General features: G+C 70.7%; 54 protein-coding genes, 3 pseudogenes and 1 riboswitch (1 of these 58 cut by a window edge). Of the genes and pseudogenes, 28 read left to right on the forward strand and 29 right to left on the reverse strand.

Annotation, left to right across the window (positions count from 1 at the left end; all coding sequences use genetic code 11):
* Positions 1-265, forward strand: a pseudogene (locus AB0I98_RS39720) (hypothetical protein); the annotation flags it as partial.
* Between the two features lie 170 nt (positions 266-435).
* Positions 436-1,644 carry a phosphoserine phosphatase SerB gene (serB, locus tag AB0I98_RS39725; RefSeq protein ID WP_362950415.1) on the forward strand — a complete coding sequence of 403 codons (1,209 nt, stop codon included), beginning with the start codon at positions 436-438 and terminating at the stop codon, positions 1,642-1,644.
* A gap of 121 nt (positions 1,645-1,765) precedes the next feature.
* Here the strand turns inward: serB and AB0I98_RS39730 are convergent, their stop codons facing one another.
* The 4 genes from AB0I98_RS39730 to AB0I98_RS39745 all read right to left on the reverse strand — a co-directional run bounded on the left by AB0I98_RS39730 (position 1,766) and on the right by AB0I98_RS39745 (position 4,221).
* Entirely contained in the window at positions 1,766-2,284 is a 519-nt protein-coding gene (locus AB0I98_RS39730) for a histidine phosphatase family protein (protein WP_362950417.1), read from the reverse strand.
* 65 nt (positions 2,285-2,349) lie between these two features.
* A complete protein-coding gene (locus tag AB0I98_RS39735; protein WP_362950419.1) occupies positions 2,350-2,556 on the reverse strand; it encodes a hypothetical protein in 207 nt (68 codons plus the stop codon).
* 182 nt (positions 2,557-2,738) lie between these two features.
* Positions 2,739-2,858, reverse strand: coding sequence for an SGM_5486 family transporter-associated protein (locus AB0I98_RS39740; RefSeq protein WP_260859621.1), 120 nt, complete (start codon positions 2,856-2,858; stop codon positions 2,739-2,741).
* 49 nt (positions 2,859-2,907) lie between these two features.
* Positions 2,908-4,221, reverse strand: coding sequence for a CynX/NimT family MFS transporter (locus tag AB0I98_RS39745; protein ID WP_362950420.1), 1,314 nt, complete (start codon positions 4,219-4,221; stop codon positions 2,908-2,910).
* A gap of 70 nt (positions 4,222-4,291) precedes the next feature.
* Here AB0I98_RS39745 and AB0I98_RS39750 point away from each other — a divergent pair, with 70 nt between their 5' ends.
* The gene (locus AB0I98_RS39750; RefSeq protein ID WP_362950422.1) at positions 4,292-4,987 is read left to right on the forward strand and encodes a FadR/GntR family transcriptional regulator; all 696 of its coding nucleotides are present in this window, start codon (positions 4,292-4,294) and stop codon (positions 4,985-4,987) included.
* On the opposite strand, the gene AB0I98_RS39755 is transcribed toward AB0I98_RS39750, so the two are convergent.
* From AB0I98_RS39755 to fabG, 3 genes are all read right to left on the reverse strand, one after another.
* Positions 4,962-5,315, reverse strand: coding sequence for a hypothetical protein (locus AB0I98_RS39755; RefSeq protein WP_362950424.1), 354 nt, complete (start codon positions 5,313-5,315; stop codon positions 4,962-4,964). The genes AB0I98_RS39750 and AB0I98_RS39755 overlap by 26 nt on opposite strands.
* 166 nt (positions 5,316-5,481) lie before the next feature.
* On the reverse strand, positions 5,482-6,249 hold the full coding sequence (gene fabI, locus AB0I98_RS39760; protein WP_210575560.1) for an enoyl-ACP reductase FabI: 768 nt from the start codon (positions 6,247-6,249) through the stop codon (positions 5,482-5,484).
* A gap of 5 nt (positions 6,250-6,254) precedes the next feature.
* Positions 6,255-6,959, reverse strand: a complete 705-nt coding sequence (gene fabG, locus AB0I98_RS39765) for a 3-oxoacyl-[acyl-carrier-protein] reductase (RefSeq protein WP_362950426.1) — start codon at positions 6,957-6,959, stop codon at positions 6,255-6,257.
* 238 nt (positions 6,960-7,197) lie between these two features.
* Here fabG and AB0I98_RS39770 point away from each other — a divergent pair, with 238 nt between their 5' ends.
* From AB0I98_RS39770 to tyrS, 3 genes are read left to right on the forward strand one after another with little or no spacing between them, the layout of a single operon-like run.
* The gene (locus AB0I98_RS39770; RefSeq protein WP_362950427.1) at positions 7,198-8,721 is read left to right on the forward strand and encodes a TldD/PmbA family protein; all 1,524 of its coding nucleotides are present in this window, start codon (positions 7,198-7,200) and stop codon (positions 8,719-8,721) included.
* Positions 8,718-10,112, forward strand: coding sequence for a metallopeptidase TldD-related protein (locus tag AB0I98_RS39775; protein WP_362950429.1), 1,395 nt, complete (start codon positions 8,718-8,720; stop codon positions 10,110-10,112). Before AB0I98_RS39770 ends, AB0I98_RS39775 begins: the two co-directional genes overlap by 4 nt.
* A 59-nt stretch (positions 10,113-10,171) precedes the next feature.
* Positions 10,172-11,440 carry a tyrosine--tRNA ligase gene (gene tyrS, locus AB0I98_RS39780; protein ID WP_362950431.1) on the forward strand — a complete coding sequence of 423 codons (1,269 nt, stop codon included), beginning with the start codon at positions 10,172-10,174 and terminating at the stop codon, positions 11,438-11,440.
* Between the two features lie 96 nt (positions 11,441-11,536).
* Here the strand turns inward: tyrS and AB0I98_RS39785 are convergent, their stop codons facing one another.
* Positions 11,537-11,815, reverse strand: a complete 279-nt coding sequence (locus AB0I98_RS39785) for a GlsB/YeaQ/YmgE family stress response membrane protein (protein ID WP_328367156.1) — start codon at positions 11,813-11,815, stop codon at positions 11,537-11,539.
* Between the two features lie 244 nt (positions 11,816-12,059).
* Between AB0I98_RS39785 and AB0I98_RS39790 the strand changes: the two genes are divergently transcribed.
* Both AB0I98_RS39790 and AB0I98_RS39795 read left to right on the forward strand, forming a co-directional pair.
* The gene (locus AB0I98_RS39790) at positions 12,060-12,458 is read left to right on the forward strand and encodes a DUF3099 domain-containing protein (protein ID WP_362950433.1); all 399 of its coding nucleotides are present in this window, start codon (positions 12,060-12,062) and stop codon (positions 12,456-12,458) included.
* Between the two features lie 207 nt (positions 12,459-12,665).
* Complete coding sequence (locus AB0I98_RS39795) at positions 12,666-12,905, forward strand: hypothetical protein (protein ID WP_362950434.1); 240 nt, start codon at positions 12,666-12,668, stop codon at positions 12,903-12,905.
* Positions 12,906-12,911: 6 nt separating this feature from the next.
* Here AB0I98_RS39795 and moaA read toward each other — a convergent pair whose 3' ends face one another.
* The 3 genes from moaA to AB0I98_RS39810 form a co-directional block, all read right to left on the reverse strand.
* On the reverse strand, positions 12,912-13,901 hold the full coding sequence (gene moaA, locus AB0I98_RS39800) for a GTP 3',8-cyclase MoaA (protein ID WP_362950436.1): 990 nt from the start codon (positions 13,899-13,901) through the stop codon (positions 12,912-12,914).
* A gap of 147 nt (positions 13,902-14,048) precedes the next feature.
* Positions 14,049-15,668, reverse strand: coding sequence for a cation acetate symporter (locus AB0I98_RS39805; RefSeq protein ID WP_362950439.1), 1,620 nt, complete (start codon positions 15,666-15,668; stop codon positions 14,049-14,051).
* Positions 15,665-16,021 carry a DUF485 domain-containing protein gene (locus AB0I98_RS39810; RefSeq protein WP_362950441.1) on the reverse strand — a complete coding sequence of 119 codons (357 nt, stop codon included), beginning with the start codon at positions 16,019-16,021 and terminating at the stop codon, positions 15,665-15,667. Before AB0I98_RS39810 ends, AB0I98_RS39805 begins: the two co-directional genes overlap by 4 nt.
* A 310-nt stretch (positions 16,022-16,331) precedes the next feature.
* Here AB0I98_RS39810 and AB0I98_RS39815 point away from each other — a divergent pair, with 310 nt between their 5' ends.
* From AB0I98_RS39815 to AB0I98_RS39830, 4 genes are all read left to right on the forward strand, one after another.
* Positions 16,332-17,861, forward strand: a complete 1,530-nt coding sequence (locus tag AB0I98_RS39815; protein WP_362950443.1) for a S8 family serine peptidase — start codon at positions 16,332-16,334, stop codon at positions 17,859-17,861.
* A gap of 87 nt (positions 17,862-17,948) precedes the next feature.
* A complete protein-coding gene (locus AB0I98_RS39820; RefSeq protein WP_362950444.1) occupies positions 17,949-19,466 on the forward strand; it encodes a S8 family serine peptidase in 1,518 nt (505 codons plus the stop codon).
* Between the two features lie 81 nt (positions 19,467-19,547).
* On the forward strand, positions 19,548-20,924 hold the full coding sequence (locus AB0I98_RS39825) for a CoA transferase (RefSeq protein ID WP_362950447.1): 1,377 nt from the start codon (positions 19,548-19,550) through the stop codon (positions 20,922-20,924).
* 253 nt (positions 20,925-21,177) lie between these two features.
* Entirely contained in the window at positions 21,178-22,176 is a 999-nt protein-coding gene (locus tag AB0I98_RS39830) for a CopD family protein (RefSeq protein WP_362950448.1), read from the forward strand.
* A 32-nt stretch (positions 22,177-22,208) separates the two neighbouring features.
* Here AB0I98_RS39830 and AB0I98_RS39835 read toward each other — a convergent pair whose 3' ends face one another.
* A complete protein-coding gene (locus tag AB0I98_RS39835; RefSeq protein ID WP_362950450.1) occupies positions 22,209-22,877 on the reverse strand; it encodes a lysoplasmalogenase in 669 nt (222 codons plus the stop codon).
* Positions 22,874-23,743, reverse strand: a complete 870-nt coding sequence (locus AB0I98_RS39840; RefSeq protein WP_362950451.1) for a sterol desaturase family protein — start codon at positions 23,741-23,743, stop codon at positions 22,874-22,876. The genes AB0I98_RS39835 and AB0I98_RS39840 overlap by 4 nt, the downstream gene beginning before the upstream one ends.
* 229 nt (positions 23,744-23,972) lie before the next feature.
* Here AB0I98_RS39840 and AB0I98_RS39845 point away from each other — a divergent pair, with 229 nt between their 5' ends.
* From AB0I98_RS39845 to AB0I98_RS39865, 5 genes are all read left to right on the forward strand, one after another.
* Entirely contained in the window at positions 23,973-24,956 is a 984-nt protein-coding gene (locus tag AB0I98_RS39845; RefSeq protein ID WP_362950453.1) for a DEDDh family exonuclease, read from the forward strand.
* 79 nt (positions 24,957-25,035) lie between these two features.
* Positions 25,036-25,269: a hypothetical protein gene (locus AB0I98_RS39850; RefSeq protein WP_301978814.1), complete on the forward strand. Its 234-nt coding sequence runs from the start codon at positions 25,036-25,038 to the stop codon at positions 25,267-25,269.
* An 81-nt stretch (positions 25,270-25,350) separates the two neighbouring features.
* Positions 25,351-26,148, forward strand: a complete 798-nt coding sequence (locus AB0I98_RS39855; protein WP_362950455.1) for an SURF1 family protein — start codon at positions 25,351-25,353, stop codon at positions 26,146-26,148.
* A 161-nt stretch (positions 26,149-26,309) separates the two neighbouring features.
* Positions 26,310-28,097 (forward strand): glycoside hydrolase family 15 protein, encoded by a 1,788-nt coding sequence (locus tag AB0I98_RS39860; protein WP_362950457.1) that lies wholly within the window; start codon positions 26,310-26,312, stop codon positions 28,095-28,097.
* Positions 28,098-28,102: 5 nt separating this feature from the next.
* Positions 28,103-28,858, forward strand: coding sequence for an SDR family oxidoreductase (locus AB0I98_RS39865; protein WP_362950458.1), 756 nt, complete (start codon positions 28,103-28,105; stop codon positions 28,856-28,858).
* An 83-nt stretch (positions 28,859-28,941) separates the two neighbouring features.
* On the opposite strand, the gene amaP is transcribed toward AB0I98_RS39865, so the two are convergent.
* The 5 genes from amaP to AB0I98_RS39890 are packed head-to-tail and all read right to left on the reverse strand — an operon-like array spanning position 28,942 to position 31,269.
* Positions 28,942-29,529 carry an alkaline shock response membrane anchor protein AmaP gene (amaP, locus tag AB0I98_RS39870; RefSeq protein ID WP_362950459.1) on the reverse strand — a complete coding sequence of 196 codons (588 nt, stop codon included), beginning with the start codon at positions 29,527-29,529 and terminating at the stop codon, positions 28,942-28,944.
* A complete protein-coding gene (locus tag AB0I98_RS39875; RefSeq protein ID WP_362950461.1) occupies positions 29,526-30,188 on the reverse strand; it encodes a DUF6286 domain-containing protein in 663 nt (220 codons plus the stop codon). The genes amaP and AB0I98_RS39875 overlap by 4 nt, the downstream gene beginning before the upstream one ends.
* Positions 30,185-30,568, reverse strand: coding sequence for a hypothetical protein (locus AB0I98_RS39880; RefSeq protein WP_362950462.1), 384 nt, complete (start codon positions 30,566-30,568; stop codon positions 30,185-30,187). The genes AB0I98_RS39875 and AB0I98_RS39880 overlap by 4 nt, the downstream gene beginning before the upstream one ends.
* Complete coding sequence (locus AB0I98_RS39885; RefSeq protein ID WP_328441322.1) at positions 30,565-30,750, reverse strand: hypothetical protein; 186 nt, start codon at positions 30,748-30,750, stop codon at positions 30,565-30,567. Before AB0I98_RS39885 ends, AB0I98_RS39880 begins: the two co-directional genes overlap by 4 nt.
* Before the next feature lie 33 nt (positions 30,751-30,783).
* The gene (locus AB0I98_RS39890) at positions 30,784-31,269 is read right to left on the reverse strand and encodes an Asp23/Gls24 family envelope stress response protein (RefSeq protein ID WP_362950464.1); all 486 of its coding nucleotides are present in this window, start codon (positions 31,267-31,269) and stop codon (positions 30,784-30,786) included.
* 87 nt (positions 31,270-31,356) lie between these two features.
* Between AB0I98_RS39890 and AB0I98_RS39895 the strand changes: the two genes are divergently transcribed.
* Positions 31,357-32,070 (forward strand): nucleopolyhedrovirus P10 family protein, encoded by a 714-nt coding sequence (locus AB0I98_RS39895; RefSeq protein ID WP_362950465.1) that lies wholly within the window; start codon positions 31,357-31,359, stop codon positions 32,068-32,070.
* A gap of 4 nt (positions 32,071-32,074) precedes the next feature.
* Here AB0I98_RS39895 and AB0I98_RS39900 read toward each other — a convergent pair whose 3' ends face one another.
* The 3 genes from AB0I98_RS39900 to AB0I98_RS39910 form a co-directional block, all read right to left on the reverse strand.
* On the reverse strand, positions 32,075-32,896 hold the full coding sequence (locus AB0I98_RS39900) for an enoyl-CoA hydratase/isomerase family protein (RefSeq protein ID WP_362950466.1): 822 nt from the start codon (positions 32,894-32,896) through the stop codon (positions 32,075-32,077).
* Positions 32,897-33,033: 137 nt separating this feature from the next.
* Positions 33,034-33,255, reverse strand: a complete 222-nt coding sequence (locus tag AB0I98_RS39905) for a helix-turn-helix domain-containing protein (RefSeq protein WP_004002281.1) — start codon at positions 33,253-33,255, stop codon at positions 33,034-33,036.
* A 346-nt stretch (positions 33,256-33,601) separates the two neighbouring features.
* Complete coding sequence (locus AB0I98_RS39910) at positions 33,602-35,200, reverse strand: ABC-F family ATP-binding cassette domain-containing protein (protein ID WP_362950467.1); 1,599 nt, start codon at positions 35,198-35,200, stop codon at positions 33,602-33,604.
* A 308-nt stretch (positions 35,201-35,508) separates the two neighbouring features.
* Between AB0I98_RS39910 and AB0I98_RS39915 the strand changes: the two genes are divergently transcribed.
* Positions 35,509-35,922 (forward strand): VOC family protein, encoded by a 414-nt coding sequence (locus AB0I98_RS39915; RefSeq protein WP_362950468.1) that lies wholly within the window; start codon positions 35,509-35,511, stop codon positions 35,920-35,922.
* 46 nt (positions 35,923-35,968) lie between these two features.
* On the opposite strand, the gene AB0I98_RS39920 is transcribed toward AB0I98_RS39915, so the two are convergent.
* The 3 genes from AB0I98_RS39920 to AB0I98_RS39930 form a co-directional block, all read right to left on the reverse strand.
* On the reverse strand, positions 35,969-37,360 hold the full coding sequence (locus AB0I98_RS39920) for a hypothetical protein (protein ID WP_362950470.1): 1,392 nt from the start codon (positions 37,358-37,360) through the stop codon (positions 35,969-35,971).
* Positions 37,361-37,529: 169 nt separating this feature from the next.
* Complete coding sequence (locus AB0I98_RS39925) at positions 37,530-38,657, reverse strand: alpha/beta fold hydrolase (RefSeq protein ID WP_362950471.1); 1,128 nt, start codon at positions 38,655-38,657, stop codon at positions 37,530-37,532.
* 99 nt (positions 38,658-38,756) lie between these two features.
* Entirely contained in the window at positions 38,757-39,488 is a 732-nt protein-coding gene (locus AB0I98_RS39930; protein WP_362950472.1) for a class II aldolase/adducin family protein, read from the reverse strand.
* Positions 39,489-39,684: 196 nt separating this feature from the next.
* On the opposite strand from AB0I98_RS39930, the gene AB0I98_RS39935 reads away from it, so the two are divergent.
* The 9 genes and pseudogenes from AB0I98_RS39935 to AB0I98_RS39975 all read left to right on the forward strand — a co-directional run.
* On the forward strand, positions 39,685-40,434 hold the full coding sequence (locus AB0I98_RS39935; protein WP_362950474.1) for a lysozyme: 750 nt from the start codon (positions 39,685-39,687) through the stop codon (positions 40,432-40,434).
* Between the two features lie 144 nt (positions 40,435-40,578).
* Positions 40,579-41,814 carry an inorganic phosphate transporter gene (locus AB0I98_RS39940; RefSeq protein WP_362950475.1) on the forward strand — a complete coding sequence of 412 codons (1,236 nt, stop codon included), beginning with the start codon at positions 40,579-40,581 and terminating at the stop codon, positions 41,812-41,814.
* A gap of 39 nt (positions 41,815-41,853) precedes the next feature.
* On the forward strand, positions 41,854-42,075 hold the full coding sequence (locus tag AB0I98_RS39945) for a hypothetical protein (RefSeq protein WP_301978834.1): 222 nt from the start codon (positions 41,854-41,856) through the stop codon (positions 42,073-42,075).
* 117 nt (positions 42,076-42,192) lie between these two features.
* A riboswitch (cobalamin riboswitch) is annotated at positions 42,193-42,325 on the forward strand.
* 101 nt (positions 42,326-42,426) lie between these two features.
* Positions 42,427-43,368 (forward strand): cobalamin biosynthesis protein, encoded by a 942-nt coding sequence (locus tag AB0I98_RS39950; protein ID WP_362950477.1) that lies wholly within the window; start codon positions 42,427-42,429, stop codon positions 43,366-43,368.
* Complete coding sequence (locus AB0I98_RS39955; RefSeq protein WP_362950479.1) at positions 43,365-44,876, forward strand: cobyric acid synthase; 1,512 nt, start codon at positions 43,365-43,367, stop codon at positions 44,874-44,876. Before AB0I98_RS39950 ends, AB0I98_RS39955 begins: the two co-directional genes overlap by 4 nt.
* Complete coding sequence (cobN, locus tag AB0I98_RS39960) at positions 44,873-48,529, forward strand: cobaltochelatase subunit CobN (RefSeq protein ID WP_362950481.1); 3,657 nt, start codon at positions 44,873-44,875, stop codon at positions 48,527-48,529. Before AB0I98_RS39955 ends, cobN begins: the two co-directional genes overlap by 4 nt.
* Positions 48,526-50,538 (forward strand): putative cobaltochelatase, encoded by a 2,013-nt coding sequence (locus tag AB0I98_RS39965; protein WP_362950482.1) that lies wholly within the window; start codon positions 48,526-48,528, stop codon positions 50,536-50,538. The genes cobN and AB0I98_RS39965 overlap by 4 nt, the downstream gene beginning before the upstream one ends.
* On the forward strand, positions 50,538-51,146 hold the full coding sequence (gene cobO / locus AB0I98_RS39970; RefSeq protein WP_362950484.1) for a cob(I)yrinic acid a,c-diamide adenosyltransferase: 609 nt from the start codon (positions 50,538-50,540) through the stop codon (positions 51,144-51,146). The genes AB0I98_RS39965 and cobO overlap by 1 nt, the downstream gene beginning before the upstream one ends.
* Positions 51,146-51,929: pseudogene (locus AB0I98_RS39975) on the forward strand (cobyrinate a,c-diamide synthase); the annotation flags it as partial. The gene cobO and the pseudogene AB0I98_RS39975, both read left to right, overlap by 1 nt.
* 73 nt (positions 51,930-52,002) lie before the next feature.
* Here the strand turns inward: AB0I98_RS39975 and AB0I98_RS39980 are convergent.
* The 5 genes and pseudogenes from AB0I98_RS39980 to infB all read right to left on the reverse strand — a co-directional run.
* A pseudogene (locus AB0I98_RS39980) lies at positions 52,003-53,229 on the reverse strand (trypsin-like peptidase domain-containing protein); the annotation flags it as partial.
* Positions 53,230-53,481: 252 nt separating this feature from the next.
* Positions 53,482-54,387 (reverse strand): tRNA pseudouridine(55) synthase TruB, encoded by a 906-nt coding sequence (gene truB / locus AB0I98_RS39985; protein ID WP_362950485.1) that lies wholly within the window; start codon positions 54,385-54,387, stop codon positions 53,482-53,484.
* Positions 54,384-54,830, reverse strand: a complete 447-nt coding sequence (rbfA, locus tag AB0I98_RS39990; RefSeq protein WP_210579003.1) for a 30S ribosome-binding factor RbfA — start codon at positions 54,828-54,830, stop codon at positions 54,384-54,386. Before rbfA ends, truB begins: the two co-directional genes overlap by 4 nt.
* Positions 54,831-54,869: 39 nt before the next feature.
* The gene (locus AB0I98_RS39995) at positions 54,870-55,163 is read right to left on the reverse strand and encodes a DUF503 domain-containing protein (protein WP_362950486.1); all 294 of its coding nucleotides are present in this window, start codon (positions 55,161-55,163) and stop codon (positions 54,870-54,872) included.
* A gap of 195 nt (positions 55,164-55,358) precedes the next feature.
* Positions 55,359-55,636: part of a translation initiation factor IF-2 coding region (gene infB, locus AB0I98_RS40000; RefSeq protein WP_362950487.1), annotated on the reverse strand (this coding region is incomplete at its 5' end). The annotated region continues 1,784 nt past the right edge of the window; the window shows 278 of its 2,062 annotated nt.

The raw sequence follows: 55,636 nt of genomic DNA on the forward strand, positions 1-55,636 counted from the left end.
GGCCGCCCGGGCAGGAAAGGGCGGACGCGTCGCCCTCCCCCGGCGCCCGGCCGGCGAGCGGGGCGCCGCCCGGCGGCGACATGTATGGCGCACCGACGGTGGCCCGGCCGATGGGGCCGCCGCCGCGGTGGCCGCGACGGTCCGCCAAGTCGCGCCGCGAGGACGGGGAACAGGCCCCGCCGGACCGGCGGCGGCAACCGCCGCCGCCTCCTCCGCCTCCGCCGCCCCCTCCGAGGGCGCCGAAGGGGCGGTGAAGGGGCACTGAAGGGGCGCCGAACCGACGGGCCGGTGGCCGTGCCGTGTCCGTCGGTGGCGGCCGTCCGTCTGTGAGCTGCCTGTCAGCCCGCTGTCACCCGAGCGACATCCAGAGTTCCGCGTCCGCTGGGCGGACCTGCGGGGCGATGGGCACAGGGTGCCGGATACGGTGGGAGCACCATGAGCGCTTCGCAGACCTCAGAGTTCCCCACCCTTCTCGTCAAGATCTTCGGGAAGGACAGGCCGGGCATCACGGCCGGCCTCTTCGACACTCTCGCCGCCTACTCGGTCGACGTGGTCGACATCGAGCAGGTCGTCACGCGTGGCCGGATGGTGCTGTGCGTGCTGGTGACCGAGCCGCCGAGGGGGCTCGAAGGGGACCTGCGGGCCACCGTCCACAGCTGGGCGGAGTCGATGAAGATGCAGGCGGAGATCATCTCCGGCACGGGCGACAACCGGCCCCGCGGTCTCGGCCGGTCGCTGGTGACCGTGCTCGGGCATCCGCTCACCGCGGAGGCGACCGCCGCGGTCGCGGCCCGTATCACGCGCACCGGCGGCAACATCGACCGTATCTTCCGGCTCGCCAAGTACCCGGTGACGGCGGTGGAGTTCGCGGTGTCCGGCGTGGAGACCGAGCCGCTGCGCACCGCCCTGGTGACCGACGCGGCGGCACTGGGTGTCGATGTGGCGGTCGTGGCCGCGGGGCTGCACCGGCGCGCACAGCGTCTGGTCGTCATGGACGTGGACTCGACGCTCATCCAGGACGAGGTGATCGAGCTCTTCGCCGCGCACGCGGGCTGCGAGGCGGAGGTCGCCGGGGTGACGGCGGCGGCGATGCGCGGGGAGCTCGACTTCGAGCAGTCGCTGCACGCGCGCGTGGCGTTGCTGAAGGGGCTCGACGTCTCGGTGGTGGACAAGGTGCGCAGCGAGGTGCGGCTGACGCCGGGCGCGCGCACGCTGATCCGTACGCTGAAGCGGCTCGGCTACCAAGTGGGCGTCGTGTCGGGCGGTTTCACTCAGGTCACGGATGATCTGAAGGAACGTCTCGGACTGGACTTCGCGCAGGCCAACACGCTGGAGATCGTCGACGGGAAGCTGACCGGGCGGGTCACCGGCGAGATCGTGGACCGGGCGGGGAAGGCGCGGCTGCTGCGCCGGTTCGCCGCCGAGGCGGGTGTGCCGCTGGCGCAGACCGTGGCGATCGGTGACGGTGCCAACGATCTCGACATGCTGAACGCGGCCGGACTGGGAGTGGCCTTCAACGCCAAGCCGGTCGTCCGCGAGGCCGCACACACCGCGGTGAACTTCCCGTTCCTCGACACGGTGCTGTACCTGCTGGGCGTCACCCGCGAAGAGGTCGAGGCGGCGGACACCCACGACGAGGGCTGAGCGGACGAGGCCCTGTGCGGATGCGGCCCCTGTGCGGACGGGGCATGAGCACGCGAGGCCGTAGAGAGGTACGAGGGGCCCGCACCGGTGCGGTGCCGGGCCCCTTGCCGGTCGCGTGGGGTTATTCGGAGGGTGCCCAGTAGTCGCGCAGGGTGGCTGTGCCCGGTTCCAGGGACTTCCAGGAGCCCTCGAAGGTCAGGACCGCGAAGGCGGCGGCGGGGAAGCCGCGGCGGCTCAGCCGCTCCAGGGCGTCACCCTCGGCCGAGCCCGCGAGGATCTCGGCGAGGCCCTGGATGCCGGGGTTGTGGCCGATCATCAGGACGTTCTGCGCGTCGTCGGGGGTTTCGTTGAGCACGGCGATCAGTTCGCCGGGTGAGGCCTCGTAGACCCGCTCCTCATAGACGGTTTTCGGCCGGTGCGGGAATTCCTGGACGGCGAGCTTCCAGGTTTCCCGGGTCCGGTCCGCAGTGGAGCACAGGGCCAGATCGAAGGGGATATGGGTGTCGGCGAGCTTGCGTCCGGCGACTGCGGCGTCCATGCGGCCCCGCTCAGCGAGCGGCCGCTCGTGGTCGGTCACCTGTGGCCAGTCGGCTTTCGCATGCCGGAAGAGGACGATCCTGCGGGGTTCTGCGACGCTCATGCGTCCCAGCTTCGCATGAAACACGCCAACGGGCGCAGGGAGTTGACGGGCGGCTCAGCAGGTGTTCAGCGCGATATCAGCTGCAGAATGTGCTCGAAGAGCCGGGTGATCGCCGGGTCCGTGGTCGCCGCGTGCGCGTCGGACGGGTTGAGGATCAGCAGGAGCAGGGTGACGAACGCGAGCGCGGGGAGAGCCAGGGCCCACCAGGGCAGCCTGATGTCCGGGCGGCCCGAGCGCGCCGGGTGGAGCCGGGTCTGCGTAGGGGCCGACATGACGCCTCCGTGAGTCTTCGAGTGATCCGTGCCCGCCGCTCGCGGTCACATCTCGAAGTTACGGACTCCCGGGCCCTCAACCCATCCGGTGATCCACCCAGTTGACCCTGACACTCGCCCCCTAGGGGATGGTGGTGCTAGCCCCACCATCGGACCCGCGGACGGTCACGGAGAGGCGATCGTCACGGCGAAGCGATCGTCGCGATGATGGCGATGATCACGAAGATGGCGAAGAACGAGCCGAAGACGAGGAGCATCTTCTTCTGGCCGTTCTGCGGGTTCGGGTCGAGCACTGGCGACATGCGCCCAGTGTCGCACCCGCCGCACAGGCCCGGCCTGCGGGGGTGGGGCTCAGCGGGCCGCCTCGTCCTCCACCGTGCGGTCGCGGCCCGCCAGGACGCCCACGATCATCTGGGGGATCATCAAGCCGGTCATGAGCGCGATCGGCAGGCCCCAGCCGCCGCTGTGCTGGTACAGGACGCCCACCAGGAGCGGTCCGGGGATGGAGATCAGATACCCCGTGCTCTGCGCGAACGCCGACAGCTGGGCGACGCCCGCGCCGGTCCTGGCCCGCATTCCGACCATGGTGAGGGCCAGCGGGAACGCGCAGTTGGAGACGCCGAGCAGCAGCGCCCATGCCCAGGCGCCGCCGGCCGGCGCGGCGTACAGACCGGCGTATCCGGCGAGACCGCAGACACCGAGCGCGATCACGATCGGGCCCTGATGGGGCAGCCGGGTGGCCACGCGCGGGATGACGAAGGCGAGCGGCACGCCCATCACCATCGTGACGGCCAGGAGCAGCCCGGCCGTGCCGGCGGGTACGCCCGCGTCGCGGAAGATCTGCGCCATCCAGCCCATCGTGATGTAGGCGGCGGTGGCCTGGAGCCCGAAGAAGACGGCGAGCGCCCAGGCGGTACGGCTGCGGGTGATGCGCAGAACGGGCTCCACGCGCGCGTGCCCTTCAGCGCCGGGCTCCACACGCGGGTGCACCTCGGCAGGCGGCTGCGCCCCCCGCTGCCGCGCGAGCGGGATCCACGGCAGTACGGCCACCGCCGCGAGCCCCGCCCACACCGCGAGCCCGGACTGCCAACTGCCGCCCAGGACGTCGGTCATGGGCACGGTCACCGCCGCCGCGGCGGCCGTGCCGAGGGCGAGGGCCATCGAGTACAGGCCGGTCATGGAGCCGACCCGGTCCGGGAACCAGCGCTTGACGATGACCGGCATCAGGACGTTGCTGACCGCGATGCCCATGAGCGCGAGGGCGCTGGCGGCCAGGAATCCGGGCACGCTCCCGGCGTACGGCCGGATCAGCAGGCCCGCGGTGATGGCGGCCATCCCGGCGCAGACGACCGCGCCCGGCCCGAAGCGGCGGGCGAGCCGCGGGGCCATGACGCCGAACACGGCGAAGCAGAGCGGGGGCACCGAGGTGAGCAGGCCGGCCACGCTGCCGCTCATGCCGAGCCCGTCGCGGACCTCTTCCAGGAGGGCACCGAGGCTGGTGATGGCGGGGCGGAGGTTGACGGCGGCGAGCACGATGCCGAGGACGACCAGTCGGGTCGTCCACGCGCGCGTGGAGGTCGGGGATGCGCCTGTCACGGGTGCCGAGCTGCGTATCGTCGGGGGCTTTGCCGTCCGGGTTTCCTCGCTTGCCATGAGGCCCATCATAGAATCATGGGATGATTGGTTGTCCACCCTCCCGCCACCTGCGGTCGACCGTCCCGTGCGAAGGTGAGCCATGCCACTGAGTCACCCCCGCAGGTCGGCGCTGTCCGAGCAGGTCATCGCCGCGCTGCGGAACCAGATCACGTCGGGCGAGTGGCCGGTCGGCTCACGCATCCCGACGGAGCCCGAGCTGGTCGAGCAGCTCGGCGTCGCCCGTAACACGGTGCGTGAGGCCGTCCGCGCACTCGCGCACAACGGCCTGCTGGACATCCGCCAGGGCTCCGGAACCTACGTGGTCGCGACCAGTGAGCTGGCGGGCGTGATGCACCGCCGCTTCGCCGACGCGGACCCGCGGCATATCGCCGAACTGCGCTCCACCCTGGAGTCCGGCGCCGCGAGGCTGGCCGCCGAGCGCCGCACCGAGAAGGACCTCAAGCAGCTCGACGCGCTGCTGGTGCGGCGCGAGGAGGCGTGGGCGTCGGGCGACGCGGAGGCCTTCGTGGCGGCGGACACGACCTTCCACCTGGCGGTGGTGGCCGCCTCCCACAACGACGCGATGACGGCCATGTACGCGGACCTGAGCGAGGTGCTGCGGGACTGGCTGCGCGAGGACGTCGGCCAGGAGCTGACCCCGGAGACGTACATGGACCACACACGGCTCGTCGACGCGATCCGGGCGGGCGACACGGCGGCAGCGGCCGCGGAGGCCGCGAGCTATCCGTTCCTGTGCCGTCCCGGCAGGTTCACAGCGCCCGCTTCCGGTGACTGACCCACACCGAGCGGACCTCTTTCCAGCAGCGGCCGGTCAGCCGCACGGTCTGCGCGGGCCCCGCGTCGACCGCGGCGCCGTCGCTGTCGATGTCCCACCAGCGGTCGCACTCGATGTGCAGACGGACGCTGTCCGTTCGCGGGTACGGGTTGTGGCAGAACGCGGTCACGTAGGAGCCGATGACCCTGCTGCGGCACGCGGCGCCGAACGGCTCCGGTGCGGCGGCCGGCCGTACCTTCACGCGCGCGTGGGGCATCGCCTCGTACGACAGGCAGAGCACGAGAGCGACGGCGACGGTCACTGAGGCCAGGCTGCGGGAAATGCGCACAACGGGACCTCCTCGGCCGTGCTGGGGAGGGAAGCGTGTGGTGAACGCGTACTTCAGGGTGTGCGGTGGTGGCCCTTCCGCGCCCGGCGGGTGGGCCGAACGGGTGACACGCCAAGGGCCCGCGCCCCTGACAGGAACGCGAGCCCTCCGGCAGTTCGGTCGTGCGTCACGCACCGATGGCGTGCAGACCCCCGTCGACGTGGATGATCTCGCCGGTGGTCTTCGGGAACCAGTCGCTGAGCAGGGCGACGATGCCGCGGCCGGCCGGGTCCGGGTCCTTGAGGTCCCACTCCAGCGGGGCACGGGTGTCCCACACGGACGCGAGCTCCGAGAAGCCCGGGATGGACTTGGCGGCCATGGAGCCGATGGGGCCCGCGGAGATGAGGTTGCAGCGGATGTTCTGCTTGCCCAGGTCACGCGCCATGTAGCGGCTGGTGGCCTCCAGTGCGGCCTTGGCCGGGCCCATCCAGTCGTACTGCGGCCAGGCGTACTGCGCGTCGAAGGTGAGGCCGACGACCGAGCCGCCGTTCTGCATCAGCGGCAGGCACGCCATGGTCAGCGACTTCAGGGAGTACGCCGAGACGTGCATGGCCGTGGCGACGGACTCGAACGGCGTGTTGAGGAAGTTGCCGCCGAGCGCGTCCTGCGGCGCGAAGCCGATGGAGTGGACGACGCCGTCGAGGCCGCCGAGCTCCTCGCCGACGATGTCGGCCAGGCGGCCGAGGTGCTCGTCGTTGGTGACGTCGAGCTCGATGACCTTGGTGGGCTTGGGGAGCTTCCTGGCGATGCGCTCGGTCAGCGTGGGCCGCGGGAACGCGGTCAGGATGATCTCGGCGCCCTGCTCCTGGGCCAGCTTGGCGGCGTGGAAGGCGATGGAGGACTCCATCAGCACACCGGTGATCAGGACGCGCTTGCCCTCGAGAATTCCGCTCATGGTGATCAGTGACCCATTCCCAGTCCGCCGTCAACGGGAATGACGGCTCCAGTGATGTACGAGGCGTCGTCCGAGGCGAGGAAACGCACCGCCGCGGCGACCTCGTCCGGCTGCGCGTACCGGCCGAGCGGCACCTGCGCCATGATCGTGGCCCGCTGCTCGTCGGTGAGCGCCTTCGTCATGTCGGTGTCGACGAAGCCGGGCGCGACGACGTTGAAGGTGATGTTGCGTGAGCCCAGCTCACGGGCGAGGGAACGCGCGAAGCCGACCAGGGCGGCCTTGGAGGCGGCGTAGTTCGACTGACCAGGGCCGCCGTACAGCCCGACCACCGAGGAGATGAGGACGACACGGCCCTTCTTGGCGCGCAGCATGCCGCGGTTGGCGCGCTTGACGACCCGGAAGGTGCCGGTGAGGTTGGTGTCGATGACCGAGGTGAAATCCTCCTCGGACATCCGCATCAGGAGCTGGTCCTTGGTGATGCCGGCGTTGGCGATGAGGACCTCGACGGGCCCGTGCGCGTCCTCGATCTCCTTGTAGGCCTGCTCCACCTGCTCGGGGTCGGTGATGTCGCACTTGACGGCGAGACAGCCGGCGGGCGGCTCACCGGAACGGTAGGTGATGGCGACCTTGTCGCCGGCGTCGACGAATGCGCGGGCGATGGCGAGGCCGATGCCCCGGTTGCCTCCGGTGACGAGAACCGAGCGGCTCAACGGATCACCCTTTCACTAGCGGTTGGTTCCCCCGCCCGAACACCTGGATGACAGGCGGCTTCATCGAAAACCTATCGGTCCCCGCCCTTCTGCGGACAATCGGGCACCGACAGCGGCGAACGGCACTCACTGTGGGGTCCCTACAGAAAGAGGCGCACGTCAGCCGGAAACCTGTGGTCCCTCGCCGGGATGGGCGACATGATCGGAGCCGACAGGCCACGACAGCAGGGAGACCTCCGTGCCTCATACGATCGACGAAGCCTTCACGGCACTTCCGCTACGCGCCTTGGCCGACGCCGCGCTGGCACGCGCGCGTGCGCTGGGGGCGGAGCACGCGGACTTCCGGTTCGAGCGGGTGCGCAGCGCGTCCTGGCGCCTGCGGGACGGCAAGCCCGCCGGATCGTCGGACACCACCGACCTCGGGTACGCGGTGCGGGTCGTGCACGGCGGGACGTGGGGATTCGCGTCCGGTGTGGATCTGACACTCGACGCCGCGGCCAAGGTCGCCTCGCAGGCGGTGGCGATGGCCAAGCTGTCCGCTCAGGTGATCCGGGCGGCCGGGTCGGACGAGCGGGTCGAGCTCGCCGACGAGCCCGTGCACGCCGAGAAGACGTGGATCTCGTCGTACGCGATCGATCCGTTCACCGTGCCCGACGAGGAGAAGACCGCGCTGCTGGCGGACTGGAGCGGCCGGCTGCTGGCGGCGGCCGGGGTCGATCACGTCGACGCGTCGCTGCTCACCGTCCATGAGAACAAGTTCTACGCCGACACCGCCGGGACCGTGACCACGCAGCAGCGGGTGCGGCTGCATCCGCAGCTGACGGCGGTGTCGGTGGACGCGTCGAGCGGCGAGTTCGACTCGATGCGCACCATCGCGCCGCCCGTCGGCCGTGGCTGGGAGTACGCGACGGGCACCGGCTGGGACTGGGACGATGAACTCGCCCGGATCCCCGAGCTGCTCGCCGAGAAGATGCGCGCCCCCAGTGTCGAGCCGGGGCCGTACGACCTCGTCGTCGACCCCTCCAACCTGTGGCTGACCATCCACGAGTCCATCGGCCACGCCACCGAACTGGACCGCGCCCTCGGCTACGAGGCCGCCTACGCCGGCACCTCCTTCGCCACCTTCGACCAGCTCGGCAAGCTCAAGTACGGCTCCGAGCTGATGAACGTCACCGGTGACCGCACCGCCGAGCACGGCCTTGCGACCATCGGATACGACGACGAAGGCGTCGAGGGACAGTCCTGGGACCTGGTGAAGGACGGCACGCTCGTCGGCTACCAGCTGGACCGGCGGATCGCGAAGCTGACCGGGTTCGAGCGGTCCAACGGGTGCGCGTTCGCCGACTCCCCCGGCCATGTGCCCGTGCAGCGCATGGCCAACGTGTCCCTGCAGCCCGACCCCGCCGGGCTGTCCACGGAGGATCTGATCGGGGGCGTGGACCGCGGCATCTATGTGGTCGGCGACCGGTCCTGGTCGATCGACATGCAGCGCTACAACTTCCAGTTCACCGGCCAGCGGTTCTTCAAGATCGAGAACGGGCGGCTGGCCGGTCAGCTGCGGGACGTGGCCTACCAGGCGACGACCACCGACTTCTGGGGCTCCATGGCGGCCGTCGGCGGTCCGCAGACCTATGTCCTGGGCGGCGCCTTCAACTGCGGCAAGGCCCAGCCGGGCCAGGTCGCGGCCGTGTCGCACGGCTGCCCGTCCGCCCTCTTCAAGGGCGTCAACATTCTCAACACCACGCAGGAGGCCGGTCGATGAGCGCGCGTACGAGCAAGCCGCACGAGGTTGTCGAGCGGGCGCTGGAGCTGTCCCGGGCCGACGGCTGCGTCGTGATCGCCGATGAGCAGTCGACCGCCAATCTGCGCTGGGCGGGCAACGCGCTCACCACGAACGGTGTCACGCGCGGGCGCACGCTCACGGTCATCGCCACCGTCGACGGCAAGGAGGGCACCGCTTCCGGCGTCGTCTCACGCTCCGCGGTGACCATCGACGAGCTGGAGCCGCTGGTGCGCGCCGCCGAGGCCGCCGCACGCGGCGCCGGGCCCGCCGAGGACGCGCAGCCCCTGGTCACGGACGTACCGGCGTCCGAGGACTTCACGGACGCCCCGGCCGAGACGTCGTCCACCGTGTTCGCCGACTTCGCCCCCGCGCTCGGTGAGGCCTTCGCACGCGCGCGTGCGGGTGGCCGCGAGCTGTACGGCTTCGCCAACCACGAGCTGGTGTCGACGTACCTGGGTACGTCCACCGGTCTGCGGCTCCGTCATGACCAGCCGAACGGGACGCTGGAGCTGAACGCCAAGTCGCCCGACCGTACGCGCTCGGCGTGGGCGGGGCGCTCGACCCGGGACTTCAAGGACGTCGACCCGGCGGCGCTGGACGCCGAGCTGGCCGTACGGCTCGGCTGGGCGGAGCGGCGGATCGAGTTGCCCGCGGGCCGGTACGAGACGCTGCTGCCGCCGACCGCCGTCGCCGACCTGCTGATCTACCAGATGTGGTCGGCCTCTGGCCGGGACGCCACCGAGGGCCGCACGGTGTTCTCCAAGCCCGGCGGCGGCACCCGCGTCGGCGACAGGCTCACCGAGCTGCCGCTGACCCTGCGCAGCGACCCGAACGAGCCGGGCCTGGAGTCCGCGCCCTTCCTGATCGCGCATTCCTCCGGCGGCGACCAGTCGGTCTTCGACAACGGGCTGCCGCTGAAGCCGACCGAGTGGGTGCGCGCCGGTGAGCTGGGGCACCTCATGACCAGCCGGCACAGCGCCGGGCTGACCGGACTCCCGGTGGCGCCCGCGATCGACAACATCATCCTGGACGGCGGCACGGACCGGTCGCTGGAGGACATGGTCGCGAGCACCGAGCGCGGGCTGCTGCTGACCTGCCTCTGGTACATCCGCGAGGTCGACCCGGCCACGCTGCTGCTCACCGGCCTGACCCGGGACGGCGTCTACCTCGTCGAGAACGGCGAGGTGACCGGCGAGGTCAACAACTTCCGGTTCAACGAGTCGCCGGTGGATCTGCTGGGGCGGGCGGCCGAGGCGGGGCGCACGGAAAAGACGCTGCCGCGGGAATGGAGCGACTGGTTCACCAGGGCTGCCATGCCCGCGCTGAGGGTGCCGGACTTCAATATGAGCTCTGTCAGTCAGGGCGTATAACCTCGTAGTCGGCTGTCGCTCGACGGCCGACAAGATCGCTTCAGGGAGATACGAGAACCGTGACGGACATCGTCGACGAGCTGAAGTGGCGTGGGCTGTTCGCCCTGTCCACTGACGAGGACGCTTTGCGCAAGGCGCTCGCGGACGGTCCCGTCACCTTCTATTGCGGTTTCGACCCGACGGCGGCCAGTCTCCACGTCGGCCACCTGGTCCAGGTCCTCACCATGCGCCGGCTCCAGCAGGCGGGGCTGCGCCCGCTCGCCCTCGTGGGCGGCGCGACGGGTCAGATCGGCGACCCGCGCCCGACCGCGGAGCGCACGCTGAACGACCCGGAGACGGTCGCCGCCTGGGTCAACCGGCTGCGCTCGCAGATCGAGCCGTTCCTCACCTTCGAGGGTGAGAACGCCGCGGTGATGGTGAACAACCTGGACTGGACGGCCGGCATGTCCGCCATCGAGTTCCTGCGCGACATCGGCAAGCACTTCCGCGTCAACAAGATGCTGACCAAGGACTCGGTCGCCCGGCGGCTGCAGTCCGAGGAAGGCATCAGCTACACGGAGTTCAGCTACCAGCTGCTCCAGGGCATGGACTTCCTGGAGCTGTACCGGCGGTACGGCTGCACGCTCCAGCAGGGCGGCAGCGACCAGTGGGGCAACCTCACGGCCGGGCTCGACCTGATCCACAAGCTGGAGCCGCACGCCAACGTGCACGCGATCGCCACTCCGCTGATGACCAAGGCGGACGGCACCAAGTTCGGCAAGACCGAGGGCGGTGCGATCTGGCTCGACCCGGAGATGACGACGCCGTACGCCTTCTACCAGTTCTGGCTGAACGTGGACGACCGGGACGTCTCGACGTACATGCGCATCCTGTCCTTCAAGTCCCGTGCGGAACTGGAGGAGTTGGAGAAGCAGACGGAGGAGCGGCCGCAGGCCCGGGCCGCGCAGCGCGCGCTTGCCGAGGAGCTGACGACGCTGGTGCATGGCGCCGAGCAGACCGCTGCGGTGATCGCCGCGTCCCGTGCGCTCTTCGGGCAGGGCGAGCTGGCGGAGCTGGACGAGCGGACGTTGGCTGCGGCGCTGTCCGAGGTGCCGCATGTGCGGGTTGCCGAGCTTGGGCCGGTCGTCGATCTGTTCGCTGAGGTCGGGTTGGTGGCGAGTAAGTCGGCTGCGCGGCGGACGGTGAAGGAGGGCGGGGCGTACGTGAACAACGTGAAGGTCGCCGCGGAGGACTTCGTCCCGGTGATGGGGGATCTGCTGCACGGGCGGTGGCTGGTGCTGCGGCGGGGCAAGAAGAATCTTGCGGCTGTGGAGGTTGTTGGCGGGTAGCGCGGGGTGCGCCGCAGGGGGTGCGGTGGCCTGCGGGCTGCGGGTTCGTTGTGGTTGTTCGCGCAGTTCCCCGCGCCCCTAAAGGGGCGCTTCACCTCACGTGCGTTGTTTTCTTTTGCCCAGCGTTGCCATGTACAGCATGTCGCCTACGCCCACGATGACGAGCGCTGCTACCAGCTGGAAGGCGTGGCGGCTCCAGTCGATGCCGGAGGTTTCGTCTACGCCCACTCCTCGGGCGATGGAGTTGCCGACGATGGCGCCGAGCATGCCGAAGATGGTGGTCAGCCAGAGGGGGCTGTGCTGTTTGCCGGGCAGGATCGCCTTGGCGATCAGCCCCAGCACGAATCCCACGATGATCGCCCACAACCAGCCCATGGCTGCCTCCTTGTACGGCTCGACGTGAGCATTACGCCCAGTGTCGGCCCGATCGCTCTACGGCGCATGTCGGGTACGGCGCTACACGCTCCGGCGCAGTTCACTCGCCCTTGTCGGAGGTGCCCCGGTCTCGTAGGCGACGCAGGTGCGGCGTAACGTGGAGGCTGTCCGGGCTCGGCTTCTCCGCCTGGGCGGAGCGGGTACGGGCCGGGAAGAGTCCGATGCGGGCGGATGGTGGAATGTGATGCGGAAGCAGCATGGTGGCGGCAACGCCCAGGTATTCCGGATCACTGGGGCCCGGGCGAGCCTTCAGGACGATGTACGCGGGCGGCAGCGGCGGTACGTCATTTCGATGTCCGTCCGTACGGTGTCCGTGGTCCTCGCGGCCACGCTCTGGAACGTCGAACGGCACGTCGCGATCGTGGCGTTGGTGCTCGGGGCGGTGCTTCCCTATATCTCGGTGGTGATCGCCAACGCCGGGCGGGAGAACGCGCCGTCGCTTCCGTCGACGTTCGTGACCGCGCCGACGCCGCCGATGATCGCTCCGCCGCGGGACGACGACGGCTTCGCGGAACCGGCGACGGAAGACGCGGCGGCCGAACCGGAGCCCGGCGCGAGAAGCGAGCGAAGCGACCGGACGTGAGCTTTGCGGACGCTTTCCAGCGGAGGTCGGCTCCGTACCAAGCTCAGGAAAAGCTCAGATCAATCATGTTGTTCCGGTGCCGAGCGGGTACTGACCCGTGACATACTTTCTAAGCGCTCCGCATCCCCCGTCGGAGCGACAGACCGACGCCGGGCAGCTCCCCCCGTGGCTGCTCGGCGTCGCCTTTCGTGGGGTTAAGGTCGGGGCGTGATTCTGAACGTCCCCGGCAACGAACCGGCCTCTCCCATCTGCTCCGCCAAGGGCTGCCGTGCCGCCGCCGTGTGGGTGCTCGCCTGGAACAATCCGAAGCTGCACACGCCGGAGCGGCGCAAGACCTGGCTGGCCTGCGAGGAGCACCGGGAGCATCTCTCGCAGTTCCTCGGGGTGCGGGGCTTCTTGAAGGACGTGGTCCTGCTCGAGGAGTGGGAGTCCCCCGAACAGGCCTAGTCCCGTCTAGCCGCCGATCGCCGACATCGGCCTGTCCGGCTGCACGAAGGTCGGGTCGTCCAGGCCCGCGCCCGCCTTCTTGCCCCACATGGCCAGGCGCCAGATGCGGGCGATCTCCTCGTCGGGGGCGTCGGAGCGCAGAGCGGCGCGCAGGTCGGTTTCCTCGCGGGCGAACAAGCAGGTGCGGACCTGGCCGTCGGCGGTGAGGCGGGTGCGGTCGCAGGCCGAGCAGAACGGGCGGGTGACCGAGGCGATGACGCCGACACGGTGCGGGCCGCCGTCGACCAGCCAGCGCTCCGCCGGCGCCGAGCCGCGCTTCTCCGAGCCCTCCTCGGTCAGTGCGAAGCGGGTGCGCAGCGAGGTCAGGATGTCGCCCGCGGTGATCATGCCGTCGCGTTTCCAGCCGTGCTGGGCGTCCAGCGGCATCTGCTCGATGAACCGCAGCTCGTAGTCGTGCTCCACGGCCCAGGCCAGCAGGTCCGGGGCCTCGTCATCGTTCAGGCCCGGCATCAGGACCGAGTTGACCTTGACCGGGGTCAGGTCCGCCGCGCGGGCGGCGTGCAGGCCCGCGATGACGTCGTGGTGGCGGTCGCGGCGGGTGAGGGTCTTGAAGACGTCCGGGCGCAGGGTGTCCAGCGAGACATTGACCCGGTCCAGGCCCGCCGCCTTCAGGGCACTCGCGGTGCGCTTGAGGCCGATGCCGTTGGTGGTCAGGGACATCTGGGGGCGCGGGTCGAGGGCGGCGACTCGCTCGACGATGCCGACCAGGCCGGGGCGCAGCAGCGGCTCGCCGCCGGTGAAGCGGACCTCCGTGATGCCCAGGGAGGTGACCGCTATGTCGATCAGGCGGACGATCTCGTCGTCCGTGAGCAGGTCGGGCTTGGCCAGCCACTGCAGGCCCTCCTCGGGCATGCAGTAGGTGCAGCGCAGATTGCACCGGTCGGTCAGCGAGACCCTCAGGTCGGTGGCCACTCGGCCGTAGGTGTCGATGAGCACGTGGGCCCCCTCCCTCACAGCGGATCCATCATTTCCGACACCTGCGAGCCTACGCGACGCCACTGACAACCAGCAGGGGCCTTTTCCCACCAGGAATGACGCGGCCGCGTCGTAGGGATCTACGACGCGGCCGCGGGGCGGGTGGGGTCAGTGCGCCCCGGTGCCCGTGAGGGAGCGGACCTCCAGCTCGGCGTACTTGCCGGTGTCGGGCTCCTCCTTGGACAGGTAGGTGCCGACGATGCCCATCAGGAAGCCGAACGGGATGGAGATGATGCCCGGGTTCTTCAGCGGGAACCAGGAGAAGTCGACGTCGGGGAACATCGCCGTGGGGTCGCCGGAGACGACGGGCGAGAACAGCACCAGGCCGACGGCCACGGTCAGACCGCCGTAGATCGACCACAGGGCGCCCTGGGTGGTGAACCGCTTCCAGAACAGGCTGTAGAGGATCGTCGGCAGGTTGGCGGAGGCGGCGACCGCGAAGGCGAGGGCGACGAGGCCGGCCACGTTCAGGTCGCGGGCGAGGGAGCCCAGGAGGATGGAGACGGCGCCGATGCCGATGGTCGCCAGACGGGCGGCCTTGACCTCCTCCTTCTCGGTGGCCTTCCCCTTGCGGATGACGTTGGCGTAGATGTCGTGCGCGAAGGAGGACGACGAAGCCAGCGTGAGGCCGGCGACCACGGCGAGGATCGTGGCGAAGGCCACCGCCGAGATCGTGGCGAGCAGGATCGCGCCCCACGCGGAGTCGACGCCGCCCAGGTGCAGGGCGAGCAGAGGCGCGGCCGTGTTGCCGGACTTGTTGGACGCGATGATCTCTTCCTGCGAGATGAGCGCCGCCGCTCCGAAGCCGAGCGCGATGGTCATCAGGTAGAAGCCGCCGATGATGCCGATCGCCCAGTTGACGGACTTACGGGCGGCCTTGGAGTTGGGCACCGTGTAGAAGCGGATCAGGATGTGCGGCAGGCCGGCGGTGCCGAGCACGAGGGCGATGCCCAGGGAGATGAAGTCGAGCTTGGTGGTGCCGGTCGCGCCGTACTGGAGGCCGGGCTCCAGGAAGGCGGCGCCCTTGCCGCTGTTCTCGGCGGCGGTGCCGAGCAGGTCGGAGATGTTGAAGTTGAACTTCAGCAGCACCAGGAAGGTGATCAGGATGGTGCCGCTGATGAGCAGCACGGCCTTGACCATCTGGACCCAGGTGGTGCCCTTCATGCCGCCGATGGAGACGTACACGATCATCAGGATGCCGACGAGGGCGACGATGAGGATCTTGCCGGCGTCGGAGGTGATGCCGAGCAGCAGGGAGACCAGGACGCCCGCGCCCGCCATCTGGGCCAGCAGGTAGAAGATCGAGACGACGATCGTGGAGGTACCGGCGGCCGTGCGCACGGGGCGTTGGCGCATGCGGTACGCGAGGACGTCGCCCATCGTGTAGCGGCCGGAGTTCCTGAGCGGCTCGGCCACCAGGAGCAGGGCCACCAGCCAGGCGACCAGGAAGCCGATGGAGTACAGGAAGCCGTCGTAGCCGAAGAGGGCGATGGCGCCCGCGATGCCGAGGAAGGACGCGGCCGACATGTAGTCGCCGGAGACCGCGAGGCCGTTCTGGAAGGCGCTGAACGACCGGCCGCCCGCGTAGAAGTCCGCGGCGTCCTTGGTCTGGCGGCCCGCCCAGACGGTGATGAACAGGGTCGCGACCACGAAGAGCGCGAACAGGGTGATGATCAGAGGCCGGTGCTCGCTGGCCTCATTGGCCGCAAGGGTCATCGCGGGGCTCATGCGCCGCCCTCCATCTGGGACTTGATCGCTTCTGCCTTGGGGTCGAGCTTCGCGGCGGCGTGCCGCGAGTACCACCAGGCGATGAGGAATGTGGTGACGAACTGGGCGATGCCGAAGACGAAGGCGACGTTGATGTTGCCGGCCACCTTGGTGCCCATGAAGCCGCCCGCGTAGTTGGACAGCAGGACGTACAGCAGGTACCAGACGATGAAGCCGACGGTCAGCGGAAAGGCAAAGGAGCGGTAGGAGCGGCGCAGTTCACCGAACTCCGCGCTCTCCTGCACCTCGACGAACTCCTCTGTGGAAGGGAGTTGGTGTTCTTCTTTCGAGGGGGGCGGTGCGTCGGTAGCCACGGAGTCTCCTCCTGTTGCGGGTGTGGTTGTACGAGTGGTGATGTGGATCACTTGAACCGGGTGGCGATGCTAGGGCCCCCGAGCGTGATCCGACAGGGGGCTCGATCGTGCTCGGCCTCCTGCCCAAGGTCACGGCGCCACGCGAGGACCGGTTCAACCCTCGGTACTTCTTTCCGAACCAACATCGGGGAAGTCATTGCTGGCCAGCGCAATCGGGGGATAGTTTCGCCCTGTCCAACCCGTCATGTACCTGCCCGAGCACCATCTGTGTCTCGGGCCGGTTTCGTTTTCCGGATGATGTGGAGATCCCATGCCTCATCTGCGTTCCAGACGTCGGCTCGCTCTCGCCGTGCCCGTCGTCCTGTCACTGACCGCCTCGCTCGGCTTCCTGCCCGCGGCCGCCTCGGCCGCCCCGAAGGCGGAGCCGGCCGCGCAGTCCGCGGACGCACCCGTATTGGCGTATGTCGTCAACACGAAGACGGACCGTCGCACCATCGCGGCCGTGCAGAAGGCGGTCGTCGCGAAGGGCGGCACCGTCGTCGAGACGTACGCGAAGATCGGCGTGATAGTCGTGCACTCGGCGAACCCGGACTTCGGCGCGCAGATCCGCGCCGTGCGCGGGGTGCAGTCGGCGGGTGCCACGCGCACCGCGCCGCTGACCGCCGCCGGCACCACGGACGAGGGCGCCGCGCAGCTCCTGACGAAGGAGCAGGCCGCGAAGGTCGCCCAGGCCTCCGCCGCCACGGGCGCGAGCGAGCCTCTCGAAGCCGACCAGTGGGACCTGCGGGCGATCGGCGCCGACAAGGCCGCGCAGATCAACCCGGGCAGCAGGAAGGTCACCGTCGCCGTCATCGACACCGGCGTCGACGACACCCACCCCGACATAGCCCCGAACTTCTCCCGCTCGCAGTCGGCGAGTTGTGTGGGCGGCAAGGCGGACACCAGCGAGGGTTCCTGGCGGCCGTACACCGCGGAGGACTACCACGGCACGCATGTGGCCGGTGAGATAGCCGCGGCCCGCAACGGCATCGGTGTCGCCGGTGTCGCGCCGGGCGTCAAGGTCGCCGGCATCCAGGTGACCGACCCCGTCAACGGCCTCTTCTACCCGGAGAGCGTCGTGTGCGCGTTCGTGTTCGCCGCCGACCACGGCGTGGAGATCACGAACAACAGCTACTACGTGGACCCGTGGCTGTACAACTGCCTGGACGACCCCGACCAGAAGGCGATCGTCGACGCGGTCAACCGGGCCCAGCTGTACGCGCAGGGCAAGGGCACCCTCAACGTCGCCGCGGCGGGCAACTCCAACCACGACCTGGACGCGGACTCCCTCGTCGACGACTCCAGCCCCGACGACTCCACGCCGGTCGAGCGCACCATCGACCCGCACGAGTGCTACGACGTGCCGACCATGCTGCCGGGCGTCGTCACGGTCAGCGCGGTCGGCGTGAACAACGTCAAGTCGTACTACTCCACCTACGGCAAGGGCGTCGTCGACGTCGCGGCGCCGGGCGGCGACCGGCTGTACCAGATTCCGGACACGCCGTCGAAGAACGGCCGCATCCTGTCCACGATGCCGAACAACTCGTACGGCTTCCTGCAGGGCACCTCGATGGCCTCGCCGCATGCCGCGGGTGTCGCCGCGCTGCTGAAGTCGACGCACCCGAAGGCGTCTCCGGCGCAGCTGCGGGCGCTGCTCAAGGCGCAGGCCGACAACCCCGGGTGCCCCGAGTCGTACGACCAGAACGGGGACGGCACGCAGGACGCGGTGTGCGAAGGACCTAAGCGGGTCAACGGTTTCTACGGTTTCGGCATCGTCGACGCCCTGGACGCGGTCAAGTAGTCCCAGCGCGCGGTGCGGCCCAAGGCGGGCCGCACCGCCCGGACTTCCCGCACGGTCCGCCCGTACCACGAACGAACTGGAGAGACCATGACAGCGCCTCACCCGCGCTACCGCAGAGCGATGGCGATCCCGGTCGGGATGGCCATGGCGACGGCACTCGCCTTCCTGCCGAACGTCACCGCGTCCGCGGCCGACGCGCCCGTCTCGGCCAAGGCCGACGCCACCTCGCTCAGCTATGTCGTCAACGTCCGCCCCGGGCACGGGGTTCCCGGACAGGTGAAGAAGGCGATAGCCGAGGCCGACGGCACGATCGTGACGTCGTACGACAAGATCGGGGTGATCGTCGTCCATTCGGCGAACCCCGACTTCGCCAAGATCCTGCGCACGGTGCGCGGGGTGGACTCGGCCGGCAACACCCGTAACGCGCCGCTGCCCGCGCAGTCGACGACCGACGTCGGCACGCCGAAGGTGCTGAGCGCGGCGGAGGCCGGCGCCGCCGAGGCCGTGGACGGGCAGGATCCGCTCGAGCCGCTGCAGTGGGACCTGCCCGCCATCAAGGCGGACAAGGCGCACGAGAAGACGCTGGGCAGCTCCAAGGTGACCGTCGCCGTCATCGACACCGGTGTCGACGACACGCACCCCGACATCGCGCCGAACTTCGACCGCGAGGCGTCCGTCAACTGCGTGACGGGCAAGCCCGACACGACCGACGGGGCGTGGCGGCCGGGCGCGACGGAGAGCCCGCACGGCACGCATGTCGCCGGTGAGATCGCGGCCGCCAAGAACGGCGTCGGCATGACGGGCGTGGCGCCCGGCGTGAAGGTGTCCGGCATCAAGGTGTCCACCACCGCCGGCTACTTCTACACGGAGGCCGTGGTCTGCGGCTTCATGTGGGCGGCCACACACGGCGTCGACGTGACCAACAACAGCTATTACACCGACCCCTGGTACTTCAACTGCAAGGACGACCCGGACCAGAAGGCGCTCGTGGACGCCGTCTCCCGGGCCTCGCGGTACGCGGAGCGCAAGGGCGCGGTCAACGTCGCGGCGGCCGGCAACGAGAACTACGACCTCGCCGCCGACGAGATCACCGACCCGGTCTCCCCGAACGACGCCACGCCTGTCGAGCGGGTCGTCGACCCGTCCGAGTGCCTCGACATCCCGACCCAGCTCCCGGGTGTCGTGACCGTGGCGGCGACCGGCGCGAAGGGCCTCAAGTCGTCCTTCTCCAACCACGGTCTGGGCGTCATCGACATCGCCGCCCCCGGTGGCGACTCGACCCGCTTCCAGACCCCGGCCCCGCCCGCCACCAGCGGCCTGATCCTGGGCACGCTCCCCGGCGGCAAGTGGGGCTACATGGCCGGTACGTCGATGGCGTCGCCGCATGTCGCGGGCGTCGCCGCCCTCATCAAGTCGACGTATCCGTACGCCCCTCCGGCCCTGGTGAAGGCCCTCCTGTACGCCGAGGCCGACGCCACGCCGTGCACGGACCCGTACGACATCGACGGTGACGGCAAGGTCGACGCGGTGTGCGAGGGCACGAAGAACCGCAACGGCTTCTACGGCTGGGGCACCGCGGACGCGCTGGACGCGGTGACGAAGTAGTACGGCCAGTGGGGGCCGGGCGGTTGTTCCGTCCGGCCCCTGTTGTCGTGTTGATCGGGTCAACGCCGCATAGTGCTGCGCATGACCGACATCGAGGACATCGAGTACGTCTGGTCCGCGCTGGGCGGCGATCCCGCCCTGGTCCCGCGGATCTCGGTGACCGCCCGCAAGGGTGCGCTCGAAGCACGGCTTCCGGTACGGGAGTTGGCGCGGGCGTGCGTGGGCGCGTGCGCGCTGGCCGCCGCCGAACTGGGGGCGCGGCGGGGCGGGTTGCGCGAAGTGCCCGGGGTGCGGGTGGACGACGGGGCCGTGGCGACGGCGTTCGTCAGTGAGCGCCATCTGCTCATCTCCGGGCGGGCGCCGGTCATCTTCGCTCCGTTGTCGCGGTTCTGGCGTACGGCGGACGGGTGGGTGCGGACGCATGCGAACTATCCGCATCACCGGGCGCGGTTGCTCGCCGCGCTGGGGCTGTCCGACGACCGCGTGTCCGTCGTCGAGTCGGTGCTCGCGGAGCGCTCCGCCGTGGAGGTCGAGGAGTCGGTGTACGCCGCCAGCGGCCTGGCGGTCGCGCTGCGCACGCCCGAGGAGTGGGCGGGACATCCGCAGGGCGTCGCGCTTGCCGGGCGCCCTCTGGTCGAGCGCGGGCGGCTGGACGCCACGCACGCGCGCGTGCTCGCGCCGGTCGACGGCGATCCCCTGCTTCCCGCCGCCGGGCTGCGGGTGCTGGACCTGACCCGGGTGATCGCCGGGCCCGTCGCCACCCGCACCCTCGCCCTGCTGGGCGCCGACGTGCTGCGCGTGGACCCGCCTCAACTGCCCGAACTGCCCGACCAGCACGCCGACACGGGCTTCGGGAAACGCTCGACGCGGCTGGACCTGAGGGCCGACCGTCGTGCCTTCGAAGAACTGCTCGCGGCGGCGGACGTGGTCGTCACGGGATACCGGCCGGGCGCCCTGGACCGGTTCGGACTGTCGCCGGAGGCACTGGCCGAGCGGCGGCCCGGGGTGGTCGTGGCGCAGCTTTCGGCGTGGGGTGCGTCCGGGCCCTGGCGGGAACGGCGTGGGTTCGACAGCCTGGTGCAGGTCGCGACCGGCATCGCCACCGCCGAGGGCACGCCGGAGCGTCCCGGCGCGCTGCCCGCACAGGCCCTGGACCACGGCACGGGTTATCTGCTGGCAGCGGGGGTGCTGCGCGCGCTGACCGAGCAGTCGTACGAGGGTGGCAGCAGGTTCGTACGGCTGGCGCTGGCGCGGACGGCGGCGTGGCTGATGCACGGGGTCGGCGGCTCTGACGCGGGGGACGACGTGTACGAGGGCGCTGACGAGTGGCTGGCCGAGACCGGCAGTGCGCTCGGGCGGTTGCGGTACGCGCTGCCGCCGGTGTCCTTCGCGGGCGGTCCGGTCGACTGGGGGCGGGCGCCGGGGGTCTGGGGGGCCGATCCGGCGCGGTGGGTCTGAGAGGACTGCCTGGCGCGGTGGGTCTGAGGGACACGACCCGACGCGGCGGACCTGAGAGACACAACCCGACGCGGCGGACCTGAGGGACACTATCCAGCGCGGCGGGCCCGAGAGGCACAACCCGACGCGGCGGGCCCGAGAGGCACGATCCGCCTGAGCGTCGGCGCGTCCGAAAACGTACCCATGGGTGGAATGCCGTATTGCCGGTTGCCCGGTGCTTGCCCGTTCTGCGGCGGTTGGTGACTATCTTGGGGTGACCTTGACAAGACCCACCTCCGGGGTGGCCGATGAGGGGGCCGTACGGCGCCCCGGTGCCGGCCGGGCCGTCGCCGTTCTCGTTCTCGGGGCGCTGGCGGCGCTGATCCCGCTGCTCGGTCCGTCCGCCGCGCTGCACGAGACGGGTGAGGCAGCCGCACCCGGCACGGGTGGCATCGCCCTGCTGCGGGCGGTGCTGTTCGCGGCGCTGTGTGTCCCGGTGGGCGAGCTGTTCGTGAACCGGCTGGCCCGGGCCGTGCCCGGCGATCCCGCACAGCCGCCGCGCAGTTGGGCGCCCTACGCGGCCGGCGTGGGTTTCGTCGCCGCGCTGGGGCTCGCCTCGGTCGTCGCCACCGGCAACCTGGTGCCGAGCAGCCTCGCCGAGATCGACGTCGGCGGCCTCTACGCCTCGCGAGACGGCAAGCTGGCGCTGGTGGAGGTCAACGCGTTCCTCGCGGCGGGCCTCTGCACGCTCTCACGGCGACCCGCGACCGTCGTCTGGCCGTTGGCCGCGGTGGTCGTGGCGGAGGCACTGCGCGCGCATCCCACGACCGAGCACGACCCGCTGATCGGCTCCGGGCTGACGCTCGTTCATCTGGCCTGCGCGGCACTGTGGGCGGGCGGGCTACTGCACGTGCTGCGCAGGCTGCGGCGCGACACGCCGACGGGAGCGGCGTTGCTGGGGCTCTACGCGCGCGTGGCCGCCGTTCTGCTCGCCGCCATCACCGCGACCGGGGTGTGGAGTTCGCTGCGGCGCATGCCGTCCGGCACCGTCCTGGAGCAGTTGACGACGACGGCGTACGGACGCGTCCTGCTCGCCAAGGTGCTCCTCGTGGCCGCGGTCGCCGTGCTCGCCCTGTGGGCCCGTATCCGGCTGCGCCGTGCGGCGGATCCGCTGACCGCCTGCTCCCCCGCGCGTGCGGAGGTCGTGGTGCTGGGGCTGGTGGTCGCGGTGTCGGGGCTGCTGACGGCGCTGCCGGTGCCGATCAGATGGTGAGCCAAGCCTGAGTTGGTGCCTCAGGCAGCGCCTCAGTTGGCAAGGAGCGCTTTGGGCGCCGGTGGCGCCTGGACAGCCACCGGTGTTCCTCTGACCAGCAGGAGTTGGGCGGCCGCATAGGTCAGCATGATCCAGAAGTCGGGTCGCGGCAGCTGCGGCCACTCCGCGACGCCGGTCGCGATGAGGGTGTCGGAGAGCATGAAGAGGGCGCCACCGAACCCGGCGAGGAGTCCGAACCGGGTGACGGCTGCGAATGCCATGGCCGTGAGCAGGGCGCTGTAGCCGGCGACGGGGACGCGGAGGTCGGCGGGGAGGTCGGGCCACAGGAGAGCGACGGTGGTGACGAGGGCGGTGGCGTAGGCGAGCGCCAGAAGTGCGGCACGCGCGCGTGGGGCCGCGTTTCCGGTGCCGTACCTCTTGAAGAGCACGAGGTAGCAGATGTGCCCGGCCGCGAAGGAGGCCATCCCGGCGAGGAAGGCGGGCTCGGCGTCGGACAGCAGCAGGACATCGCCGCCCCAGCCGAAGAGGAGCGCGGCGAGGAGGAGTCGGGGGGCGCCACGGACGTACGCGTAACCGGCGAGGAGCGGCATCAGGAGGGGCTTGGCGACGACGTGCCCGGTGTCGGAGCCGACGGCGAGGAAGGCCAGGTCTGCGACGGCGGCCAGGGCGAAGGCGCCCAGCAGAACGCGGGACGGTCTCACGCGGCCGTCGTCTCCTCGACGGGCGCCGCGGCGGGCGGAGCGGGCTGCCAGCCCGGCCCCCGGAACACCCGCCCGGCACGCTCGCGCCAACTGCCCGCCGCCTTCAGGTCCTTGGCGATGGCGACGTATTCGTGCGTGGCGACCTTGAGCGGGTTGTACGTGTGGATGTTCTTGGTCAGCCCGTACACCGGCCGCTCGGTCTCGGCGACGAAGGAGCCGAAGAGGCGGTCCCAGACGATGAGGATGCCGCCGAAGTTGCGGTCCAGATAGCCGCCCTGCGAGGCATGGTGGACCCGGTGGTGCGACGGGGTGTTGAGGACGAACTCAAACCAGCGGGGCATCTTGTCGATGCGCTCGGTGTGGATCCAGAACTGGTAGACGAGGTTCGCCGAGGAGCAGAACGCGAGCGCGGCCGGGTGCACCCCGCACGCGATCAGGGGGACGTAGAACGGCCAGACGGTCAGGGACGTCCAGGGCTGGCGCAGCGCGGTGGTGAGGTTGAACTTCCGGCTGGAGTGGTGGACGACGTGGCAGGCCCACAGGATGCGGATGACGTGGTGGCCGCGGTGCGACCAGTAGTAGAAGAAGTCCTGCGCGAGCAGCATCAGCGGGATGGTCCACCACAGGACGGGCACGCGGAGTGGCGTGAGTTCGTAGATCGCCGTGTAGATGGCGACGATGGGGATCTTCCAGAGCAGGTCGAAGACGAGACTGCCGAGGCCCATGGTGACGCTCGTCGCGGCGTCCTTCGCCTCGTATCCCGCCGCGTCGTCGTCCGGATGGATACGGACGCTGATCATCTCGATCACGGTGAGCAGCACGAAGGCGGGTATCGACCACAGCACGACATCGGGCAGGTTCGGCATGAGGGCACGGTAGAACCGCTGGTCGTCCGGGGCTAGACGTTGTTACCCACAAGTATTACCGGGGGTATGCGCTTGCTTGTTGGCGATCTCCGCCAAGTCGGGCGGCCACCCCCGGCCGCGCTCCGTCAGTTCTGACACCCACACGGACATTCGCCCGGCTCGAACACCCGGCCGTGAGACGGCACCTGACGGACCGGACTGTCGGACCCGGCCCGTATCCTCGGTGACCATGCTCGAAGACCTGACGACCGCAGCGTCCTCCCCCACAGTGTGGCCGGCCGCGTATCCCCAGGGATACGCGGTCGTTGACGTGGAGACCACGGGCCTGGCCCGGGACGACCGGATCATCTCCGCGGCCGTGTACCGGCTGGACGCGCGCGGCGAGGTCGAGGACCACTGGTACACGCTGGTCAACCCGGAGCGGGACCCGGGCCCGGTGTGGATCCACGGTCTGACGAGCGACGTACTCGAGGGTGCGCCCCTCTTCGAGGACATCGCCGAGGAGTTCGCGACCCGGCTGGAGGGCCGGGTGCTCGTCGCGCACAACGCCGTCTTCGACTGGCAGATGATCGCCCGGGAGTACGCACGCGCGCGGAGCGAGCCGCCGGTGCGGCAGCGGCTGTGCACCATCGCCCTCTCGAAGGAGCTGGAGCTGCCGCTGCCCAACCACAAGCTGGAGTCGCTCGCCGCGCATTTCGGCGTCGTACAGCAGCGGGCACACCATGCGCTGGACGACGCGCGCGTGCTGGCGGAGGCGTTCCGGCCGAGCCTGCACGCCGCCGCACAGGGTGGCGTACGGCTGCCGCTGCACGAGTGCCGGCCGCTGACCGAGTGGACGGACCGAGCCGTGCCCCGGCAGCAGTCGAGCTATGGCGCCTACCGGCCCACCAGTTGGCGTCCGGCGCGCAGAAGGCCCGCCTGCCCCTATCCCAACCCGGGTCGTTACGAAGAGGGCAAACCGCTCAAGCAGGGCATGCGGGTCGCGTTCTCGGGAGACACCTCCATCGAGCGCGATCTCCTGGAGGACCGGGCGATCGAGGCCGGGTTGCATGTCGCCACCAGCATCTCCCGGCTGACCAGCCTGCTCGTCACGAACGACCCGGACTCGGGCACGTCCAAGGTGGTCAGGGCCCGGCAGTACGGCACGCCGGTGGTCGACGAGGCGGCGTTCGGACAGCTCCTCGGGGATGTGGAAGCGGCGTCGGAGGGATGACCGTACGGACGGGTGATTGCCGTGCGACTCGCCCGGAGCCGTCTCGCCCCGGCCACGGCGACGGCCCACCCTGTGGCGCATGGCGACATGTGAAGTTTGCGGCAATCACTACGGAATGACCTTCGAGGTCCACGCACAGGGCGCGGTGCACGTCTTCGACTGCTTCTCCTGTGCGATCCACCGCATGGCACCCATCTGCGAGCACTGCCGCGTCCAGATCATCGGGCAGGGCGTCGAGGTCGAGGGCCACTGGTTCTGCGGGGCCCACTGCGCCCGCGCGGAGGGGAAGGTGGGGATCGTCGACAAGGTGTGAGCCCCCGGGCCCCCGCCCTGGCCCCGCACCCGACCCATACCCGCCTGAACACACCCCACGACCGAGTTGTACGGTCGTGGGGTGTACCGCTTCCTGTTGTCCCGGCAGTGGGTGATCCTCACGCTGGTCGCTCTCCTCCTCATCCCCACGATGATCAGGCTGGGCATCTGGCAGATGCACCGCTACGAGACGCGCACCGCCCGGAACCAGCTCGTCGCCGACGCGCTGGCCGCGAAACCGGTACCCGTGGAGAAGCTGACCTCCCCCGGACACACCGTCACCGACGACGAGCGCTACCACAGGGTGACCGCGAAGGGCCGCTTCGACACCGACGACGAGGTCGTCGTCCGCCGCCGCACCAACTCCGACGACGAGGTCGGCTATCACGTCCTGACCCCGTTCGTCCTCGACGACGGCAAGGTCCTGCTCGTCAACCGCGGCTGGATCCCCGCGGACAGCCCCAGCCAGACCACGTTCCCCAAGATCCCCGCACCGCCCCGCGGCGAGGTCACCGTCACCGGACGGCTGATGCCCGACGAGACGACCGAGGCGAGCGGCATCAAGAACCTCAAGGGCCTGCCGGACCGGCAGATCATGCTGATCAACAGCGAGCAGGAGGCGCGGCGCCTCGACGCGCAGGTGCTCGGCGGCTATATCGCCCAGACGGCACCCGAGCCGAAGGGCGACACCCCGGAGCTGCTCGGCAATCCCGGCAACGAGGACGCGGCGCTGAACTACGCGTACGCCATCCAGTGGTGGCTGTTCGCCGCGGGCGTCCCCGTCGGCTGGGTCATCCTGGTCCGCCGCGAGATGCGTGAGCGGGCGAGGGAGCAGGACGGGTCGGACGACACCGCGCCGGCCGAGCCCGCGACGGTGTAGACCGACCCCGCCACCTTCCGGGCCGCCACTCACCCGGCCGTCGCTCACCCCGGCCGCCACTCGCCCGGCCGTCGCTCACACCGGCCGTCGTTCTCTCCGACTCTCACTCTCCCGGCCCCCCAAGGGATTGCCCCTCACCCCTGCCGGGAACCCGGAACCCCGTGCACCCCCGCATCGAGGACTACGCCCTCATCGGCGACGAACAGACGGCGGCCCTGGTCGGCCGGGACGGCTCGGTCGACTGGCTGTGCCTTCCCCGCTTCGACTCGGCCTCGTGTTTCGCCAAGCTGCTCGGCGACGAGGAGAACGGCCACTGGCGGATCGCCCCCAAGGACGCGAACGGCGGGTGCGCGCGCCGCGCCTACCGTCCCAACACCCTCGTCCTGGACACCGAATGGGACACCGACGAGGGCTCGGTCCGCGTCACCGACCTGATGCCGCAGCGCGACCGCGCCCCCGATCTCGTACGCGTCGTGGAGGGCACCGGCGGCCGGGTCACCGTCCACAGCACACTCCGGCTCCGCTTCGACTACGGCTCCATCGTGCCGTGGATGCGCCGCTCCGACGGCCACCACGTGGCCGTCGCGGGCCCGGACTCGGTGTGGCTGCGCAGCGAGCCCGAGGTGCGCACCTGGGGCGAGGGCCTCGCCACCCACGCGGAGTTCACGGTCGAAGAGGGCGAGAGGGTCGCGTTCGTCCTGACCTGGCACCCCTCGCACGAGCCGCGTCCGCCGCTGGTCGACCCGTACGAGGCACTGGACGCGAGCGTCGGGGACTGGCAGGCCTGGGCCGAACGCTGCCGCTACGACGGCCCGCACCGGGACGCGGTCATACGCTCCCTGATCACCCTCAAGGCCCTCACCTACAAGCCGACCGGCGGCATCGTCGCCGCCCCCACCACCTCGCTGCCCGAGGAACTCGGAGGTATCCGCAACTGGGACTACCGCTACTGCTGGCTGCGCGACTCCACCCTCACCCTGGGCGCGCTGGTGGCGGCCGGTTACCGGGAGGAGGCCGAGGCCTGGCGCGACTGGCTGCTGCGCGCGGTCGCCGGCGACCCGGCGGACCTGCAGATCATGTACGGCCTCGCGGGCGAGCGGCGGCTGCCGGAGTACGACCTGCCGTGGCTGTCCGGCTTCGCCGGGACATCGCCCGTGCGGATCGGCAACAAGGCCGTGAATCAGCTGCAGTTGGACGTGTACGGCGAGGTGATGGACTCGCTGGCGCTGGCCCGGCGCGCGGGCATGGCCGCCAAGCCGCACATGTGGGCCTTGCAGCAGGAGCTGCTGGAGTGGCTGCGCGAGAACTGGCAGCAGCCGGACGAGGGGCTGTGGGAAGTGCGCGGGGGCCGCCGCCAGTTCGTGCACTCGAAGGTGATGGTGTGGGTGGCCGCGGACCGGGCCGTGCGCGCGCTCGAGGAGAAGCCGAAGCTGGGCGGCGACCTCGACGGCTGGCGCGCATGGCGCGACGAGGTGCACGAGGAGGTGTGCGAGAAGGGCTATGACGCCGAGCGGAACACCTTCACCCAGTACTACGGCTCACGCGAACTCGACGCCTCCCTGCTGCTGATCCCGCGAGTCGGCTTCCTGCCCGCGGACGACCCGCGCGTGATCGGCACCGTCGACGCGATCCGCGCGGAGCTGAGCCACGGCGGTTTCATGCGCCGCTACAGCGCCGAGGAGACGGTCGTCGACGGGCTGCCGGGCGGTGAGGGCACCTTCCTGGTCTGCTCCTTCTGGCTCGCGGACGCGCTGCACACGACCGGCCGCACCGAAGAGGCGCGCGAGCTGTTCGAACGGCTGGTCGGGCTCGCCAACGACGTGGGGCTGCTGTCCGAGGAGTACGACCCGGTCGCCGGCCATCAGCTCGGCAACTTCCCGCAGGCGTTCAGCCACGTCGGTCTGGTGAACACCGCCCTCGCCCTGTTCGGGGGCGACACGGCAGGATAGGACCCATGGATCTTGGACTGAAGGACCGGGTGTACGTCGTCACCGGGGCCACCCGTGGGCTGGGCAACGCGGCCGCGCGTGAGCTCGTCGCCGACGGGGCGAAGGTGATCATCACGGGGCGGGACGGCAAGGCCGCGATGGAGGCCGCGGTCGAGCTGGGCGCCCACGCGGTCGGCGTTGGCGCGGACAACGCCGATCCGGAGGCGCCGGCGCGGCTCATCGCGGCCGCGCGCGAGCACTTCGGGAGGTTCGACGGGGTGCTGGTGAGCGTGGGTGGGCCCGCGCCGGGGTTCGCCGCGGACAACACGGATGAGCAGTGGCAGGCGGCGTTCGAGTCGGTGTTCCTCGGTGCGGTGCGGTTCGCTCGTGCGGCGGCCGGGGAGTTGGAAGCGGGCGGGGTCATCGGGTTCGTACTGTCTGCGTCTGTGCACGAGCCGATTCCGGGGTTGACCATCTCCAACGGGCTGCGTCCCGGGCTGGCCGGGTTCGCGAAGTCCCTGTCGGACGAGTTGGGGCCGCGGGGGATTCGGGTCGTCGGGTTGCTGCCGTCCCGGATCGATACGGATCGCGTGCGCGAGCTGGATGGGATGTCGGCGGATCCGGAAGCTACTCGGGCGGCGCATGAGTCGCGGATTCCGTTGCGGCGGTATGGGACGCCGGAGGAGTTCGGGCGGGTGGCGGCGTTTGTGCTGTCTCCGGCTGCGTCTTATCTGACGGGGGTCATGTTGCCTGTGGATGGTGGGGCTCGGCACGGGTTCTAATGCGCCGTTGCCGGGTGCGGGTTTGTGGGGGCTTGTCGCGCAGTTCCCCGCGCCCCTTCGGGGCGCTGCTCCTCCCGTGCGTTTCAAGTCACCCTTTCTGCTCGGTGCTTGACCGCCCTCAGTCTTACCTCCGCCGGGAGTGACTTGAGGCCCGCTGAGTCCCTCGCATGGGCCAGGGCCTGGGTTGTGAGGTGGTTGAGGGCCTCGGCCGGGTCTACGTGGGGTTCCAGGAGGAGGCGGACTCGGGCCTCGGGGGTGCTGCGGCGGCCGGTGAGTTCGGCGTGGGCGCGGGCTACGCCGTCCAATTGGCTTGCGTCTCCGGCGAGTACGCCTTCCAGGGCTCGGCCGCGGAGGAGGGCGCCCTCGCCGTCGCCGGTGTCGACCAGGACCTCGGCGAGGCGGCGTCGGCGCAGTTCGGCGGTGAGCCACCACAGGGCGAGCAGGAGGAGGACGGCGAGTACGGCGATGACGGTCGGCCACCACCAGCCGTCGTCCCGCCAGCGGGTGCGTTCGGCGTCGCTGAGCAGTACGTCGTGCTGCCCGTCGTGGATCCACCAGGAGGGCGGGTTCAGGCCGAGGCCGACGGCGAGCACGGAACCGCCGATCAGGATCAGCAACAGGCCGACGATGCCGAGCAGCACGCGATTGACGATCCTGAGCACCGCGCTCACCCCTTCCGTCCGGGGCGCCGGACATGCACCGACAGGGCGGGAGGCCGGGCGAGCCCCAGGCCCTTGATCGCGTCGGCGAGTGTGGTGTCCAAGTCGGCGCGTACGTCGTCCAGTTCGCGGAAGTGGGAGATCGCGCGGACGTCGGCCCGGGCGCGGCCCATCCGGACCCGTACCGACTGCACGCCGGACACCTCCATGGCCCGGTCGCGCAGCACGAGGGCGGCCGCGTCCCGGTGGAGGCCGGCGCGTACGTCGGGGTGGGTGCGCCGCATCGGCAGTACGGCGCGCAGGCCGGGCGTGGCGGCGAGCAGGATCAGCCAGAGGCCGAGGGCCGCGGCGATGCCCGCGCCGACCAGCACCCAGGTGTCGTCGAGGGGGCGTTCGGCGAGTTGGGTGGCGAGTTCGCGGCGCCAGGCCATGGCGGGCCGGTCGGCGCGCACGGCGGCGATGTCGTAGAGGAAGGCACCGGCGATCAGCAGCAGGAGCAGCGCGACGATCGCGGCCGGGACGCGACGGGCGGACCAGAAGCGGCCGCCGTTCTCACCGCCGACGGGTTCGTAGTCCGCCGCGGAGGCGGACTGGCTGTGTCCGCCCTCGTCGGCGGCCTTCTCCAGGACGGGCAGCCGCTGAGTGCTCTCGGCCCCCTGGGACTCGCTCATTGGGTCCTCCCCTGTGCCACGCCGGGTACCGCTACCGGATGCAGCCGCTCCACGTGTAGGGCCACTTCGTGCACCTCCATCCCCACGAGAGCGCTTACCCGCTGGGTGACATGCCGACGCACGGAGGCGCACTGACGGCCGACGTCGGAGGGGTAGCCGAGGTCGAGGCTGACGCGGACGCGGGCGGTGTCGTGGTGGACGACGACCGAGGCGTGCGGCGGAGAGGCGTTCGGCGGCAGTGCGCCCAGCGCCTCACGCGCCGCCTGGGAGGCGATCTTCGCCACCACCCGGTCGGCGATCCGCGTGGCACCGCGCTCTCCCGGCGGTACGGCGATCCCGGGTCTGGGGAGCTCGGCGGCCCCTTCGCTCACGGACGTCACCGCCGTCGGTCGTCACGCGTGCGGAAGAAGTCGCCGATGTCCAGGTCTCCCTCCAGGAACCGGCCGACCACGAACCCGATGGCGCCCAGCGCCGCCACCAGCAGGAAGGCGCCGAACCCGCCGAAGTACCCGGCGAAGCCCAGGGCCATTCCGGCGATCATGCCGATCACAGCCATGCTCATGGTGCGCTCCTTGGCGGTTCGGTCGCCGACGGGTCACTGGATCCGCGGTTCCTGCTCCTCTTCTTCTTCCTCCGGAAGCTTCACATCACTCACCGCGATATTGACCTCGACCACCTCGAGCCCCGTCATCCGCTCGACGGCCGCGATCACGTTCTCGCGCACATCCCGTGCCACATCTGCGATCGAGACGCCGTAGTCGACGACGATCTCCAGATCGAGCGCGGTCTGTACCTCTCCGACCTCGGCCTTCACGCCCCGTGTCACGGACTTGGACCCGCCGGGCACGCGGTCCCGTACGGCTCCGAAGGTCCGCGACAGCCCGCTTCCCATGGCGTGTACGCCCAGGACATCCCGGGCGGCCAGCCCGGCGATCTTCTCCACTACCCCGTCGGCGATGGTGGTCCGCCCCCGGGTCGCCGGTTCCCCGCCCCCGCGTTTGGTTGCCTTGCGGGTCTGCACCGGCGGCTCGTTCTCGCCCTCCGGGGTCTGCGTCCGGTTCCGCTCCGTCATATCGGTCATCGCCGTACGTCCCTTTCGGTCGTCGTCCTGTGACCACGGTAAGTGCGGTTCCGCTCCCGCGCGCCAGGGATGCGGCAGGCTGGAGCAATGACGTCCGACCGGTTGGCGCAGACGGTACGACAGCAGCTGGGGCTGGGCAGGCTCGTCCCGCTGGGCGGCCCGCACGACGGCGCGTGGATCACGGAGGCGGCGGCCGGGGCGGTGCTCCGGCGCGCGGCGGAGACGGTGCGCGGGGTACGCCTCGGCGCACTGCGGATCGCGCTCACCGATCCGGACGACGCCCACGAGCCCGCCGTACCGCCTCCGCCGAGCGCGCTGCCACCCGGCCCGCTCCGCCTGACGGCGGACTTCGGGGCGACACCGTCGGCCCCGCTGCCGACGACGGCGTCCAGCCTGCGCGAGGCGCTGGCAACGGCGGCCGCGGAACGGCTCGGGCTGACGGTCACGGAGGTCGACCTACGGGTGACGGCCCTGCTGGACGAGGACACGGAGGCCGAGCCCGTGCGACCGCCCGAGCCGAGGCAGGCTTCGGAGGTCCGGGACGGCGACGAAGCCCGCGCGGCCGAGGCGGCTCTCGGCGTCCCGGGCGTGACCGCCCTGACGGGCACGCTGGGGCGGGCGGTCCACATCGAGGAACGGCAGGTCGACGGCGCCGCGCTGCCGCACCGCCATGTGCGCCTGGAACTGGCGACGGACGCGGACCGCCGGCCCGTGCAGGTGGCCCGGGAGGTCCGCGTCGCGGTGTCGAGCGCGCTTCAGGACGGCCCGACGGTGGCGGTGCTGGTCACCGCGGTCGTCTGACCGCTCATTCGCCCAGCCCGGCCAGCTCCCTGAGCCGCCGGGCCTGCGCGGCCCGCTCTGCCGCGTGCTGCTCCTCGTAGGTCCGCTCACCGGCCCCGCGCAGCAACGCCTTCGTCTCGATCACGGCATCCCGGGGCGCGGCCAGGATCGCGGACGCCAGGTCCGCCACGGCCGCGTCCAACTGCTCACCCGACACGGCGAGGTTCGCCAGCCCCGTACTCACCGCTTCCTCGGCCAGGACGAAGCGCCCGGTCACGCAGATCTCCAGCGCCCGCGCATACCCGACGAGCCCGACCAGCGGATGCGTGCCGGTCAGGTCCGGCACCAGTCCCAGGCTGGTCTCGCGCATGGCGAACTGCACGTCGTCGGCGACGACGCGCAGATCACACGCGAGGGCAAGCTGGAACCCGGCCCCGATGGCATGCCCCTGGACCGCGGCGATGGACACGAGGTCGCTCTGCCGCCACCAGGTGAAGCCCTCCTGGAACCCGGCGATGGCCGCGTCCAGTTCGGCGTCGCTGCCGCGTGCGAGGTCGATGAACGACGGCTCGCCCTCGATGCCTTCGGGCGTGAACATCTGCCGGTCGAGACCGGCGGAGAAGGACTGACCCTCCCCGCGCAGCACAACGACCCGCACACTGCCCGGCAGCAACCGCCCGGCCTCGCCCAGCGCACGCCACATAGCGGGGCTCTGCGCATTGCGCTTGGCCGGATTGGTCAGCGTCACCGTGGCGATCGCGTCGTCGACGGTGAGCCGTACGCCGTCCTTGTCGAGTACGGGACCTTCGGGACCTCGGGACACAACGTCCTGGTCGGGCGAAGCCATGGGGCGCCTCCGATGTGTGCGGTCGTCCTGGATGCCGTACCACACCGCAGGCATCCTTAAGTGACTGCACAGTAACCACCCGGCCGCTCAGAAGACCGACCGGGTGGCCACCATCGAAAGCGAGGGGCCGCCCGGACTCAGGACGATGCGGCCTTCTTGCCCCGAGTCGCCCCGCCGCGCCCACGCAGCGTGACGCCCGACTCGCTGAGCATCCGGTGTACGAAGCCATACGAGCGGCCGGTTTCCTCGGCCAGCGCCCGGATGCTCGCACCGGAGTCGTACTTCTTCTTCAGGTCTGCCGCGAGCTTGTCGCGCGCGGCGCCGGTTACCCGGCTGCCCTTCTTCAGAGTCTCGGCCACCCGTGCCTCCTCATGGGAAGTGCGCTCTGGTCCCCTCATGATCACCCCTCCGGGCCTTGATGGCCACCCATTCGGCAAGGTCCGTAAGACAGGGTTTTGACGACAGGAGCGCATCCCCACATGCGGAATCTGTAATTCAGCTCGGAGCTGTCCGTACGGCCGAACGGGTTGTTCCGTGAAGTGCCTGGTCAGCGACGTACGACGGCCGAGCCCTTGTCGATAAAGGACTCGGCCGTGAAATCGATGTAGGACACACCTCGGTACGAGGAGATCTCACACAGATGATGGATCAAGGATGAGCCGAATGATCCATACGCTGTGGATCACGCGTGGATCACGCTTTCGATCAAGCCAGGGCGACGAGATCTGCGTAGTCGGCACCCCACAGGTCCTCGACTCCGTCCGGTAGCAGAATGATCCGCTCCGGCTGGAGCGCCTCGACCGCGCCCTCGTCGTGGGTGACGAGGACGACCGCGCCCTTGTAGGTGCGCAGCGCGCCGAGGATCTCCTCGCGGCTGGCCGGGTCGAGGTTGTTGGTCGGCTCGTCGAGGAGCAGGACGTTGGCCGACGACACCACGAGGGTGGCCAGGGCGAGGCGGGTCTTCTCGCCGCCGGAGAGGACACCTGCCGGCTTGTCGACGTCGTCGCCGGAGAACAGGAACGAGCCGAGCGTCTTGCGGACCTCGACCAGGTCGAGGTCGGGGTTGGCGGAGCGCATGTTCTCCAGGACCGTGCGCTCGGGGTCGAGGGTCTCGTGCTCCTGCGCGTAGTAGCCGAGCTTGAGGCCATGGCCCTCGACGACCTCGCCGGTGTCGGGCTTCTCGACGCCGCCGAGGAGACGCAGCAGGGTCGTCTTGCCGGCGCCGTTGAGGCCGAGGATGACGACTCGGGAGCCCTTGTCGATGGCAAGATCGACGTCCGTGAAGATCTCCAGCGAGCCGTACGACTTCGACAGGCCCTCGGCCATCAGCGGGGTCTTGCCGCAGGGCGCGGGCTCGGGGAAGCGGAGCTTGGCGACCTTGTCGGAGGCGCGGACCGCCTCGAGTCCCGCGAGCAGCCGGTCGGCCCGCTTGGCCATGTTCTGCGCGGCGACCGTCTTGGTGGCCTTGGCGCGCATCTTGTCCGCCTGCGAATGCAGTGCGGCGGCCTTCTTCTCGGCGTTCTGCCGCTCGCGCTTGCGGCGCTTCTCGTCGGCCTCGCGCTGCTGCTGGTAGAGCCTCCAGCCCATGTTGTAGACGTCGATCTGGGCCCGGTTGGCGTCCAGGTAGAAGACCTTGTTGACGACCGTCTCGACCAGGTCGACGTCGTGGGAGATCACGATGAAGCCGCCGCGGTAGGTCTTCAGGTAGTCCCGCAGCCAGACGATCGAGTCCGCGTCGAGGTGGTTGGTCGGCTCGTCGAGCAGCAGGGTGTCCGCGTCGGAGAACAGGATCCGGGCCAGCTCGATACGGCGGCGCTGACCGCCGGAGAGCGTGTGCAGGGGCTGGCCGAGCACCCGGTCGGGCAGATTGAGCGCGGCGGCGATGGTGGCGGCCTCGGCCTCGGCGGAGTACCCGCCCTTGGTGAGGAACTCGGTCTCCTGGCGCTCGTACTGCCTGAGCGCCTTCTCCCGGGTGGCGCCCTGGCCGTTGGCGATGCGCTGTTCGTTGTCGCGCATCTTCTGGATCAGTACGTCGAGGCCGCGCGCGGAGAGGATGCGGTCGCGGGCGAGGACGTCGAGGTCGCCGGTGCGGGGGTCCTGCGGGAGGTAGCCGACCTCGCCGGAGCGGGTGATGGTGCCGCCGGCGGGGTTGCCCTCACCGGCCAGGCACTTGGTGAGGGTGGTCTTGCCGGCGCCGTTGCGGCCGACCAGGCCGATGCGGTCGCCCTTGGCGACTCGGAAGGTGGCGGACTCGATGAGGACGCGGGCACCGGCGCGCAGCTCGATACCGGAGGCGGAGATCACGGTCAGACTCCAGGGCGGAGGGGGTTGGCAGGTGGGCGGCTGAGGACGTTCCCGCCGTCTAATGCGCGAGGAGAATGGCCATAGCGGCAATTCTAACGGGGCGGTGCAACCGCTTTTCCGGCGTTCCGGCGTCCGGGCCGCCCGCCGCGGACCTCGTTGCTGCCAGTCCGGTGTGTCAGCTGCGGGTGCGTCGTGGCTGGTCCCGCAGTTCCCCGCGCCGCGGTCGGGAGGGCGTTGTCAGTGGTGGGTGCGAGACTGACGGCAGGCAGCAGGATTCCGGTGATTTCCAGCACAAGGGAGTGATCGTCATGGCGGGGACGGGCGGCGCGAGTCCGAGCATCTACCCGACAGTGCTGTACGCGGACGCCAAGGCGGCGATCCGGCAGCTCACGGAGGCCTTCGGCTTCACCGAGCTGTCGGTGTACGAGGGCGAGAACGGCTTGGTGTCACACGCGGAGCTGGTGCAGGGCAACGGCGCGGTGATGCTCGGCTCGAAGGGCCGCGGGGGCCGTTTCGACGAGCTGATGAAGGGCGCGGGCCCCGCCGGGGTGTACGTCGTGGTGGACGACGTCGACGCCCACCACCAGCGTGCCGTGGACCACGGCGCGGAGATCCTGATGCCCCCGACGGACCAGGACTACGGCTCGCGTGACTACATGGCCCGGGACATCGAGGGCAACATCTGGAGCTTCGGCACGTACGCCCCCGAGATAGGCGGCTGAGCGAACTCGACGAAGACGACACATCCCGGCACCACCGGCGGACCGCTCACCCGCCGGTATGCACCTGGAAGGCTGCACGGCGTACCGCCTTGGCCAGCGCGGGGTCGGGGTGTGCCGCCGCGAGGGCGACCAGGACCTGCACGGTGCGGGGGTGCCCGACGGCACGGACCTCGTCGAGCAGCATGGGGACCGTCGGCTGCACCGCGGACTCCAGGTGCCGCACGAGCATCGGCGCCTCACCGTGGTCGGCGACGGCCGCGGCCGAGTCGACCCACAGCCATGTGGCCTCTTCCCGGGTGAGGACCTCATGCGCGTCCTCCGGATCGAACCCGTCGTGCTCGGCGAGCCACAGCAGGGCGTACGGCCTGAGCGTCGGCTCGTCGGCCACGGCGCGTACGTCGGGCTCGGCGGGGGCGCCGACGACGCGCAGTGCCTCGAAAGCGAGGCCGCGCAGCAGGGCGTCATCGCCACGGGCGGCGTCGAGCAGCTCGGTGACGGCGCTGCCGACGGGGCGGGCGGCGAGCCAGGCGCGGTACTCGTCGCGGGCCGCCTTCGGGCGGAGCTGGGCGCAGCCGCGGAGCATCTCCTCGGCGGCGACCTCGATGTTCCCGGCGGGGCTCTGCGCGGCGACGCAGATCTGCTCCAGCTTGACCCAGACCGCCCAGCTGCCGAGCGGGGTCAGCGTGGCCTGCCCGTCGCCGCAGGTGAGGGCGCCGACGGAGGCGAGGGCGTGCAGGGCCCAGTCGAGGAGCGGGTCGAGGGGGGTGTCGGCGGGCTCCGCGGCCGGCTCGGGCTGCGGACCGTAGGGGATCTCGCAGCGTTCGGTGCGCAGTTCGGTGACCCGCTGCTGCAGGAGGTCGAGGAGCTGCTCGACCGGGACGGGACCGGCGGAGAGCTGGAGGAAGGAGAGCACTTGGGGCATGGCCGAGACGACCTCGGCGACGGCGGCGGGCTCGTGGTCCGCGGGTTCCGGATGGGCGAGCGACCAGGCGTCGAAGAGGGCGACCCAGCCGCGCAGTACGGCGCTGTCGTCGCGGTCCCAGGCGCGTAGCCGCCAGCCGGGGCGGGCGCTGTCGCCGTGCACCTCGACGAGGCCGGCGAGGCGGGCGGTGTCCCAGTCGGCGCGGACCTGAGCCGGGGTCAGGCCCAGGTCCCTGGCCGCCAGTTCGGCGGTCGTGTCGGAGAGGGTGCCCTTGCCGTCGGGGCTCGCACCGTAGCGGCCGGGGTGCAGCGCGGCGTCGGCCCAGTGGGCGACACGGGCCGCGGAGGCCAGACCGGAGCGAGCCATTCTGGCCAGCTCCGCCCGGGCCGGAGTGCCCTCCGGGGGGCGCGGGGCGGGGCGGCTTGAGCGCCGCTGGTTCATCGCTCGGGGGGCGGCGGCCAGGGGTCGCGGGCGGACGAGTCGAAGCCTGGAGTCGCGCGGGATACGGGACGTCACGGGTGCAGTCTTCCGGTTGACGGTCCGAAAACCCAAACGGAATGTCACGGCGGGCGACGGGGATGGCCAACGCACGGGGTCCTGCGGGCGGCGGAGGGCCGAGAACAGGCCAGCGATACGGCGTTAAACGGAATCTGTGGGACCGGGTGGTATCGGGGCGGACGGGAGGTCACATCAGCGGGGTCAGAAAGCGGCGCAGCGTCTCTTCGTAGGACTGCGGGTCGACGTTCCACATGGCCGCGTGCGGGGCGCGCTGGACCGTGTGGAGGGAGATCAGGTCGGTGCGGCTGTCGGCGAGGCGGCGGGAGAGGGCCCAGGGGGCCACCGTGTCGTCGGGGCCGTGGAAGATCAGCGTCGGCACCGAGAGCCGGCCGGGGTCGGCGGCGTCGGTGATGCGGTCCCCGTGCAGCCCGGTGCGGCCCTGTGCGGCGCGGACCGCCAGCGGCAGCAGGGCACCCGGGGTGCGCCGGGCCGAGGCCAGGGCGCGCAGCGTGGTCTCCCAGCTGAGCACCGGGGAGTCCAGGACGAGCCCCGAGACGCGCTCGCGCTGCCCCGAGTGAGCGGCGGCGCGCAGCGCCATGGTGGCGCCGGTGGACCAGCCGTGCAGGACGACCTGCTTGGCGCCGTGGCGCACGGCGTAGTGGATCGCCGCGTCCAGGTCGTGCCACTCGGTCTCGCCGAGGTGGTTCAGGCCGTCCGGGGAGCGGGGGGCGCCGGGGTCGCCGCGGTAGGCGATGGCCAGCACCGGGAAGCCGCGGCGGCCCAGGAACTCCATGAGGTTCATGGCGTGCTCGCGGGTGCTGCCGAGGCCGTGCACCGCGATGACCCAGATGTCCCGTACGCCGGGCACGAACCAGGCGGGCAGGGAGCCGAGTTCGCCGGGTATGTCGACGTCGGTGTGGTCCAGGCCGAGGACGTCGCCGGGGTTGCCGACGTACACGTTCGGGGTGAGCCACACCTTGTCGCCGGGCTCGAGGGTGCCGTGGGTGACGCGTTCGAGGCGGCGTACGACGGTGTCGGCGGAGTGGTTCGCCGTGCCGAGGACGGGGCCGACGACGGCGTGCGAGGCGTCGCTGGCCAGGCCGTAGGTGCCGGGGCGCAGGGAGGCCAGGGCCCGGGTGAGCGCGATCTGGCCCGCCGCCGTCGCATGCACGGTGAGCCGGGGTTCGCCGGGCAGGGGCCGTCCCGGTGGCACCCTCAGCGCGGCGTCGCTGGCGAACCGTCCGGCGGCCACGCTGGCCGCGCCGGCCGCCAGGGCTACGGTGACGGCCGCGGCCGCCGTTTTGACAGTGCGCACGGGTTCAGTGTCCTGGCGGACCCGGCTGTCGGCCAGCCGGGGGACAGATGAGCGGCGCGGAAGACAGCGGCGGGCGCCCCAGCCCACGCTCCTTCACCCTCACCCCCGCTGCCCGTACCCCCGCAGCTTCTCCCCCGCCTCCCGCAGCTGCTCCTCCGACAGCAGGCTCGGGGACAGGCCCGGCACCGAGGAGGCCGTGAGCCAGAGGCGGCACATCCACTCGAGCTGGGCTGTGCGGTCGTAGGCCTGGTCGAGGGTGGTGCCGTAGGCCATCGTGCCGTGGTTCTGGAGGAGGCAGGCGGAGCGGCCGGTCAGGGCCTGGAGCATGTTCTCGGCCAACTCGTCGCTGCCGTACGTCGCATATGGGGCGACTCGGACGGGTCCGCCGAGCGCGCCGGTCATGTAGTGGATCGCCGGGAGCTCGGTGACGAGGGTGGAGACGGCCGTGGCGTGGACGGCGTGGGTGTGGACGACGGCGCGGGCGTCGGTCGTGCGGTGGACGGCGAGATGCATGGGCAGCTCGCTGGTCGGGACGAGGGTGCCGAGCACCTGCCGGCCGTCGAGGTCGACGCCGGTCACGTCGTCCGGCGTGAGGCGGTCGTAGGGAACGCCCGACGGTGTGACCAGGACCGTGTCCCCGACGCGCAGCGAGACATTGCCGGACGTGCCGACGACGAGCCCGTCGGCCACGGTCCGGCGGGCGGTGGCGACGAGCTCCTCCCAGGCGCGCACCTCCTCCTGGAGCACACCCCTCCCCCATCGCTCCCCCACAACCTGTGACCCCTCCCGGGCCTCCCGCCCGTCTCCCTGATCCCGCCGCTGCTCAGCCATGCCGCGATCCTGCCAGGCGCGGCGTCAACCCGCCGTCAGGCGGGGGCACTTTAGGGCGGAGGACCGACCTCCGGAAGGGTGCATACAGGGACGTAACCCCCTCGCTCCTGGCTTGGCCGGAGATCGATGAGCGCCCAAGGACGTACCAGTACTCTCTGGGGGATTTGACGTGCACGTCGCCATTCCGGGGGGAAATATGGCTCGTGATCGCAAACCGTTCCGTCGCCGCGCCCAGGTGATAGCGGCCTCCGTGACGGCGCTGACCGTCGGGGGAATCGCCCTCACCGAGGTTCCGGCCTTCGCCGCGAGCAAGCCGAAGGGACACGACGTCTCCTCGCACCAGAAGAACGTCAACTGGAGGAGCGCGGCGAGCAAGGGCGCCAAGTTCGTCTACGTCAAGGCGACCGAGTCCCACACCTACCGCAACCCGTACTTCGGCCAGCAGTACAACGGCTCGCGCAGCGCCGGCCTGGTCCGCGGGGCCTACCACTTCGCGCTGCCCAACAAGTCGTCGGGCAAGACCCAGGCCGCCCATTTCGTGCGCAACGGCGGCGCCTGGCGGGCGGACGGCTGGACTCTGCCGCCGGCGCTCGACATCGAGTACAACCCGTACGACAAAAGGCACAAGTGCTACAACATGAGCAACTCCAGGATGGTCGCCTGGATCAAGTCGTTCAGCAACGAGGTCAAGCGGCTCACCGGACGCCGCCCGGTGATCTACACGACCGCCCACTGGTGGAACACATGCACCGGCAGCAGCCGGGCCTTCGCCTCGAACCACGCGCTGTGGGTCGCCCGCTACAACTCGTCGACGGCGGGAACGCTGCCGGCGGGCTGGGGGGTCTGGACGTTCTGGCAGTACGACAACAGCGGCAGCCTGCCGGGTGACCAGAATCTCTTCAATGGGTCCCTGTCCCAGCTGAAGAAGTTTGCCCGAGGCTCCTAACCCTTGGGATGTCTGGGCCGCGCGCGTCCGGCGGTGCGACAACCGCCACGCCAGGACACCGTGCGGCCCTTCCTAGTTCATCTTCCGTTCATCCAGGTTACCTACGTTCAACCGGCCAACGACCTCGAACGATTGCCTGGGTAAATGGAAAGCTTCTCGCTGATCCTCGCGATTGTGGTGATCACCGCTCTCGCGTTCGATTTCACGAACGGTTTCCACGACACCGCCAACGCGATGGCCACGACCATCTCGACCGGTGCGCTCAGACCCAAGGTCGCGGTGGCGATGTCCGCCGTCCTCAACCTCGTCGGCGCCTTCCTCTCGGTGGAGGTCGCCAACACCATCTCCAAGGGGCTCGTCGACGAGACCGGCATACGACCCGAGGTCATCTTCGCCGCCCTGGTCGGCGCGATTCTCTGGAACCTGCTGACCTGGCTGGTCGGCCTCCCGTCCAGTTCCTCGCACGCCCTCATGGGCGGTCTGATCGGCGCCACCATCGCCTCGGCCGGCGTCGGCGCGGTCCACGGCGACGTGCTCGTCACCAAGGTGCTGATCCCGGCGATCGCCGCCCCGCTCGTCGCGGGCATCGCCGCGCTGCTCGCCACCCGGCTGTCGTACTCGCTCGGCAAGAAGGCCGACGGCAAGGCGGCCGCGAAGGGCTACCGCGCCGGGCAGATCGCCTCCGCCGGTCTGGTCTCCCTGGCCCACGGCACCAACGACGCGCAGAAGACGATGGGCATCATCACCCTCGCCCTGGTCACCGGCGGCGCCATCGCCCCCGGCTCGAACCCTCCCACCTGGGTGATCCTCTCCGCGGGCGTGGCCATCGCGCTCGGCACCTACCTCGGCGGCTGGCGCATCATCCGCACCATGGGCAAGGGCCTGACCGACCTCCAGCCGCAGCAGGGCTTCGCCGCCCAGACCAGCGCGGCCACGGTCATCCTGGCCTCGTCCCACCTCGGCTTCTCCCTCTCCACCACGCACTCCGTCTCCGGCGCGGTGATGGGCGCGGGCCTCGGCCGCAAGGGCGGCGTCGTCCGCTGGTCCACGGCCACCCGGATGTTCGTCGCCTGGGGCCTGACACTGCCGGCGGCGGCCCTGGTCGGAGCGATCGCGGAGTACGTGACCGGCTTCGGCAGCTGGGGCACCGCCCTGGTCGCCGTCTTCCTGATCGCCTCCAGCGCCGCGATCTGGCAGCGCTCCCGCCGCGAGGTCGTCGACCACACGAACGTCAACGACACGACGGAGGAACCGGCCGGCGTGGTGACGACGGCGATCGCCGCGGTGACCCCGCCGCCCACGGGCACGGCGACCGACGAGCTGACGGCCACGATCCCCGCCCCGGCCTCCGAACCGGCGCCTTCGCAGGCCACGGTCTGACCCGGTTTCCCCCACCCGGCTTATCCAGAAAGCAGCAACATGAAGATCGACTGGGCGGCCCTCGGCTCCGTCTTCGGCGTCAGCCTCGTGGTCACCGTGGCCCTCGTGTCCCTGTTCACCCTCGGCGTCGCGGGCCTCTCCCGCCGCGAACGCGCCGTGTCCCAGGGCGACTCCGCCGCACTCGCGGTCACCGGCGCGTACACCTGCTTCGCGGCCTGCGCGGCGGCGGTGGGCTATGGGATCTATCTGATCGTCGCCTGACACGCGGCACGTGCAAGCACCCGGGTGCGGGACGGACCACCGTCCCGCACCCAACCTGTGTGTGGGCCTCAGCACACTCTCCCGCCGCAGGTCAACGGCAAGTTGACGGCCCTTCCAACCCCGTGGTGGACTGCCGGGGCCATGTACGGCGGCAGAAGAGGAAGCCGGTGTGAATCCGGCGCGGTCCCGCCACTGTCACCGGGGTAGAAAGCCCCGGGAGCCAGGAACTCTCGCCGCCGGTCTCGTCGAACCAGGGCGTGGACACCCTGAGTGAGGACATATCGCGATGCTCGGCTGCCGTTCGAGGTGCAGTACCAGGTCTCTGTCTGACCCCGCGGTCGGCTGAGCTCCATGCGTGCCGATCGCGACTTCGCGTACGGCGCCGCCGCCGGACTCCTCGGCGACCTGTTGCTCGGCGATCCGCGCCGGGGGCATCCGGTCGCCGCGTTCGGGCGGGTCGCCGGGGCCGTGGAAAAGGTGTTGTGGCGCGACCATCGCGGATGGGGCGCGCTGCACACCGCCGTGTGCGCCGGTGGCGCCGTGGCCGTCGGGGCGCTCGCCGCTCGTGTCGTACGTACGTCCCCTGCCGCCTCCGTCGCCCTGACCGGCGCCGCCACCTGGGCGGTCGTCGGGGGGACTTCGCTTGCCCGGGAGGCCCGGGGCATCGGGCGTGCGCTGGAGGCGGGGGACGTCGAGGGTGCGCGGGCGCGGCTGCCGCATCTGTGCGGGCGGGATCCGCAGGCGCTCGATGCGGACGGGATCGCCCGGGCCGTTGTGGAGTCCGTCGCCGAGAACACCTCCGATGCCGTCGTGGGGGCGCTGGTGTGGGGCGCTGTGGGGGGTGTTCCCGGGCTCGTCGGATTCCGGGCCGTGAACACGCTCGACGCCATGGTGGGGCACAAGTCGCCCAAGTACCGGCGGTACGGCTGGGCTTCGGCCCGGCTCGACGACATGGCGGGGTGGCCGGGATCGCGGCTGACCGCCGTACTCGCCACCGTCGCCGGCGGTGACCCCCGTGCGGCCGTACGAGCCTGGCGCACCGATGCCGCCCAGCACCCGAGCCCCAACGCCGGGCCCGTGGAGGCCTCGTTCGCCGGGGCGCTGGGCGTGCGGCTGGGCGGGACGCTGTCGTACGGCGGCCGGGTCGAGCACCGGCCCGTACTGAACGGGGCCGGGCGGACCGTCGGTACGCAGGACATCGAAGCGGCCGTACGACTGTCCCGGCGCGTCGGCTGGCTCGCGCTCGGCGTCTGTGTCGCCGCGCGCCGCATCGTGAAGGGGCGTACGTCATGACGGGCGGTGGACTCCTCGTCGCCGGCACCACCTCCGACGCCGGCAAGAGCGTCGTCACCGCAGGGATCTGCCGGTGGCTGGTGCGGCAGGGGGTCAAGGTCGCGCCGTTCAAGGCGCAGAACATGTCCCTCAATTCGTTCGTGACCCGGGGGGGCGCGGAGATCGGGCGGGCGCAGGCCATGCAGGCGCAGGCCTGTCGTGTCGAGCCGACCGCGCTGATGAATCCCGTGCTGCTCAAGCCCGGTGGCGAGCAGAGCAGTCAGGTCGTGCTCATGGGGAAGCCCGTGGGCGAGCTGAGCGCGCGGGGATATCACGGGGGGCGGCAGGAGCGGCTGCTCGGGACCGTGCTCGACTGTCTTGCCGAGTTGCGGGGCACGTATGACGCGGTGATCTGTGAGGGGGCCGGCTCTCCGGCCGAGATCAATCTGCGGCGGACCGACATCGTCAACATGGGCATCGCCCGCAATGCCGGGCTGCCCGTGCTGGTGGTGGGTGACATCGACCGTGGGGGCGTCTTCGCCTCCTTCTTCGGGACCGTCGCGCTGCTCTCGCGCGAGGATCAGGAGCTCGTCGCCGGGTTCCTGGTCAACAAGTTCCGGGGGGACGTCAGCCTGTTGGAGCCCGGCCTCGACATGCTGCACGGCCTCACAGGGCGGCGGACGTACGGCGTCCTGCCCTTCCGGCACGGGCTCGGCATCGACGAGGAGGACGGGCTGCGGGTCTCCCTGCGGGGGACGGTGCGGGAGTCGGTGGTCTCGCCGCCTGTCGGCGAGGACGTGTTGCGCGTCGCCGTCTGCGCTCTTCCCCTCATGTCCAACTTCACCGACGTCGACGCCCTCGCCGCCGAACCCGGCGTCGTGGTGCGGTTCGTGGACCGGCCGGAGGAACTGGCCGACGCGGATCTGGTGGTGATCCCGGGCACCAGGGGGACCGTCCGCGCGCTGGAGTGGCTGCGGGAGCGGGGCCTCGCGGAAGCGCTCACAAGAAGGGCCGCCGAGCAGCGGCCCATCCTCGGTATCTGCGGTGGCTTCCAGGTCCTCGGAGCGCACATCGAGGACGACGTCGAGTCGCGGGCAGGGCAGGTCGACGGGCTGGGGATCCTTCCGGTCCGGGTGCGGTTCGCTCGCGAGAAGACCCTCACCCGGCCGACAGGGGAAGCCCTCGGTGAGCCCGTCGAGGGGTACGAAATCCATCACGGGGTCGCCGAAATCGATGGCGGGGAACCCTTCTTGGACGGGTGCCGGGTCGGCCAGACCTGGGGTACGCACTGGCACGGCTCGCTGGAGTCGGACGGTTTCCGGCGGGCCTTCCTGCGCGAGGTGGCCGGCGCCGCGGGCCGCCGTTTCGTGCCCGCCCCCGACACGTCGTTCGCCGCGCTGCGCGAGGAGCAGCTCGACCGGCTCGGCGATCTGATCGAACAGCACGCGGACACAGGCGCGCTCTGGCGGCTCATCGAGTCGGGCGTGCCGCAAGGACTGCCTTTCATTCCACCGGGAGCGCCCGCATGAGCACAGTGTTGTTGTTGTCGACCGCCGACACGGATCTGTTGGCGGCCCGGGCCGCTTCCGGTGCCGACTACCGGATCGGCAACCCGACCCGCGTGGACGTCGACCAGGAACTCCCCGGCCTCGTCGAGGGCGCGGACATCGCCGTCGTACGGCTGCTGGGGGGCAAACGGGCCTGGGAGGACGGGCTCGCCGCGCTCAAGGCGTCCGGTATTCCGACCGTGCTGCTCGGTGGAGAGGCCGTGCCCGACGCGGAGTTGATGGCCGATTCCTCCGTGCCCGCGGGTGTGGTGGCGGAGGCGCTGCGGTACCTCGTCGAGGGAGGGCCCGCCAACCTGACCGAGCTGGCGCGGTTCCTGTCCGACACCGTGCTGCTGACGGGTGAGGGGTTCGTCGAGCCGCAGAAGATGCCGGAGTACGGCGTCCATGGCGAGCGTTCCCCCGTCGCGGGCCGGCCCACCGTCGGCGTGCTCTTCTACCGGGCCCATGAACTCAGCGGCAACACCGCCTTCGTCGACACCCTGTGCGACGCGATCGAGGCGCGGGGCGCCAACGCCCTTCCCGTGTACTGCGGTTCGCTGCGCGGAGCCGACGCCGGGCTGTACGAGATCCTCGCGAAGGCCGACGCCCTGATCGCCACCGTCCTCGCCGCCGGCGGCACGCACGCCTCGCAGGCCTCGGCCGGCGGTGACGAGGAGGCCTGGGACATCGGGGCGCTCGCCGACCTCGATGTGCCGGTGCTGCAAGGACTTTGCCTGACCTCCTCGCGGGCCGCCTGGAACGAGTCGGATGCCGCGCTCTCCCCCATGGACGCGGCGATGCAGGTCGCGATCCCGGAGTTCGACGGGCGGCTCATCACGGTCCCCTTCTCCTTCAAGGAGCAGGGCCCGGACGACGTCCCCGTGTACGTCGCCGACCCCGAGCGGGCCGCGCGGGTCGCCGGGATCGCCGTACGACATGCGAAGTTGAAGCACAAGGCGAACTCCGACAAGAAGCTCGCGCTCGTCTTCACCGCGTACCCGACGAAGCACTCGCGCGTCGGCAACGCGGTCGGCCTCGACACGCCCGCCTCGGCGATTCAGGTGCTGGACGCCCTCAAGGACGCCGGATACAGCCTCACCGAATACCCCGACAACGGCGACGAGTTGATCCACCGGCTCATCGAGGCCGGCGGACACGACGTCGAGTGGCTGACCGAGGACCAGCTGGCCTCCGCGCCCGCGCGCGTCCCGCTCGCCGACTACCAGGCGTGGTTCGACAAGCTGGACCCGGAACTCAGGGACGGCATGGTGGAGGCGTGGGGCGAGCCGCCGGGCTCGCTGTATGTCGACGGGGACGACATCGTGCTCGCCTCGCTCCAGTTCGGGAACGTCGTCGTGATGATCCAGCCGCCGCGCGGCTTCGGTGAGAACCCGATCGCGATCTATCACGACCCGGACATGCCGCCGTCCCACCACTACATGGCGGCGTACCGATGGCTGGAGAACAGCTTCGGCGCGGACGCCATCGTGCACATGGGCAAGCACGGCACGATGGAGTGGCTGCCCGGCAAGGGACTGGGGCTCAGCGGAGGCTGCGCGCCGGACGCCGTGCTCGGTGAACTCCCGCTGATCTACCCGTTCATCGTCAACGACCCGGGCGAGGGCACCCAGGCCAAGCGCCGCGGCCACGCCACCGTCGTCGACCACCTCGTACCGCCGATGGCCCGTGCCGACACCTACGGCGACCTGGCCAAGCTGGAGCAGCTGCTCGACCAGTACGCGCTCGTGTCCGACCTGGACCCGACGAAGGCGCCGGCGGTCCGCGCGCAGATCTGGACGCTGGTCAAGGCGGCCGAGCTGCACCACGACCTGCATGTGGACGACCAGCCGGACGACGACGCGTTCGACGAGTTCGTCATGCACATCGACGGCTATCTGTGCGAGATCAAGGACGTGCAGATCCGCGACGGGCTGCACATCCTGGGCGGCGGCCCGGTCGGCGAGCCGCGCGTGAACCTCGTACTCGCCGTGCTGCGTGCCTCGCAGGTGTGGGGCGGCCAGGCGAACGCCCTGCCGGGGCTCAGGGCTTGTCTCGCGGCCCATTTCGGGCTCAGCGAGAAGGAGTTGCTGGCCGAGCCGGGGGCTCCGCTGAAGGTTCCGGTCGAGCTGTCGGACCTCGTGGACGGTCCCGCCCGTTCCGCCGCCGACGCGATCGACCTGCTGGAGCAGCTGTGCCGGTGGATGGCGGAGGGGATGGAGGAGCGCGACTGGGCGGTCTCGGCAGCCCGTTCCCTGGTCGCCGACGTTCTCGGCACCGAACTCCCGGACGCCGTGGCCGTGTTGGAGTTCGCCTGTACCGAGGTCGTGCCCCGGCTCGCGCGCACCACCGACGAGATCGGGCACATCCTCAAGGCCCTCGACGGCGGATACGTCCCGGCGGGCCCCTCCGGCTCCCCCACCCGCGGGCTCGTCAACGTCCTGCCGACCGGCCGCAACTTCTACTCCGTCGACCCCAAGGCCATCCCGTCCAGGCTGAGTTGGGAGGTCGGGCAGTCCCTCGCGGACTCGCTGGTGCAGCGGTACCTCCAGGACACCGGGGAGTACCCGAAGTCCGTGGGCCTGACGGTCTGGGGTACGTCCGCCATGCGCACCCAGGGCGACGACATCGCCGAGATCCTCGCGCTGCTCGGCTGCCGACCGGTGTGGGACGACGCCTCGCGCCGGGTGACGGGCTGCGAGATCGTGCCCCTCACCGAGCTGGGTCGTCCTCGCATCGACGTCACGGTCCGTATCTCCGGCTTCTTCCGGGATGCGTTCCCGCATGTGGTCGGGCTGATCGACGACGCGGTGCGCGCGGTAGCCGAGTTGGAAGAGCCCACCGACCAGAACTACGTGAAGGCCCACACCGACGCGGACACCGCCGAGCACGGCGACCGACGACGCGCGACGGCCCGTATCTTCGGCTCGAAGCCGGGCGCGTACGGCGCCGGGCTGCTCCCGCTCATCGACGCCCGCAACTGGCGGTCCGACGCGGACCTCGCCGAGGTGTACGCCGTCTGGGGCGGCTACGCCTACGGGCGCGGGCTCGACGGGCGGGCGGCGCGCGGGGACATGGAGACGGCGTTCAGGCGGATCGCTGTCGCCGCGAAGAACGTCGACACACGCGAGCACGATCTCGTCGACGCCGACGACTACTTCCAGTACCACGGCGGCATGGTCGCCATGGTGCGCCATCTGACGGGCACCAGCCCCGAGGCGTACGTCGGCGACTCCGCCACCCCCGACCAGGTCAAGACCCGCACCCTCGGCGAGGAGACCCACCGCGTCTTCCGCGCCCGCGTGGTCAACCCGCGCTGGATGGCGGCGATGCGCCGGCACGGCTACAAGGGCGCCTTCGAGATGGCGGCGACCGTCGACTACCTCTTCGGGTACGACGCGACGGCCGGGGTCGTCGACGACTGGATGTACGAGAAGCTGAGCGCCGAGTACGTCTTCGACCCGGAGAACCGGGACTTCATGAAGAAGTCCAACCCATGGGCGCTGCGCGGCATCACCGAGCGGCTGCTCGAAGCGGCCGACCGTGGACTGTGGGCGGAGCCCGACGCGGACACGCTGGAGCGACTGCGGGCCACGTATCTGGAGCTCGAAGGCGACCTGGAGGGCGACGACCAGTGAGTACTCCCTTTCCCTTCACGGCCGTGGTCGGCCAGGACGATCTGCGGCTCGCGCTGCTGCTGAACGCCGTGTCGCCGGCGGTGGGCGGTGTGCTGGTGCGCGGTGAGAAGGGCACGGCCAAGTCGACGGCGGTGCGGGCGCTTTCGGTGCTGCTGCCGGAGGTGGACGTGGTCGCCGGGTGCCGTTTCTCCTGCGACCCGTGCGCACCCGACCCGGGCTGTCCCGACGGACCGCACGAGACCGGCAGCGGTACCACGCGTCCCGCCCGCATGGTCGAGTTGCCCGTCGGCGCGTCCGAGGACCGGCTCGTCGGGGCGCTCGACATCGAGCGGGCGCTCGCCGAGGGCGTCAAGGCCTTCGAGCCCGGCCTGCTCGCCGACGCGCACCGCGGGATCCTCTACGTCGACGAGGTCAACCTTCTCCACGACCACCTGGTCGACCTGCTCCTGGACGCGGCCGCGATGGGTGCGTCGTATGTCGAGCGGGAGGGCGTGTCGGTCCGGCACGCCGCGCGTTTCCTGCTCGTCGGGACGATGAACCCCGAAGAGGGCGAGCTGCGGCCGCAGTTGCTCGACCGGTTCGGGCTGACCGTGGAGGTCGCTGCGTCGCGGGAGCCGGATCAGCGGGTGGAGGTCGTACGGCGCAGGCTCGCCTACGACGACGATCCGGCCGGTTTCGCGGCCCGTTGGGCGGAGGAAGAGGCGGCGGTACGTCAACGTATCGTCGCCGCACGGGAGTTGTTGCCGTCGGTGCTGCTCGGCGACGGGGCACTGCGGCAGATCGCGGCGACCTGTGCCGCGTTCGAGGTGGACGGCATGCGGGCCGACATCGTGATGGCGCGAACGGCCACCGCGCTCGCGGCGTGGGCCGGGCGGACCGAGGTGCTGGCGGAGGACGTACGACAGGCCGCGCTGCTCGCGCTGCCGCACCGGCGGCGACGGAATCCCTTTGACGCACCGGGACTTGACGAGGACAAGCTCGACGAGACGCTGGAGGAATTCTCCGGCGACGCGGACGGCGGCGGCGGCCACGATCCCGATCCTGATCCCGATGACGGTGGGCCGGGTCCGGGTGGGGGTGGCGGGGAGCCGGCTCCGGACGAGGGTCCGCAGGGTGGTGACACGGGCGCCCGGCCCGAGGCCGGTGAGGACGGCGAGCCGCAGGCCTCCGGCGGCGGGGAGCAGTCGGCCGTACGGGCCTCGGAACCGTTTCGTACGAAGGTGCTGAGCGTTCCCGGTATCGGGCAGGGTGCCGCCGGGCGGCGTTCGCGGGCGCGGACCGAGCACGGTCGGACGACGGGGGCGCGGCGGCCACGGGGGGCGCTGACCAAGCTGCATCTGGCGGCGACCGTGCAGGCGGCGGCGCCGCATCAGCGGGCGCGCGGTCGGGCCGGGCGTGGGCTCGTCGTGCGGCGGGACGATCTGCGGCAGGCGACGCGGGAAGGGCGCGAGGGGAATCTCGTGCTGTTCGTCGTCGACGCGTCCGGGTCGATGGCGGCGCGGCAGCGGATGAGTGCCGTGAAGGGGGCTGTGGTGTCGCTGCTGCTCGATGCGTATCAGCGGCGGGACAAGGTGGGGTTGGTGACGTTCCGGGGAGCGAGCGCCGATGTGGCTCTGCCGCCGACCTCGTCCGTGGATGCCGCTGCCGCTCGGCTGGAGTCCCTGCCGACCGGTGGGCGGACGCCGCTGGCCGCCGGGTTGCTGAAGGCGCATGACGTGCTGCGGGTGGAGCGGCTGCGGGATCCCGCTCGGCGGGCGCTGGTTGTCGTGGTAACGGACGGGCGGGCGACCGGTGGGCCTGAGCCGGTGGTGCTGGCCGGGCGTGCGGCTCGGTTGTTCGCCGCCGAGGGGATCGCTTCGGTGGTGGTCGACTGTGAGTCCGGGCCCGTGCGGCTGGGGCTCGCCGGGCAGCTTGCCGGTGAGCTGGGGGGTACGGCCGTGACGTTGGACGAGCTGCGGGCGGATTCCATCGCCGGGCTGGTGAAGGACGTACAGAGGAGGGCCGCGTAATGCCTCAGGGGCAGCCGAGTGTAGTGCCGGATGATGGGCTGACGACTCGTCAGCGGCGTAACCGGCCTTTGGTGGTGGTGCACACCGGGGTCGGGAAGGGCAAGTCGACCGCCGCTTTCGGGCTGGCGCTCAGGGCCTGGAATCAGGGGTGGCCCATCGGGGTGTTCCAGTTCGTCAAGTCCGCCAAGTGGAAGGTCGGCGAGGAGCGGGCGCTGCGGGTGCTCGGGGACTCCGGTGAGGGCGGGTCCGTCGCCTGGCACAAGATGGGCGAGGGGTGGTCCTGGGTGCAGCGGGACATCCAGGGTGACAACTCGACCAACGAGGAGAAGGCGCGGGAGGGCTGGGAGCAGGTCAAGCGGGATCTGGCCGCCGAGACGTACCAGCTGTACGTGCTCGATGAGTTCGCCTATCCGATGCACTGGGGGTGGGTCGACGTCGATGAGGTCGTGGCTGTGCTGCGGGATCGGCCGGGGACCCAGCATGTCGTCATCACCGGGCGGAACGCGCCCGAGAAGCTCGTCGAATACGCCGATCTCGTGACCGACATGTCCAAGGTCAAGCATCCGATGGACGTCGGGCAGAAGGGGCAGAGAGGCATCGAGTGGTGATGTCCGTTCCTCGGGTCGTCATTGCCGCGCCGTCGTCGGGCAGCGGTAAGACCACCGTTGCCACCGGGTTGATGGCCGCGTTCGCCGCGCGGGGGCTTGTCGTGTCTCCGCACAAGGTGGGGCCGGACTACATCGATCCCGGGTATCACGCGCTGGCGACCGGGCGGGTGGGGCGGAATCTCGATGCGTATCTGTGCGGGGCGGAGTTGATCGGGCCGTTGTTCGCGCATGGGGCGCGGGGGTGTGACATCGCCGTCGTCGAGGGGGTGATGGGGCTGTACGACGGGGCTGCGGGGGAGGGTGAGCTGGCGTCCACCGCTCATGTGGCGAAGTTGTTGCGGGCGCCGGTGGTGCTGGTTGTCGATGCGTCGTCGCAGTCTCGGTCTGTTGCGGCGTTGGTGCATGGGTTTGTGTCGTGGGATCCGGAGGTTCGGGTCGGGGGCGTGATCCTGAACAAGGTGGCTTCGGATCGGCATGAGGAGTTGTTGCGGGAGGCGTTGGAGTCGGTGGGGGTGCCGGTTCTGGGTGTGTTGAGGCGGGTGCCGCAGGTGGATACGCCTTCGCGGCATCTGGGGTTGGTTCCGGTTGCGGAGCGGCGGGGGGAGGCGGAGGCGGCTGTTGCGGCGATGGGGGCGCAGGTCTCCGACGGGTGTGATCTGGATGCGGTGATGGCGTTGGCGCGGAGTGCGAGGGCGTTGTCCTGTGCGGGCTGGGATGCGGCTGAGGTCCTGGCTTCTTCGCCCCCGCCGCCCCTACCCGTCCCATCCTCCAGGGGCTCCGCCCCTTCGACCCCGCCAAGGGGCTCCGCCCCCTGGACCCCCGATCGGCCTTCGGCCTCGTCCTCAAACGCCGGACGGGCTGAGATGTGCAGCAGGGCCGGCGGGAAGGTGCGGCCCGCCGTCTCCCAGTACTCCTCCCTGCACGCCAGCACCAGCTGCGCCCCCGTCTCCCGTAGCCACCTCACCGTTCCCTCCGTCCACTCCGGGAGTCGGTCGGCCAAGGACTGGGGCATGTGCTCAGGGCTGTCCAGGAGGAGGAGCAGGGGGCGGTCGGCCTCGCGGGCCACCTGGGCGAGGTGTTCCGGGGTGACGGTTCGGGGTGCTCGTTGGAGGGTGCGGCGGGTCGCGTCCGCGATCGACGTGTCCTCGGGGTGAAGGTCGGCGCCTCGGAGCCAGAGGGTGGGGGCCAGGTGGCGGCGGGTGGCCAGGGATGCCAGTTCTGTGGTGCGGCCGGTGCCCGGTGGGCCGACGAGGGCGAGGACGGAAGCCGATGCCTGGGTGAAGGCGGCGAACTCCCTTGCTGTCGCCGCCCGTTCGACCGGTTCGACCGAGATCGGCGGGGCGGCCTGACCGAGCGATGTGGCCGTGAGGTGCAGGACTCCGGCCAGGTTGAGGTCGGCGCCGTAGGCGGGGACCGTCGCCGCGTTGCGGGCCAGCAGGTCGGCGAGTGGGCCTTCGGTGGTGCGGCGCAGGGGGACTGCGAAACCCACGTCGCGGTGGCCGGACTGGAGGGCCGTGCCGAGGACGCCGAGGACGGCGCCGGTCGTGGCGTCGAGGACCGGTCCCCCGGCCGCGCCGCCGCCGAGCCGGAGTGCGTCGCGGCCGGCGGTGCCGATCGCCAACTCCAGGGCGCCGTCGAGGAGATGGAAGCGGTCGGTGGCCGTGTACGTCACGGCGGTGACGTCGAGGACGCGGGCCTCGCGCCAGCATCCGGCGAGGAGGCGGACGTATCGGCCGGTCTCGATCGTGTCCCGGACCGAGATGGGGAGCGGGTCGACGCCGAGTCCCTCGGTGTGGACGAGGGCCAGGTTCAGGGCGGGCAGCGGGGTCACCGCGTCGGCGGTCAGCAGGCAGGTGCGGTCGTCGGCGGCGTGCACCACGATCCGGGTCAGGCCGTCCACGACTTCGTGGCTGGTGACGACCGTGCCCTGGTGGTCGGCGACGAATCCGGTGCCGCGCGGGCGGCCCGCCAAGTCGTGGATGCGGACGAGGACTTCGTCCCGCCCGCCCTCTACGCCCGTGTCGTCGGCCGCGCCGGTCGGCGTCCGGCGTCCGCCTCCGGTCCGCGGGCCCCGTGCCGCCATGGTCGAACCTCCCCGCGTCCACCCGTGCTCGTATTCGACCGTAGGCACAAGATGATCAGCGGGACAGATCGCGCCGCGAACGCGCCCCCTTCCGCTCCCTCGGTTCACTCCGAGCGCCTGCCCGCACGGGTGAACAGGAGGGGGTCGGTGGATACACCCTAGGGGTGGGGGAACCGAGGGGGACCGTGGAGCGGCGGGCAGAGTACGACCCCGTGCCCGCCGCTCCACGGGCAGCCAAGGAAAAAGGGCTGCTCAGCCGAAGACGGCGAGGCTCTTCGCCTTGCCCTTCTGCTCCTCGACGAGCGCGAGGAATTGGCCGTCGGGGTCGAACACGGCCACGGCGCCCCTGCCCGCGTACTCGTCGGGCATCTCCAGCCGTACGCCGTTCAACAGCAGCCGGGCCCGCCTGGCGTCCACGTCCCAGCGCGGAAACGCCGCCGCGGCGGCCTCGGCGATCGGCATCACCGTCAGCTCCTCCTGGAGCTGGTCCAGGGTCCGGGCCGAGTCCAGCTTGTACGGTCCGACGCGCGTCCGGCGCAGCGCGGTGAGGTGGCCGCCGACGCCCAGGTCGGCGCCCAGGTCACGGGCGAGCGCCCGGATGTAGGTGCCGGACGAGCAGACCACCGAGACGACCAGGTCGAGCACGGGGGTGCCGTCCTCGGCGACGGCGTCGCGGACGTCGTACACGGCGAAGGACGAGACGGTGACCGGCCTGGCCGGGATCTCGAAGTCCTCGCCGTCGCGGGCCCGTTTGTAGGACCGCACGCCGTCGATCTTGATGGCGCTGACCTTGGACGGCACCTGCATGATCTCGCCGGTGAGCTTGGCGATCCCGGCGTCGACGGCGTCGCGGGTGACCTTCGAGGCGTCGACCGACCCCGTGATCTCGCCCTCGGCGTCGTCGGTGAGGGTCGTCTGGCCGAGGCGGATCGTGCCCAGATACTCCTTCTCGGTCAGCGCGAGGTGGCCGAGGAGCTTGGTGGCCTTCTCGACGCCGAGGACGAGCACGCCCGTCGCCATGGGGTCGAGGGTGCCGGCGTGGCCGACACGTCGTGTCCTCGCGATGCCGCGCATCTTGGCGACGACGTCGTGCGAGGTGAAGCCCGACGGCTTGTCGACGATGACAAGGCCGTCGGGCGTCCGGTTCTTCTGCGTCATTCGGCGGCGTCGTCCTCGTCGTCACCCGGCTTCTTGTACGGATCCGCGTCACCGGCGTACGCGGCACCCGCGGACACCTCGCGCACCTTCTCGTCGGAGGCACGCGCCTTGTCGAGGAGGTCCTCGATGTTCTTGGCGGTGTCCGGAAGGGCGTCCGCGACGAAGGCGAGGGTCGGCGTGAACTTCACGCCCGCCGCCGCACCCACCGCGGAGCGCAGGACGCCCTTGGCGCTCTCCAGGCCGGCCGCTGCGGCGGCCCGCTCCTCGTCGTCGCCGTACACGGTGTAGAAGACGGTCGCCTCCCGCAGGTCGCCCGTCACCCGGGTGTCCGTGATGGTGACGTGCGAGCCGAGCCGCGGGTCCTTGATCCCACGCTGCAGCTTCTGGGCCACCACCTCTCGGATGAGGTCCGCCAGCCTCTTGGCGCGCGCGTTGTCGGCCACTGGTCCGTCTCCCGTTCTTTCCTGTCTTGGTTCTCTAGATCAGTCGTCGTCGCCGCGGATCCGCCGTCTCACCGACAGCAGTTCCACTTCGGGGCGTCCGGCGACCAGCCGCTCGCACCGGTCCAGTACGTCGGTCAGATGCCCCGCGTCGCCGGACACCATCGCGAGGCCGATGAGGGCCCTGCGATGCAGGTCCGTGTGATCCACCTCCGCCGCGCTCACGGCGTACTTCCGCTGCAGCTCTGCGACGATCGGGCGGACTACGGAGCGCTTCTCCTTCAGCGACCGTATGTCGCCGAGGAGCAGGTCGAAGGACAGCGTCCCCACATACATGTGTGTAACCGGTTCACCCGCCGGTACGGGATCGATGGCCCCGCCGACTGAACGGGCGGGGACATCAAGAACCGTACATCGAAGGGCCGGGCCGATCGACGGATATTACGCTCCGTAGACCTTGGAGCGGCCGTCCACACACGCGAGCCGGCCGGCGGGAACGAGGTCCCGCCGGCCGGCATCGAACCGTTGGCATTACACCCGCGGCTTCTCCCGCATCTCGTACGTCGCGATGACGTCGTCGACCTTGATGTCGTTGAAGTTGCCGAGGTTGATACCGCCCTCGAACCCTTCGCGGATCTCGGTGACGTCGTCCTTGAAGCGACGCAGACCCTCGATGTTGAGGTTCTCCGCGATGACCTTGCCGTCGCGGACGAGGCGTGCCTTGGTGTTGCGCTTGACCTCGCCGGAGCGGATGAGGACACCCGCGATGTTGCCCAGCTTGGACGACTTGAAGACCTCGCGGATCTCCG

The sequence above is a fragment of the Streptomyces sp. NPDC050211 genome, assembly GCF_040656035.1.
Classification (GTDB): domain Bacteria; phylum Actinomycetota; class Actinomycetes; order Streptomycetales; family Streptomycetaceae; genus Streptomyces.

What these genes read in the sequence shown, in the direction of transcription:
- serB (WP_362950415.1), top strand. Translation starts at nt 436, where the DNA reads ATGAGCGCTTCGCAGACCTCAGAGTTCCCCACCCTTCTCGTCAAGATC.
- AB0I98_RS39730 (WP_362950417.1), bottom strand. Translation starts at nt 2,284, where the DNA reads ATGAGCGTCGCAGAACCCCGCAGGATCGTCCTCTTCCGGCATGCGAAA.
- AB0I98_RS39735 (WP_362950419.1), bottom strand. Translation starts at nt 2,556, where the DNA reads ATGTCGGCCCCTACGCAGACCCGGCTCCACCCGGCGCGCTCGGGCCGC.
- AB0I98_RS39740 (WP_260859621.1), bottom strand. Translation starts at nt 2,858, where the DNA reads ATGTCGCCAGTGCTCGACCCGAACCCGCAGAACGGCCAGAAGAAGATG.
- AB0I98_RS39745 (WP_362950420.1), bottom strand. Translation starts at nt 4,221, where the DNA reads ATGATGGGCCTCATGGCAAGCGAGGAAACCCGGACGGCAAAGCCCCCG.
- AB0I98_RS39750 (WP_362950422.1), top strand. Translation starts at nt 4,292, where the DNA reads ATGCCACTGAGTCACCCCCGCAGGTCGGCGCTGTCCGAGCAGGTCATC.
- fabI (WP_210575560.1), bottom strand. Translation starts at nt 6,249, where the DNA reads ATGAGCGGAATTCTCGAGGGCAAGCGCGTCCTGATCACCGGTGTGCTG.
- AB0I98_RS39775 (WP_362950429.1), top strand. Translation starts at nt 8,718, where the DNA reads ATGAGCGCGCGTACGAGCAAGCCGCACGAGGTTGTCGAGCGGGCGCTG.
- AB0I98_RS39785 (WP_328367156.1), bottom strand. Translation starts at nt 11,815, where the DNA reads ATGGGCTGGTTGTGGGCGATCATCGTGGGATTCGTGCTGGGGCTGATC.
- AB0I98_RS39790 (WP_362950433.1), top strand. Translation starts at nt 12,060, where the DNA reads ATGCGGAAGCAGCATGGTGGCGGCAACGCCCAGGTATTCCGGATCACT.
- AB0I98_RS39805 (WP_362950439.1), bottom strand. Translation starts at nt 15,668, where the DNA reads ATGAGCCCCGCGATGACCCTTGCGGCCAATGAGGCCAGCGAGCACCGG.
- AB0I98_RS39815 (WP_362950443.1), top strand. Translation starts at nt 16,332, where the DNA reads ATGCCTCATCTGCGTTCCAGACGTCGGCTCGCTCTCGCCGTGCCCGTC.
- AB0I98_RS39820 (WP_362950444.1), top strand. Translation starts at nt 17,949, where the DNA reads ATGACAGCGCCTCACCCGCGCTACCGCAGAGCGATGGCGATCCCGGTC.
- AB0I98_RS39825 (WP_362950447.1), top strand. Translation starts at nt 19,548, where the DNA reads ATGACCGACATCGAGGACATCGAGTACGTCTGGTCCGCGCTGGGCGGC.
- AB0I98_RS39840 (WP_362950451.1), bottom strand. Translation starts at nt 23,743, where the DNA reads ATGCCGAACCTGCCCGATGTCGTGCTGTGGTCGATACCCGCCTTCGTG.
- AB0I98_RS39845 (WP_362950453.1), top strand. Translation starts at nt 23,973, where the DNA reads ATGCTCGAAGACCTGACGACCGCAGCGTCCTCCCCCACAGTGTGGCCG.
- AB0I98_RS39850 (WP_301978814.1), top strand. Translation starts at nt 25,036, where the DNA reads ATGGCGACATGTGAAGTTTGCGGCAATCACTACGGAATGACCTTCGAG.
- AB0I98_RS39865 (WP_362950458.1), top strand. Translation starts at nt 28,103, where the DNA reads ATGGATCTTGGACTGAAGGACCGGGTGTACGTCGTCACCGGGGCCACC.
- AB0I98_RS39875 (WP_362950461.1), bottom strand. Translation starts at nt 30,188, where the DNA reads ATGAGCGAGTCCCAGGGGGCCGAGAGCACTCAGCGGCTGCCCGTCCTG.
- AB0I98_RS39885 (WP_328441322.1), bottom strand. Translation starts at nt 30,750, where the DNA reads ATGAGCATGGCTGTGATCGGCATGATCGCCGGAATGGCCCTGGGCTTC.
- AB0I98_RS39890 (WP_362950464.1), bottom strand. Translation starts at nt 31,269, where the DNA reads ATGACCGATATGACGGAGCGGAACCGGACGCAGACCCCGGAGGGCGAG.
- AB0I98_RS39895 (WP_362950465.1), top strand. Translation starts at nt 31,357, where the DNA reads ATGACGTCCGACCGGTTGGCGCAGACGGTACGACAGCAGCTGGGGCTG.
- AB0I98_RS39900 (WP_362950466.1), bottom strand. Translation starts at nt 32,896, where the DNA reads ATGGCTTCGCCCGACCAGGACGTTGTGTCCCGAGGTCCCGAAGGTCCC.
- AB0I98_RS39915 (WP_362950468.1), top strand. Translation starts at nt 35,509, where the DNA reads ATGGCGGGGACGGGCGGCGCGAGTCCGAGCATCTACCCGACAGTGCTG.
- AB0I98_RS39930 (WP_362950472.1), bottom strand. Translation starts at nt 39,488, where the DNA reads ATGGCTGAGCAGCGGCGGGATCAGGGAGACGGGCGGGAGGCCCGGGAG.
- AB0I98_RS39935 (WP_362950474.1), top strand. Translation starts at nt 39,685, where the DNA reads ATGGCTCGTGATCGCAAACCGTTCCGTCGCCGCGCCCAGGTGATAGCG.
- AB0I98_RS39940 (WP_362950475.1), top strand. Translation starts at nt 40,579, where the DNA reads ATGGAAAGCTTCTCGCTGATCCTCGCGATTGTGGTGATCACCGCTCTC.
- AB0I98_RS39945 (WP_301978834.1), top strand. Translation starts at nt 41,854, where the DNA reads ATGAAGATCGACTGGGCGGCCCTCGGCTCCGTCTTCGGCGTCAGCCTC.
- AB0I98_RS39950 (WP_362950477.1), top strand. Translation starts at nt 42,427, where the DNA reads ATGCGTGCCGATCGCGACTTCGCGTACGGCGCCGCCGCCGGACTCCTC.
- AB0I98_RS39955 (WP_362950479.1), top strand. Translation starts at nt 43,365, where the DNA reads ATGACGGGCGGTGGACTCCTCGTCGCCGGCACCACCTCCGACGCCGGC.
- cobN (WP_362950481.1), top strand. Translation starts at nt 44,873, where the DNA reads ATGAGCACAGTGTTGTTGTTGTCGACCGCCGACACGGATCTGTTGGCG.
- cobO (WP_362950484.1), top strand. Translation starts at nt 50,538, where the DNA reads ATGCCTCAGGGGCAGCCGAGTGTAGTGCCGGATGATGGGCTGACGACT.
- truB (WP_362950485.1), bottom strand. Translation starts at nt 54,387, where the DNA reads ATGACGCAGAAGAACCGGACGCCCGACGGCCTTGTCATCGTCGACAAG.
- AB0I98_RS39995 (WP_362950486.1), bottom strand. Translation starts at nt 55,163, where the DNA reads ATGTATGTGGGGACGCTGTCCTTCGACCTGCTCCTCGGCGACATACGG.